This window comes from Amycolatopsis keratiniphila subsp. keratiniphila, from assembly GCF_001620365.2.
In the GTDB taxonomy this organism is placed as follows: Bacteria; Actinomycetota; Actinomycetes; order Mycobacteriales; family Pseudonocardiaceae; genus Amycolatopsis; species Amycolatopsis keratiniphila.
This window is the reverse complement of sequence record NZ_LQMT02000019.1, coordinates 372,496-427,651: the sequence shown is the minus strand read 5'-3', so window position 1 is coordinate 427,651 and position 55,156 is coordinate 372,496. Positions and strand designations below refer to the sequence as shown.

Below are 55,156 nucleotides of genomic sequence, written 5' to 3'. Positions count from 1 at the left end.
GGCCAGCTGCGCGGTCAGCTCGTGGGAGACGTCGATCCCTTGCCAGACCCCGACGATGGTGAGCACGCCCAGGAAGCCGAGGATCAGCCCGGTCGTGCGGGCCTTCGTGAACCGTTCCGACGGCAGGGCCGCGGCGGCGATGAGCATGGTGATCAGCGGTGTCGTCGCGTTGAAGATGCTGGCGAGCCCGGAGGAGATGTACTGCTCGGCCCAGGAGAACAACAGGAACGGGATGACGCACAGCAGCACGGAGACGACCGCGAGGTGGCCCCAGAGCGCCGGATCGCGGGGGAGCGGCTTACGACGCCACGCGGCGATCGCTATCAGTGCCACCGCGCCGAGGCAGACGCGAGAGAGCGCCACCTGGGCGGGCGACAGGCCGGTGAGACCGACCTTGATGAACAGAAAACTCGCACCCCACACGATCGCGAGCGCCGCGAACCGGATCGCGATACTGAAACGTCCCAATTGTCCTTCTCCTGATTCCACAAGTCCGCGCTCAGTGAATCCCGGCATCCCCCTTGCGCTCCAGAGGTTTTCGGACGATGTGGTCGACGCCTCCCGCGTGGCGGTCGGCCGAACCCGCCGTATAACGACCTATACTTCCGGGCTGTGAGCGAATCCTCCGGGCGCCCGCGCGCGCCGATCACCGAAGCCGATGTCCTGGCCTGGCTGGAAACGACGGCCGCCGCCGTCCGGGCGGGCGAAGTGAGCGCGCCCGAACTGATCGAGCTGCTGGGCGAGTTGCGCAGGGCTTCCGCGGCGTGCGCCGACGCCTCCGACTGGGCGTTGCTCGCCGCGAGGGAGGAGGGCGCCAGCCTCCGTCAGATCGCGCCGGTGTTCGGCAAGGGTTACGTTCGGGCCCCGGCGGCCCGCCTCGAAAAGCTCCATCGGCAGGCACAGAATTCGAGCCAGTGGCTCGCGATCCTCCGCCACAAGAACGAAGGAGCCCTGTGACGGACACGGAAATCCCCGTCGGCGACCGGATCGCCGTCGGGCTGGCGGCACTCGGCAGGCCCGCGTACATCAACCTCGGCCGGACCGAGGCGCTGCCGCCGGGGCGTGAGTTCGAAGCGATGCGTGCGGCCACCTACGACGTGCTGGACGACGCGTACGGTGCGGGCGTCCGCTGGATCGACGTCGCCCGTTCGTATGGTTCTTCGGAGGAGTTCCTGGCCGGCTGGCTCGCCGACCGCGGCCACGCGGACGTGACGGTGTCGAGCAAATGGGGCTACCGCTACGTGGGGGAGTGGAAGCTCGACGCGCCGGTGCACGAGGTCAAGGAGCACACCGCGGCGCGGTTCGCCGAGCAGTGGGCGGAAACCGTTGACCTGCTGGGGAAGACGGTCTCGCTCTACCAGGTCCACTCGCTCACTGTGGACAGTCCGCTGTTCACCGACGACCGGCTGATCGGCGCGCTCGCCGAACTCGCCGCCGACGGTGTCCCGGTGGGCTTCTCCACGTCCGGGCCCGCCCAGGCGGACGCGGTGCGCCGGGCGTTCGAGCTGGAGGTGGCCGGAATCCCGGTCTTCAGCGCCGTGCAGTCGACGTGGAACCTGCTCGAACCCTCCGTCGGCCCGGCGCTCGCGGAAGCGCACGCCGCCGGGAAACGGGTGCTGGTCAAGGAAACCGTCGCGAACGGACGGCTCGTGGTCGAGCCGCCGTCACCGCTCGCGCGGATCGCGCGGGAGCACGGGACGGGGCCGGACGCGGTGGCCATCGCGGCGGTGCTCGCTCAGGACTGGTTGCCGGTCGCGGTCATCGGCCCGTCGAGTACGGGGCAGCTGCGGGAGAATCTCGTTGCCGCCAAGGCGAAGCCGACCGCCGACGAGCTCGCGGAACTCGCGACGCTCGCCGAGGAGCCGTCCGCTTACTGGCGGCACAGGTCCTGCCTCGGGTGGCGGTGAAGGGCTGGACTAGTCTCGCGGCAAACGTCAGGCGGGACATCGGGGAGGACTCGAGAGTGCGTCATCGGCAGGTGCTCGCGGTGGCGACGGTCGCGCTGTTCGGTTTGTCGGGCTGCGCCGACCGTCCCAACGATCTCGACACCTACTACGACGACCCGACACCGACGCCCACGGTCGAGCCCGCGCAGCCTTCGGTCAAGCCGCAGGCGAACCCGGTTCCGCCGCCGACGACCCAGGCCCCCGTTCCCGCGGCCGTCTCCGCCGCGTTGCTGACCGACGAGGACGTCGCCGAGGAAGAGGTCGTTCCGGGCGAGAGCAAGGTGTCCGGCTGCCTTACCGGTCTCACCCGCGGCACGAGCCGTTCGGCGTCGTGGTCGTACCCGAGCGGCTCGACGCTGGAACATCAGGTCACCGAGTACACCGATCGTGACGCTTCGGACGTCGTCACCCAGGCGGACTGCGAAGGCAGGAAACTCACCCTGGCGAAACAGACCGGCATCGAGGTCCAGCGCGCGTGGTGCGAGGACACGACGTGCACCGTGTTGCTCGCCAAGGGGAAGCTCGTTTCCGCCCTCAGCGTGACCGCCGGAACCGAAGCGCGGGCGACGGACGCGGCGAAGCGGTTGCTGCCGATCGTCGCGCAGCGCCTCCGTTCGGCCTAGGCCGTGTCCTGCAAGTCTTGTTCGCGGTCTTCGCGCCCAGGCGGTCCCTGACGGCACGGGCGGATGCGGCCGAGTACGACCCGGTACGAGGCCGATCCGCCCGCACCGTCAGGAACCACCTGGATCACGAAGCCCATCGAACAGACTTACAGGTCACGGCCTAGCGCGCGTCTTCCCGCCGGAACCACTCCAAGGCGCCCAGACGCCCGTCCGGGATGAACCGGCTCTCCGGATCCTCGAGCCACGAACGCAACTCACTCAGCGTCAGCCAGCGTCCTTCGACCACTTCGGACGGCTGATGGACGAAAGGGCCGTCCCAGCGCGTTTCGAAGGCGAAGTTGTGGGCACGGATCGTGTCGTCGTCGGTGACGTGGACGAAAAGCGGGCGCAGTTCCACTCCGTGAACACCCAGTTCTTCGGCCAGTTCCCGGCGTGCGCATTCCTCCGGGGTCTCGCCCGCGGCGACGATGCCGCCTGCCCAGCAGTCCCATGTGGAGGGATAGACGTCCTTGGTGGCCGTGCGGAGGTGCACGTAGACACGCTCTCCGTCACTCGAACGGACCAACACCACGCCCGCCGCGTGCCAGAGGCCTTCGGCGCGGACCCGGGCGCGCGTGGCCGCCCCCACCGCGGTTCCGTCGAGGTCATAGAGCGCAACGAGTTCGTCACTGCCTGACATGGGGGGCATCGTCGCACGCCTCCGACCCCGTAGGGTGGTGGGTATGCGGCGGATCATGGGAACCGAAGTCGAGTACGGCATCGCGGTGCCGGGCGACGCGACGGCGAACCCGGTACTCACCTCGACCCAGGTCGTGCTGGCCTACGCGGCCGCGGCGGACATCCCGCGGGCGAGGCGGGCACGCTGGGACTACGAGGTGGAATCACCCCTGCGCGACGCCCGCGGGTTCGACCTGACCGGCCCCAGCGGCCCAGGGCACGATCCGGACGTCGAGGACCTCGGCGCGGCGAACGTGATCCTGACCAACGGGGCGCGGTTGTACGTCGACCACGCTCACCCGGAGTATTCGGCGCCCGAGGTGACGAACGCGCGCGACGCGGTCATCTGGGACAAGGCGGGCGAACGGGTCATGGAGGAGGCGGCGCGCAAGGCGGCCACCGTCCCCGGGCAGCCCCCGCTGCAGCTGTACAAGAACAACGTCGACGGCAAGGGCGCGAGCTACGGCACCCACGAGAACTACCTGATGCAACGGTCGACGCCGTTCACCGCGGTGATCGGGGGACTGACGCCGTTCTTCGTCTCCCGTCAGGTGATCACCGGTTCCGGCAGGGTCGGCGTCGGGCAGCAGAGCGAGGAAGCGGGCTTCCAGCTCTCGCAGCGGTCCGACTACATCGAGGTCGAGGTCGGCCTGGAGACGACGCTCAAACGCGGCATCATCAACACCCGCGACGAGCCGCACGCCGACGCGGACAAGTACCGCCGTCTCCACGTCATCATCGGCGACGCGAACCTGGCCGAGTACTCGACGTATCTCAAGGTCGGCACGACGGCGCTGGTGCTGGACCTGATCGAGGCGGGCATCCGGTTCGACGACCTGAAACTGGACGAGCCGGTGCGCGCCGTGCACCAGATCAGCCACGACCCCACGCTGAAGGCGAAGGTGTCGCTGGCCAACGGGCGCAAGTACACCGGGCTGGACCTCCAGTTCGCCTACCACGAGATCGCGTCGGCGAACCTGGAGCGCACCGGCGCGGACGAGGCCTCCAAGGAGGTCCTGCGGGTCTGGGGCGAGATCCTCGACGCGCTGGCACGGGACCCCCAGGAATGCGCGGACAGGCTGGACTGGCCGGCGAAGCTGCGGTTGCTCGAGGGCTACCGCGCGCGGGACCAGCTGGCCTGGGGCGCGCCGCGGTTGCGGCTGGTCGACCTGCAGTACTCGGATGTCCGGTTGGACAAGGGCCTGTACAACAGGCTCGTCACCAGGGGTTCGATGAAGCGCCTGGTGACCGAGGAGGAGGTGCTGGAGGCGGTCACGACCCCGCCTTCGGACACCAGGGCCTATTTCCGGGGCCGCACGCTGGAGAAGTACGCCAACTCCATCGCCGCGGCGTCGTGGGATTCGGTCATCTTCGACGTCGGCAGGGAATCGCTCGTGCGGATCCCGACGTTGGAGCCGTTGCGGGGCACGAAGGCCCACGTGGGGAAGTTGCTGGACGACTCCGCGACCGCCGAGGAGCTGGTGGAGGCGCTCACCGGTTCGGACTAGCGGGATTTCCTTTCATCGGGGTTAAGCGATCACGGATCCCACGGAATGTCGGGACCGCTGGGTAGGCTAGGAAACATCGGCCACACCGGGAGGCGAGATGGCTCAGGAAAAGATCGAAAAGCACGGCGGAGGCGACTCGGACGAAGAGTTCGAGGGCGGCGGTCCGGCGGGCCAGGAGCGGCGCGAGAAGCTCGGTGAGGACGTCGACACGATCCTCGACGAGATCGACGACGTGCTCGAGGAGAACGCCGAGGACTTCGTCCGCGCGTACGTGCAAAAGGGCGGCGAGTAGCTCGTTTCCCGGCGGCCCCTGCCCGGGGCCGCCTGTGCGGAGCCGGCGGATCACACAGATTGGAACTTTGAGCACGTATGGAACACACCTCGGGTAAGTCGGCGCTGCCCGCCGCGTACTTCTCGTCGGCGACCTCGTCGTTCTCGGACTTCCTTCGGGCACAGGCGCCCGAGCTGCTCCCGGAGCGGCGGGTCGCGACGGGCGCGGGCGGGCTGGACGCGCCGCACGGCACGACGATCGTCGCGGTCAAGTTCGCGGGCGGGGTGCTGATCGCCGGTGACCGGCGGGCGACGTCGGGCAACCTGATCGCCTCACGCGACATGGAGAAGGTCCACGTCACCGACGAGTACTCGGCGGTGGGTATCGCGGGCTCGGCCGGGCTGGCGATCGAGATGGTGCGGCTGTACGCGGTCGAACTGGCGCACTACGAGAAGATCGAGGGTGTTTCGCTCTCGCTCGACGGCAAGACGAACAAGCTCGCCGGGCTGGTGAAGTCCAACCTCGAGATGGCGATGGCCGGGCTGGCCGTGCTGCCGCTGTTCGTCGGGTACGACCTCGACGCCGAGGACGCGAAGCACGCGGGCCGCATCGTCTCGTACGACGCGACGGGCGGGCGGTACGAGGAGAACGCCGGCTACCACGCCATCGGTTCGGGTTCGCTGTTCGCCAAGGGCTCGCTGAAGAAGCTGTACGACCCCGACGCGGACGCCGAAGGCGCGATCCGGACGGCGGTGGAGGCGTTGTACGACGCGGCGGACGACGACACCGCGACCGGCGGGCCGGATCTGGTGCGCCGGATCTTCCCGACGATCGTGACGGTCACCGCGGAGCAGGGTGCGGTGGCGTTGCCGCTCGAGCAGACGACCGCGGTCGCCGAGGCGGTCGTGGCCGGACGAGCCGAGCGCGGGCGCTAGCCGTCCTTCCCTGTCCCTTCCCGATGAGAGCCCGAAAGAGCGGAGCACCACAGTGACGATGCCGTTGTACGCCTCTCCCGAGCAGTTGATGCGGGAGCGTTCCGAGATCGCGCGCAAGGGCATCGCGCGTGGCCGGAGCGTGGTCGTGCTCAAGTACCGCGGTGGCGTGCTGTTCGTGGCCGAGAACCCCTCGGCGACGTTGCACAAGGTGTCGGAGATCTACGACCGGATCGGTTTCGCGGCCGTGGGCCGCTACAGCGAGTTCGAGAACCTCCGTGTCGCCGGCATCCGGCACGCGGACCTGAAGGGCTACCAGTACGACCGGCGGGACGTCAGCGCGCGTGCGCTGGCGAACGCGTACGCCGCGACGCTGGGCAGCATCTTCACCGAGCAGCTGAAGCCGTTCGAGGTCGAGGTCTGTGTCGCCGAGGTCGGCGCCACCGCCGCCGAGGACCAGCTGTACCGGCTGACCTACGACGGTTCGATCTTCGACGAGCCGAAGTTCGTCGTGATGGGCGGTCAGGCCGACACGCTCACCACGAAGCTCAAGGAGAGCTTCGAGCCGGACATGGAGCTGGGTGCGGCCCTCGGTGTCGCGGTGAAGGCGTTGCGCGACAACACCCCCACGCCCACGAACGGCGATTCGGACCCGGTGAAGCTCGAGGTCGCCGTGCTGGAGCGGGAGCGACGTGGCCGGAAGTTCCGCCGGGTCGCCGGTGCGGCGCTGGAGGCGCTGCTGCCCGCCGAGCCGGAAGAGCCGAAGAAGGACGAAGCCGAAGGCGACAAGCCCGACGGTGAGTCCAAGAAGGACTGAACCTCTGTAGGCGAAGGGCCTCTTTCCCGCGTTGGGAAGGGGCCCTTCGCTTTCGGCACCGTACACAGTGGAATGCCGTGAAGGCACTAGCGGAGTGGTGTGGGCTGAAGGCTCCCTTCACCGAGTCTGATGCGACGAAAGGAGCCTTCGCCCCCCCCGGTCGGATACGGGGAGCGGCGGTTCGGTCGCAGGTGTCGCCTCGTGAGTGTTTCGGGTCGCTGGAGCCAAGGGTGTCTTAGGTACCTACGGTCGGGCGGTGTCGCGTGACATCCGTGTCTGGACGGTCGACGCCCGGTAGGGCTCGGCTGCCGCCGAGGGGGTTGCGAAAGCCACTTTCGCAACCTTCAACGTTGCGAAAGTGGCTTTCGCAACGTCGGCTGTGGCCGGGTCCGGTGCCGCCGTGGCGATCATGTCGCGAAAGTGGCCTTCGCTACACACCTCCAGCACCTTCACCGACCGAGCCGGGGACCGGCAGCGGCCGGAAGCCGGTAGGCAGCCAAGACATCCTTGGCTGGAACCCGAATCGCCACTCACGACTTCCGTGACACCGGAAAGCCGTGAAGGCCTCCTTCCCTACCTTGAGAGTAGGGAAGGAGGCCTTCACGGACGAGTCAGCCGAGATCAGGCGGGGGTGTCGCCCCACCACTGGCTGCGGCCGCCGGCGATGAAGCTCCACAGCTGGAGCCGCGTGCCGTTGGTGGACGAGTTGCCTTCAGCGGTCAGGTAGCGGCCGCTGGCCGGGCTCTGGAAGCGGACGTAACCCTCGGGGTTGACGGTGCCGGCCCACCACTGGTTCTTGGCGCCGGCGATGAAGTCCCAGAGCTGGACGATGGTGCCGTTCTTGTTGATGCTGTTGAGGTCCGCGTCCAGGTAGCGGCCGCTGGCCACGTTCTGGAAGCGGGAGTAGCCCTCGGGGTTGTCGGTGATGTAGAACGCCTGGTGGTCCGCGTTCAGGTTGCAGTCCCAGAGCTGCATCTTGGTGCCGTTGCGGTTGATGGTGTTCAGGTCGGCGTCCCAGCACTTGTTCGGGTTGAGCCCGGACGGGATGAGGTACATGTCCGCGTCGGCGACACCCGCGGCCTGCGTGCGCGCACCGGTCGAGGTGCGCTTCACCGGGATGAGCTTGATGCCGTGCACGGTGACCGTGTTGAACCCGTCGCCGGTGGGCTTCGGGGCCGCGGTCGCGGCCGGGGCGGTGACCAGGGTCAGGACACCCGCGGCGGCGGCGATGATTCCCGCCAGACGCTTCATTTTCGTCATTTTCTTTCCCCTTTGTGGAAAGCGTTTTCTCCCAGTGAGCTGAAGGGAAACGGCAGAAGACGACAGGCTGCGACGAAACGCGGCCCGCAGGCCAAGCCGGTGAATCCCCCTCGTGGAAGGCGCCGCGTAAACCCCCGAGAAGCGGGCCTTCTCCGAACATCATTCAGGTCTGAACCACGGTCGTCGAGGAGATTTCCGATAGCGGCAATAAGGCTGTTCAGCGATGTAACGGAATGGCCTGGCTCGCGATCACACGGCGACGACTCCGATCAAGGCGAGGACATCCGTGCGTATCGAGCTGACGTTGCAGGACCTGACGCGTGTTCGGCTCGCGCCCGAAGCCGATCCTTTGGCGGAGCTGGTTTCGAGTCTGCAGATCCTGCAGCGGCGCGACGCGGGCTCGGCGTTGTTCAATCGGTGGCGGCATCGGGTCCGGCTCGGCTTGGCGGAGTCGGCTTCGGTGCTGCTGTGGTTGTGCCGCCCGTATGCGCCGATCCCGTCGTTTCTCGTGCCGGGCGTGGACGAAGGTGGTTTGGAGGCGGGGTTGGCGGAGGTCGCCCGCACCGACTCGGTGGGGTTGAAATCGGCGTTGCGGGATTTACCGGTGAACCGGGAGCTGCCGTCGTGGGCGGCGGGTTTGCCGGACGGGGACACGGCCGGGCTGCCGAAGCTCGTGCAGGCGATGCAGGACTACTTCGAACTGTCGCTGGCGCCGGGCTGGGAGTCGGCTCGCTCGCAGGTCGACGCGGACCGCGGGATGCGGGCGCAGTTGCTCCTGCACGACGGGGTGGACGCGATGCTCACGAGCCTGCGGCCGCTGGTGCGCTGGGCCTCGCCGATGCTGGAGGTCGGCGACGGCATCGTCGGTTCCTGCGGCGCGGACGGCGCCGGGCTGATCATCTCGCCGACGTACTTCGCGGTGTGCCCGGTGATCGTCCCGGCGGCGGGACGATCACCGGTCCGGCTGCTCTACCCGTCGGTGCGGCAGGCCGCCCCGTCGACCGGATACGGCCGGGACGTGCGGAGATCGCCGGAAACCGCCCTCGCCGACCTGCTCGGCCCGACCCGGGCGGCGACGCTGGCGGTCCTGGCGGTCGGCTGCAGCACGTCCGAGCTGGCCGCCCGGCTGGGCGTGACGCCGTCGGCCGCCAGCAAGCACGCCGCCGTGTTGCGGCGCGCCGGGCTGATCACCACCGAGCGGGATCGCAACGCCGTGCTCCACGCGCTGACTCCCTTGGGCACCGCCCTGCTGGGCAGCTAGAGCCGGTAGATGGTGAGCGCGCTGGGCCGCGACCGGAAGCGGAAGTCGTTGCCCAGCGGGCCGACCTCGCCGTCGGTGGCGACCCGGCGGTTGCCGTTGAGCAGCCGGACGTGCAGCTCCGGGACGTCGAGCTCCTGGTAGACGTGGCTGGCGTTGAGACTGTTCGTGATCGTGGCGAGGATGAACCGCGCCCGCGAATACGGCACGTCGGCGCGCAGGTAGCGCACGTCGAGCAGGCCGGTGTCGAGGGCAGGGCGGCGTGAGGGCGCGAACCCCTTCGGCGAGTAGGTGCCGTTGCCGACGAAGAGCAGCCAGATGCTGGTGTGCTTGCCATTGAGGGTCACTTCCAGCGGTTTGGCGCGCCGGAGGGTGCGGGCGAGGGCGATCGCCGCGGACGGCCACTTCGGATGCCGCTTCTGCAGCTTTTCCCGGATCCGGACCATTTCCGGGTAGCCGCCGAGGCTGGCGGTGTTGACGAAATAGCGGTGGTCGTCGTCGTGGTTGATCTCGACCTCGCCGAGGTCGACTCCGACGGCGTTGCCTGCTTCGGTCGCGGCGTCCGCGTCGGGCATCGAACGCATGCCGACGTCGCGGGCGAAGTGGTTGAGGGTGCCAGCCGGGATGAGCGCGAGCGGCAGGTCGTGGTCGGCCGCGACCGAGGCCACCGCGGCGACCGTCCCGTCACCACCGGCGACACCGAGCGCGCGCACGGTGTCGCCGCGGGCGGCGATCTCGTCGCAGAGCTGATCGCGCAGGTCCCGTTTCGCGTCCGGGTACAGGATGGTGGCCTTGGGCCAGGCGAAGCGGGCTTCCTCGGTCGGGTCCTGGCCGTCGATCCCCGAATGCGGGTTGACCAGGACGAGCATGTCCTCGCCGTCGCGCATCTCGGGTGCCTCGGCGGTGTGCGCGGTGCGGCCGGGGACGTCGTCGTTCAGCGGCCACCAGTGCCGCGTCAGCAGGCCGGCGCCGACGCCGATGCCGATCCCCACCCCGACGTCACTGGGCCAGTGGACGCCCGTGTGGATCCGGGAATAGGCGACCGCGGCGGCCAGCGGCGCGAGGGCGGCCCCAGCCTTGGGCGATTCCATCGCGACGGCCGTGACGAAGGCGGCCGCCGACGCCGAGTGGCCGGACGGGAACGAAGACGAGGTCGGCCGCCGGACGAGGCGCCGGTGCATCGGCACCTCCTCGGCCGCGGGACGACGGCGCGGGAACAGCGGCTTGCCGATCAGGTTCGCCGCCGCGCTCGCCCCGGCGATGGCGGCCACACCGCGGAGGGCACCCCGGCGCGTCGGGCCCTTCTTCGCCGCGAGAGCGATCGCGACACACCACCAGAGCTTGGACTTGTCCGCACTTTTGGAGAGTGAGGTGATCACGTCGTCGGCCCTGGTCCTCGGCAGGGCCGCACTGCGTGCCATCAGCCGTCGATCGGTCCGTCCGACCTTGCGGAAAGGGCGTTTGAGCTGCTTTAACACGGGTTCCCCACTTCCGGACCGGGACTTCATGCGCGTGATACCCGATCGGGACTTCCCGCACACCTTTCACCGAATGCAACGTACCGACCGCGTGTCGCCGCCCGAACGGCGCACCTTGAGTGGGTCCTCACCGCCTACTCTGGTGGGATGCAGCGGCGGATCTTTGGCATCGAGACCGAGTACGGGGTCACGTGCACCTTTCACGGGCAGCGCAGGCTCTCCCCGGACGAGGTGGCGCGTTACCTGTTTCGGCGTGTCGTGTCCTGGGGGCGTTCGTCGAACGTCTTCCTGTCGAACGGCTCGCGGCTCTACCTCGACGTGGGCTCCCACCCCGAGTACGCGACGGCCGAATGCGACGACCTCGTCCAGCTCGTCACGCACGACAAGGCCGGTGAGCGCATCCTCGAGGATCTCCTGGTCGACGCCGAGCGGCGGCTGGCGGACGAGGGCATCGGCGGCGACATCTTCCTGTTCAAGAACAACACCGACTCGGCGGGTAACTCCTACGGTTGCCACGAGAACTACCTGGTGACCCGTGCCGGGGAGTTCTCCCGGATCGCCGACGTGCTGCTGCCGTTCCTGGTGACCCGGCAGCTGATCTGCGGTGCGGGCAAGGTGCTGCAGACGCCGCGCGGCGCGGTGTACTGCCTGTCCCAGCGTGCGGAACACATCTGGGAAGGCGTCTCCAGCGCCACCACGCGTTCGCGGCCGATCATCAACACCCGCGACGAGCCGCACGCCGACGCCGAGCGCTACCGGCGCCTGCACGTGATCGTCGGCGACTCGAACATGGCCGAGCCGACCACGATGCTCAAGGCGGGCTCGGCGAACCTGGTGCTGGAGATGATCGAGGCCGGTGTCCAGTTCCGCGACTTCACGCTGGACAACCCGATAAGGGCCATCCGCGAGATCAGCCACGATCTCACCGGCCGCCGCCAGGTGCGGCTCGCCGGCGGCCGCGAGGCGTCGGCGCTGGACATCCAGCGGGAGTACCACGCCCGCGCCGTCCAGCACGTGAAGGAGACGGGTTCGTCGCCGCAGTCCGAGCGCGTGGTCGAACTGTGGGGCCGGGCGCTGGAGGCGGTCGAGCAGCAGGACTTCAGCAAGATCGACACCGAGATCGACTGGGCGATCAAGCACCGGCTGGTCGAGCGCTACCGCAACAAGCACGACCTCGACCTGTCGAGCCCGCGGATCGCCCAGCTCGATCTGGCCTACCACGACATCCGGCGAGGCCGTGGCATCTTCGACCTGCTGCAGCGGAAGGGGCTCGTGCGGCGGGTCACCGACGACGGCGAGATCGAACTGGCCAAGGACACCCCGCCGCAGACCACGCGGGCGAAGCTGCGCGGTGACTTCATCGCCGCCGCGCAGGCCGCCGGGCGCGACTTCACCGTGGATTGGGTGCACCTCAAGCTGAACGACCAGGCGCAGCGGACCGTGCTGTGCAAGGACCCGTTCCGCTCGGTGGACGAACGCGTCGAGAGGCTCATCTCCTCGCTCTGAATTACTCCGTGAAGGCCATCTTGGAGGGCGTTGCGCGCTCTAAGGTGGCCTTCACGGATCTTCGAGGGAGAGGTGCGCCGATGCGCCGTGCGTTGCTGGTAGTGCTGGGAGCGGTCGTCCCGCTGGCGTTCACCGGCGTCGCGCACGCCGCGCCGGAGTGTCCCGATCCCGCGTGGGTGGAGACCCCGACGGGCACGGACGCGCAGCTTCGCGGCCTCTCCGCGGTGGATTCCCGTACGGCGTGGGTCAGCGGCAGCAGGGGCACCATCCTGCGCACCACCGACCGCGGCCGCACCTGGAAGGCGAGCGCCCCGGCCGGGACCGAGGCACTCGACTTCCGCGACATCGAGGCCTTCGACGCCGAGCACGCGGTCGCCCTGTCGATCGGGCCCGGCGACGCGTCCCGGATCTACCGCACCGACGACGGTGGCGAGAGCTGGCGACTGTCCTTTCAGAACACCGATCCCGCCGCCTTCTACGACTGTCTCGCGTTCTTCGACCACCGGCGCGGGCTCGCGATGAGCGACCCGGTGGACGGCAAGTTCCGGCTACAGTCCACCTCGGACGGCGGTCGCACATGGACACCCGTGCCCACCGAGGGCATGGTTCCCGCGCTCGACGGCGAGTTCGGTTTCGCCGCCAGCGGCCAGTGCCTCACGACGTCGGGGCCGCGTGACGCCTGGATCGCCACCGGCGGCGGTGCCCGCGCCCGGGTCCTGCACTCCGGCGACGGCGGGAAGACTTGGGAAGCGGCCGACACGCCGTTGCCCAGTGGCGCCTCGGCCGGCGTCTTTTCGGTGACTTTCCGGGATCCGCGGCACGGCGTGGCGATCGGTGGCGATTACGCGGCGCCGAACGCACCCGGTCCGGCGGTCGCGCTCAGCGCGGACAAGGGCCGCACCTGGCGGACGCCGTCCGAGGCGCCGGTCGGCTATCGCTCGGGTCTGGCGTGGCTGGGGAACACGGTGCTCGCCGTCGGCCCGGGTGGGAGCGACGTGAGCCCCGACGGCGGGCGGCACTGGAAGTCGTTCGACACCGGATCACTGGACTCCGTCGACTGCGCTCGCGGGGCCTGCTGGGCGAGCGGGGCGAAGGGACGGGCCGCTCGGCTCGGTACGGCCTAAGCTCGAAGGACTATGACCGCACAAGCCGAACCAGTCCCGGAGACCACCGATCATCTGGTCGAGGTGTTGAAGGCGCTCGCCAACCCGATCCGGCTCCAGGTGCTCGGGTGGCTGCGCGAGCCGGACCGCCATTTCCCGCCGGAGAAGGCGATCGCCGACCAGAACGAGGTCGGCGTCTGCGTCAGTCATCTCCAGGCCAAGCTGGGGCTCGCGCAGTCCACGGTGTCCGCGTACATGGCGTTGCTGCAGCGCGCCGGGCTCGTCGAGTCCACGCGGGTGGGGAAGTGGACGCACTACCGTCGCGACGAGCGGCGGATCGCGCAGCTCGTCGACCTGCTGGGACGTTCCATCTGAGCTCGTCCGGAATAACATATCGAGAATCTGCGATACTTCGATATGTTGGACTCGAGCTGAGGAGAGACAGATGGAACTGGGGCGTTTCGGGATCTGGACGTTCGACTTCGAGGATCAGCCCGCGAGCATGCTGCGGGATTCCGTGCGGGAACTGGAAGAACTCGGCTGGCCCGCGATCTGGATCCCGGAACGGGACGGGCGCGAAGCGCTGACCCACGCCGGATTCCTGCTCGCGTCGACCGAGCGCATGGCCGTGGTCAACGGGATCGCACGCATCGGTTCCCGTGGTGCGCGCTGGACCCATGGCGCGGCGCTCCTGCTTGCCGACGCGTATCCGGGCAGGCACGTCCTGGGGCTCGGTTTCGGCGGAGCGCAGCCCGGAGTCAAGCCGCTCGACGCGATGAGCGAATACCTCGACGAACTCGACGCCGTCACCAACTCGAACCCGTTGCCCGCCGCGCCGATCCAGCGGCTGCTCGCGGCGTACGGGCCGAAGATGCTCGGCCTGGCCCGCGACCGGTCCAAGGGTGCGCACACCTATCACGTGACGGTGCCGCACACCGCCCAGGCGAGGGAAGTGCTGGGGGAGAAGGCCTTCCTCGGCGTCGAGCACGCCGTGCTGTTCGAAACCGACCCGGGCAAGGCGCGCGAGATCGCCCGCGAACACCTGCACGTGTACCTGACGTCGGAGTACAACGTCGCCAAGTACCGCCGTCTCGGCTACACCGAAGCCGACATCGACGGCGGCCGCGGCAGCGACCGGCTCGTCGACGATCTCGTGTTCTGGGGCGACCCCGACACCATCGTCGCGAAACTGCACGGTCATCTCGACGCCGGCGCCGACCATGTGGGCATCCAGGTGATCGGTGTCGAGCCAGGCGAGTCGGCCATGCCGCACTGGCGGCGGCTGGCCGAAGCCCTGCTGCCGCGCTAGCGGACCTGGCCCGTCGGGCGGACCACGATCTCGTTGACGTCGACCGAGGGCGGCTGCTCCAGCGCGTAGAGCACCGCCCTCGCGACGTCGTCGGGTTCCAGTTTCGGCTTGGACTTCGAGTCCTCGGGGATCATCGAGGTGTCGACCAGGCCCGGCTGCACGACCGTGACCCGGACGCCGGTGCCGACGGCCTCCTCGCGGATGGAGCCGGCGAGCCCGGTCACCGCCCATTTCGTCGCCGAGTAGAGGTTCCCCGGGCGGTGGTAGCGCCCGGCGACCGAACCGGTGAGCACGAGGTGCCCCTTCGATTCCGCGAGCGACGGCAGGGTCGCCCGCGCGGTGAGGGCGGTGCCGTAGACGTTCGTCAGCACCATGTCCCGCCACTGTTCGGGCTCCGCGCCGCCGTCGCCGAAGAACGAGACGACGACGCTCTGTCCCGCGTTGGCGAACACCGCGTCCAGCCTGCCGAAGGTGTCCTTCACCGTTTCGACCGCCGCGGACAGCGAGGCCCAATCGGTGACGTCGGCCGCGAGCGCCAGAGTGCGATCCTCGCCGAACTCCGCGACGAGCGGGAGCAGCGCCTCGCGGTCGCGGGCGAGCAACGCGAGGCGGAACCCGGCCGCCGCGGCCCGGCGTGCGGTGGCTTCGCCGAGGCCGCGGGAGGCGCCGGTGATCAGCAGTACTCGATCGTTCATGCCTCCAAACTAGGCGGCGTGTAGGTGTCCCACTCCGGCCCCGGTTCGCCGACGAGCGCGGCGCCCAGCCGGTCGAGGTAGAAATGCCAGCCCTTGAGGATGTCCGAGGTGTCCCAATCGGGCCGGGGCATCCGGTGCACGAAGTCGAGCACCGTTCTGTCGCCGTGCGGGGTCAGGGTCAGCTCCACCCGCCAAGTGGGCTCGTCGGTGTTGTGCAGATCCATGGCCAGGCGCTTCGGCGGATCGCATTCGCGGATGACGGCAGGCCCCGGTTCGGAACCCTTCTCGGCGGTCATCGTCAGCATGATCGTGTTGCCGACCCCGGGCTCGCCCGTCCAGGTCCCGATCCAGCGGGCCGTGCGGTCTGATTCGGTCAGTGCCGACCACACGTCTTCGATCGCGTCCGGGTACTCGCGCCGGAGTTCGAGCCTGATCTCGTCGTTGTCCATATTGTGAAGATAACCACGGGCTTAATTAAGCGTCAACTTATGAGCACGAGTCGTCCCCGCAGGCCGCCCGCCGCGAGGCGTTCGTGGGCTTTCACCGCCTCGGTCAACGGCAAGGTGTCCGCGACCCGCAGAGCGAGTGTGCCGTCGTCGACCAGGTCCACCAGTCCGGCGAGCGCGGCGCCGTCGGCACGGATCCAGACGTGCTCGACCTTGATGCCGCGCAAAGGAATCGGGGCCGCTCCGGCCGCGAACACCACGAACCGGCCACCGTTCGTCACGGCGTCCAGCGCTTCGAGCCCGAGCAGTGCGGTGTCGAGGACCGCGTCGACACCGCCGGGGATCACCGCCCGCACCCGATCGGCGAGGAAATCCCCGCGTGGCACGAAAATCTCCGCGCCGAACCCTTGGACCACGGTCTCGTCGGCAGGACCGGCGACCGCGACGACCCGGAAACCGCGTGCCTTGGCCAAGGTGACCGCGTAGCCGCCGACGGCCCCCGCCGCACCGGTCACCAGGACCGTAGCTCCGGGCGGGAGGTCGAGAAGAGCGAGCGCCTGGACCGCGGTGAGCCCGTTCAGCGGCAGGGTCGCGGCCTCCGCGGGAGACGCCGTCCGCGGTGCGGCCGCGAGCGCGTCCACGTCGAGGACGACGAACTCGGCGTACGTGCCGAGCGCCGCCGACGGCCGGTCCTGCACGCCGATCACGCTGTCTCCGATGGCGAATCCGGCGACGCCGTCGCCCACGGCGTCGACCGTCCCCGCCACGTCCCAGCCGATCCCGAGCACCTCACGCGGCGGGACGATCCCCGCCTCGGTCAGGAACCCCGATCGGGTCCCGGCGTCGACCGGGTTGACCCCGGCCGCGGCCACCTTCACCCGCACTTGACCGGGACCCGGTGACGGCACCGGGACTTCGGCGAACTCCAGGACTTCCGGGCCGCCGAACCGGCGGACCACCACTGCACGCATCGTTTCTCCTCCAGGGGATCGTTCCCTGCGAACGTATGGGGAGTTACTCTCCATCGGGAAGTACGCACCTCGAGGTGCCCAACCCACGCGGAGGTACGCGCACCGTGGTCACGCGCACGGCACAGGAACGGCGGGACGAGGAGAAACGGGCTTACGACGCCTATCTCGCGGCCTGCCCCGCCCGGAAGCTGCTCGACGAGGTCTCGGGCAAATGGGTCAGTCTCGTCCTTGTCGCGCTCGGCGACGGGCCACAGCGCTACAGCGATCTCTCGCGCCGGATCGCCGGTGTCAGCCAGAAGATGCTCACGCAGACCCTGCGGACCCTGGAGCGGGACGGCCTGCTGACCCGCACCGTCACCCCGTGCGTGCCGGTGCGCGTGGACTACGAACTGACCGAGCTCGGCCGGAGTCTGCGGCAGCTGCTGGCCGGGATCAAGGACTGGGCGGAGACCCGGTTCGACGAGGTGGAGACCGCCAGGGATCGTTACGACGCGCGATCGGCGGCTGTCACCATCGGGTCGGACGGCGCGGGCTAGGGTAGCCGGGTGTCCACCGCACGCGCCGAACGTCTGGTCAACCTGGTTCTGGCCCTCCTGTCCACCCGGCAGTACCTCACCGCCGAGCGGATCCGGGGCATCGTGCCCGGGTACGCCGACGCGGCCAGCGACGAGGCGTACTTCCGCATGTTCGAGCGCGACAAGACCGAACTGCGCGAGCTCGGCATCCCGCTGGAGACCGGCCGCAACTCGGCGTTCGACGCGATCGACGGCTACCGCATCGCGCGCCGCGACTACGAACTCGGCGAGATCGACCTCGCGCCCGACGAAGCGACCGCGGTCGGACTCGCCGTCCGGCTCTGGGATTCCCCGGAACTGACCGGTGAGGCCCAAGGCGCGCTGGTGAAACTTCGCGCGGCCGGCGTCGAGGTCGACGACCACGCTCCGACCGTCGTCGAACCCCGTGTCCGGGCCGAGCCGGCGTTCGGCCCGCTGCTGGCCGCCGTCCAAGCCGGACAGGCGGTGCGTTTCGAGTACCGCCGCAGTGGTTCGGCCGAGCGCAAGATCCGCACCCTCGAACCGTGGGGCGTGGTGTCGTGGAAGGGCCGCTGGTACGTCGTCGGGCATGACAGGGACCGTGGCGCGTCCCGTTGCTTCCGCCTCTCGCGCGTGACCGGGAAGGTCGACGCCTTCGGGGAAACCGGCGTCGTCGAACGCCCGGAAGGGGTCAATCTGCTGAAGATGGTCTCCGCCAGCAGCGGCGAGGACCCGTCCGCGCCGACCATCGCCAGTGTCTGGGTCGCCGACGGCCGGGCCGCCGGGGTCCGCCGCCGCGGCCGGGTGGTCGGCCGCAGCGACGCCGGGGGAGAAGAAGGCGACCTCGTGGAAATCGAGCTGTACTACCCGGAATCCGCCGCGGACTGGCTCACCGCCCACGGCCCGGACGTCCTCGTCCTCGAACCCGAGGTGCTCGCGAAGTCGGTCTTCAGCCGTCTCGAAGCCATCGCGCACGCGGGTGGTGCCCGATGAGCACCACCGGACGGATGCCGCGCCTGCTCGCGCTCGTGCCTTATCTCCTCGCCCGGCCCGGCATCAAGATCGACGACGCCGCCCACGACTTCGACGTCACGCCCAAGCAGCTCCGCAAGGACCTAGAGCTGCTGTGGATGTGCGGGCTGCCCGGCTACGGGCCCGGCGACCTGATCGACCTCTCCTTCGAGGGCGACACGATCGTCGTCACGCACGACGCCGGGATGAACCGTCCGCTGCGGCTCACCGGCGGCGAGGCGACGGCCATGCTCGTCGCGCTGCGAGCCCTGGCCGAGACACCCGGTGTGGTCGACGCCGACGCGGTCCGCCGCGCCATCGCGAAGATCGAGGTCGCCGCGGGGCAGGCACAGCCGTCGGGGATCGTCGTCGGCGGGGGAGTACGCGAGGGCAGGAAGACCGCGGGAACGCGCGAAGCCGTCCGGTCCGCTCTCACCGCGAAGCGCGCTTTGCGGATCCGGTACTACACCGCGTCGAAGGACGAGATCACCGAACGCACCGTCGATCCCATGCGGCTGCTCATCGTCCAGGCGGTCGGCTACCTCGAAGCGTGGTGCCGCCGCGCGGAGGGTGTCCGGCTGTTCCGGCTCGACCGCATCGACGAGCTCACCGTGCTCGACGAACCCGCCGTCCCGCCGGCGCACGCCCAGCCCACTGACATTTCCGATGGTGTTTTCCGGCCGCGTCCCGACCAGCAGGAAGCCGTCCTCGTCCTCGATCCCGACACACGCTGGGTAGCCGAGTACTACCCGTGCGAAGAGCTCGACGAGCTCGACGGCGGGCGGCTGCGCATCCGGATGCGTTACGCCGACGAGTCCTGGATGGTCCGGCTGATCCTCGGCCTCGGCGGAGACGCGCAGGTCGAGAGCCCGGCCGCGCTCGGAGAGGCAGTTCGTCGACGAGCGGCCGACGCACTGGCCCGGGCTCGTCACCTAACGTCAACCTACGAGCAGTAGGGTGACGCCGTGTCGTACCTGCCGAGCATCGCGCTCGCCATCGCCGGGCTGATCCTGCTCTTTGTTCTGCTAATCAAATTACGCAGAGTCTTGCGCGTGCTCACCCATACGATGAGCATGGTGGCTACGAACACCCGAAAACGGACAGGGCTCCTTCGTGCCAGGTCGGCCGCGCTACGCGTGGCGATCGCGCAACGACGTGGGCTCGAAGACCGGTAACATCACCTACGACAGACTCGAGAAGGAGGCCGCAAACGATGAACGCGCTGCAGCCGTGGCACATCATCATCCTGGTGCTCGTCGTTGTTCTGCTGTTCGGCGCCAAGAGGCTTCCGGACGCCGCGCGGTCCATCGGCAAGTCCATGAAGATCTTCAAGGCCGAGACCAAGGACATGGCCGGGGACAAGGACAAGGCCGCCGAGACCGAAGAGGTCGAGACCAAGCAGCTGCCGCAGGCCACCACGCCCGCGCCCGCCGCGAGCGCGCAGGACAAGCAGGTCGCCGACCTCCAGCGTCAGCTCGACGAGCTCAAGAAGCAGCAGGCCGCCACGCCCGCTCCGGCCGAGCAGGCGCAGAAGAACGCCAGCTGAGCGGTCTTTAGTTAGCCAAGCGGAGCCTGTTCGCGGATGAGCGCGCCGGAGACCCGGCGCGCTCATGGTGGACCCTGACGAGAACGGACTGTCCAGTGGCGGATTCCGCCTCCGGTGAGGAGCGCCGCGGCTCGAAGCGGCGCAAGCGCAGCCGTCGGACCAACCCCGACGGCACGATGACGCTCATCGAGCACATCTACGAGTTCCGCCGCCGTCTGGGCTTCGCGCTGCTCGCTCTCGTCGTCGGCGGGATCTTCGGTTTCATCTGGTTCCAGACGACGCTGGGCCCTGTCCCATCTCTGGGCAAGTTGCTGGTCGATCCTTACTGCGCCATTCCCGCGGACCGTCGGTTCGGCGGGAGCGAAGGCGACTGCAAGCTTCTGCAGACCGTGCCCTTCGAAGCGTTCATGACGCAGTTGAAGGTCGGTCTCGCGGGTGGCGCGGTGCTGCTTTCGCCGGTGTGGCTCTATCAAATCTGGGCGTTCATCGCGCCCGGTCTCTACTCGAAGGAGCGCAAGTACGCGCTCACCTTCGTCGCGTTCGCTTCGGCGCTCTTCGCCGCGGGCGCCGTGCTGGCGTACCTCCTCGTCCCGCACGCTCTCGAACTGCTGATGAACTTCGGTGGCGACCAGTTCATCACCGCGCTCACCGCGGACAAGTACGTCTCGTTCATCCTGTCGCTGCTGGTGATCTTCGGCGTCAGTTTCGAACTCCCGCTGCTCGTGGTGATGCTGAACCGCGTCGGCGTCCTGAAGTACCAGACGCTGAAGAAGTGGCGCCGCGGCCTGATCATGGTCGTGTTCGTCTTCGCCGCCTTCGCGACGCCCGGTTCGGACCCGTTCTCGATGCTCGCCCTGGCGGGCGCGCTGGTGGTGCTCCTGGAGCTCTCCATCCAGATCGCACGCTTCCACGACCGCAAGCTCGACAAGGAACGCGGCACCGAGGGCTGGGACCAGCTCGCCGACGACGAGGCCGCGCCGTTCGACTACACGCCGAGCACGATCGACGAGGAGCCGTCGGCCGCCACCAACGGCAAGCGCACCAGCACCGACGACGTCACCTGAGCCGGGGATGCACGCGGCGCTGGCCGTCCACCCCGCCTCGGGTAACGGGGCCGCGGAACGGCTGATGGAGTCGGTCGCGGCGCGGCTGCGGCCCGTCGTCGACCGGCTCGACGTCCTCGTGGCCCACACGGTCGAGGAATCCCGCGCGCTGATGACCGACTCGCGCGCGGCCGGTCTGGACGTCCTCGTCGTGCTCGGCGGTGACGGGGCCGCGCACCAGGGCGTTCAGTTCTGCGCCGAATCCGGTGTCGCGCTCGGGCTCGTCCCCGCGGGCACGGGCAACGACTTCGCCAGGGCGCTGGACATCCCCGAACGGCCGCATGCCGCCGTCGATCTCGTCGCCAGGCGGATCGCGGAGGGAAAACGGCGCCGGGTGGATCTCGGGCGGGCCGGTGGCGAATGGTTCGCCACCGTGCTGTGCTCCGGCTTCGACGCGCTGGTCACCGAACGCGCCAACCGGCTGACCTGGCCGCGCGGCCCGCGCCGCTACGACGTCGCGATCATGGCCGAACTCGCCGCGTTCCGGCCCCGGCCGGTGGTGCTCCGCACGGACGTCGAGACACTCGAGCTCGACGCAACCATGATCGCCGTCGGCAACACCCCGTACTACGGCGGCGGCATGCCGATCTGCCCCGGAGCCGATCCTGAGGACGGCCTGTTCGACGTCACGGTCGTGGGCAACGCGACCCGGCGCGACCTGCTCCGCATGCTGCCCGGTGTCCGCTCCGGGCAGCACATCGCGCATCCGGCGGTCCGGACCCTCAAAGCCGCCCAGATCCACCTGGCGGGCAGCGACCTGCCCGTCTACGCCGACGGCGAGCCGCTGGGCAGGCTGCCGCTCGACGTCACCTGCGTCCCCGGGGCGCTCACCGTCGTCGGGTGAGCCCGGCGTAGTCGCCCGCCCGCCACACCTGCGCGCGGAATGTCGCGGCCGGCATCAGGTCGCCGCGCGGGAAGAACACGCCGCCGCAGCGATGGCAGAACCACGCCTGCCGCCAGTACGCCAGCGCGTCCGGGATACCCCGCCGGATCCGCGCGTTGCGCCGCAACCGGAGCACGAACAGCACGGCGAACAAGGCGACCAGCGCGAAGGCGCCGAAGGGGAAGATCCAGGCACCGATGGCCGCACCGACCTGGCCGCTCGCGGTCGGCGCGGGGTTCTCGGCGAGCGAGTCGGTGGCGAACGAGACGAACGCGAACGCCGGGATCAGCAGGACCAGGGCGAGCGCCAGGAAGCACCCACCGCCGCGGAGCACCGGATACGGGTTGAGCGACGCCGCGGTCGCGGTCACCGACACACCCGTGTGCGTCGTCGCGGTGTAGACCACGCCGTCGCCCGCCGGGATCGCCGTCATGCCGCCTTGCACCCGGTAGGTCGTCTGGCCGCTCTGGAACACCGCCGGCACGCTCTGCACCTGGTCGACCTGCGCGCATTGCGGGCAAGCGATCTCCATGGCGTCCCCTCTCGATCTCGAATCCGCCCCTTGGATGACAGAGACGTGGCGGCCGTTCCCGAGATCGTCACACCGAGTGCGAACTGTCGGTGGGGTATGGAACCCTGACGAAGTGGTCAATAGCCCTTCTCAGACCCCGGCCGAGGCCTACGCGGCCTCCCAGCGCCGCGCTCGATACCCCCAGCTGACCCGCTTCGCGGCCGAGTCGTCGTTCGAGTTCGACGACTTCCAGGTCCGCGGCTGCGAGGCGCTCGAAGACGGTCACGGTGTGCTCGTCTGCGCGCCCACCGGCGCCGGGAAGACCGTGGTCGGCGAGTTCGCGGTGCACCTCGCCCTCGCCGAGGGGCGCAAATGCTTCTACACGACGCCGATCAAGGCGTTGTCGAACCAGAAGTACGCCGACCTCGTCGGCCGCTACGGCGCCGACGCGGTCGGCCTGCTGACCGGCGACACGTCGGTCAACGGCAACGCGCAGGTCGTGGTCATGACCACCGAGGTCCTGCGCAACATGCTCTACGCCGGGTCTTCGACCATCGGCGAGCTCGCGTACGTGGTGATGGACGAGGTCCACTACCTCGCCGACCGGTTCCGCGGCGCCGTCTGGGAAGAGGTCATCCTCCACCTGCCCGAGCACGTCCGCGTCGTCGGCCTGTCGGCCACGGTGAGCAACGCCGAGGAGTTCGGCGAGTGGCTCGTCGAGGTCCGCGGCGACACCACCGTCGTCGTCGACGAGCACCGCCCCGTGCCGCTGTGGCAGCACATGCTGGTCGGCAACCGGCTGCTGGACCTGTTCGCCGGCCAGGAGGAACACGCGCCGGGCACCGAACTGCGGATCAACCCCAGCCTGTTGCGGCGCACCGAGGAGGTCGGCGGACGTTTCGCCCCGGCCGGATTGCGGGGACCGCGCGGGCGGCGAGGCGCGCCGTCACGGATGCCGCGGTTCCGGCCGACGTCGCGCACGGACACGGTCGAGCGGCTGGACAACGCCGGTCTGCTCCCCGCCATCGTGTTCATCTTCTCCCGCGCCGGCTGCGACGCCGCCGTCGGTCAGTGCGTCCGGTCCGGCCTGCGGCTCAACGGCCCCGAGGAGGTCGAGAAGGTCCGCCGGATCGTCGCCGAGCGCACCAAGGACCTGCCCGAAGGCGACCTCGGCGTCCTCGGCTACTGGGAGTGGCGCGAGGCGCTCGAGCGAGGCATCGCCGGACACCACGCCGGGCTGCTCCCGGCGTTCAAGGAGACCGTCGAGGAGCTGTTCGTCCAAGGGCTGGTGAAGGTCGTCTTCGCCACCGAGACGCTCGCTCTCGGCATCAACATGCCCGCGCGCACCGTGGTGCTGGAAAGGCTGGTCAAGTACAACGGCGAGGCGCACGTCGACCTGACGCCGGGGGAGTACACGCAGCTCACCGGCCGGGCCGGGCGGCGCGGGATCGACGTCGAAGGCCACGCGGTCGTCGTCTGGCAGCCGGGGATCGACCCGAAACAGGTCGGGGGTCTGGCCTCGACCAGGACTTATCCGCTGCGGTCGTCGTTCCGGCCCGGGTACAACATGGCGGTCAACCTGGTCGCCCAGGTCGGCGCCGAGGCCGCCCGCGATCTGCTGGAACAGTCGTTCGCGCAGTTCCAGGCCGACCGGTCGGTGGTCGGGACGGCGCGGCGGATCGAGCGGAACAAGGAGGCCCTGCGGGGTTACACCTCCGCCATCACCGGCGATTTCGACCAGATGCTGGAGTACGTCGAGCTGCGGGCGAAGATCTCGGCGCGGGAGAAGGCGCTTTCGCGGCAGAACACCTCCGCCCGCCGGGCGGGCACCGCCGAGTCGCTGGAGAAGCTCCGCAAGGGCGACGTCATCGCCGTGCCCGCGGGACGGCGTGCCGGGCTGGCCGTCGTCGTCGACCCGGGGCTCGACCCGATCCGCGAGCCGCGGCCCGTCGTGGTCACCGAGGATCGTTGGTCCGGACCGCTTTCGGTCTCGGATTTCCCGTCGCCGGTCGAGGCACTCGGGAACATCAAGCTGCCGAAGCACATCGAGCTTCGCTCACCCAAGACAAGGCGCGACATCGCTTCGAGCCTGCGCAACGCGGGAATCTCCTTGCCCGGCAGGCAAAAGCGCCGCGCCGGGGCCAATGAGGACGGTGAGCTGGCCGCGCTGCGGCGGGCGCTGCGCGCGCATCCGTGCCACGGTCTGGCCGAACGCGAGGCGAACCTGCGCTGGGTCGAGCGATACCAGCGGCTCACGGCCGAGACCGAGCAACTGGAACGCAAGGTCGCCGCGACCACGCACTCGCTGGCGCGTGCCTTCGACCGGATCCTGCGGCTGCTCGGCGAGCGCGGTTACCTCGGCCCCGCGTCGAAGGGCGACGGCGAGGACCGGGTCACCGAACACGGCAAGCGGCTCACCCGCCTCTACAGCGAGTCGGATCTGCTGGCGGCCGAATGCATCCGGCACGACGTCTGGAAGGGCCTGGCTCCCGCCGAACTCGCGGCCGTGGTCTCGACGCTGGTCTTCGAGGCACGCCGGGACACCGCGGGGGAGCCTCGCTTGCCCGCGGGCAAGGTCGTCGACGCCTGGCAGGCGACCACGCGCCTGTGGATGGAGCTCACCGAAGACGAGCGAAGGCACAAACTGGACCGCACCCGCGAGCCCGACGCCGGTTTCGCCTGGCCCGTCTACCGGTGGGCGCGCGGCGAATCGCTGGAGAAGGTCCTCACCGCCGCCGAAGCGAACGGGCAGGAGCTCTCGGCCGGTGACTTCGTGCGGTGGTCGCGTCAGGTCATCGACCTGCTCGACCAGATCCGCGACGTCCTCGGCAAAGCGGATCCGGTCGGGGCGGCGGCTTCGGACGCGGTGAAGGCGCTGCGGCGCGGGGTCGTGGCGGCCGGCGGCGCGTGACCGGCCGGGACGGTCAGCCAAGGGTGTCACGCGTGTCGTCCGTCCAGTCACGCGTGTCGTCCGTCTGATCACGCGCGCCGTCCCCTGGAACACGCGGAACCGCCGAAGCGATACCGGACTTCAAGCTCGTGCGACTCGGTTCGCGGGCGAGTGGGGAGGGAGTCGACAATGTCGGAATCTGGACGTTGAACGTCCCGATCTCCACATAGTCGAGGGATCTCCCAGTCTCGGAGCTTGATCAACGGAAGAATGGGGACACTCAACGTCCCCGATCCTCCGGTGATCAAGCCCGTGCGACCCGGTCCGCGGCCGAGTGGGGAGGTGAACACAGGCCGACCGGAGCCATCCTTGGCCTTTCAGGAGGATTGGGCTGACCGGCGGAACGGACGCGCCTCCGGTGTGAGCACGGTCGCGGAGAGTTGGCCCGACACCACCCGGGAACAGTGGGCAGGGGCGCCGACCTGTGGTTGGATCGCCCACGACGGCCATGCAGGTCGGCCGGTGACGATGGCGGAACAGGCGGAGGCGAACGATGAGCACGCCGTATGGCGGCAACGACCCGCAGCAGCAGCCCCAGTGGGGGCAGCAGCCGGGCTACGGCCAACAGCCGGGCGGCGCTCAACCGCCGAGCGGCCCGCAGCAGCAGCCGCAATGGGGCCAGCAGCCGCAGTACGACCCGTCGCAGACGCAGCAGCAACAGCCTCAGTGGGGTCAGCAGCCCGCGCCGTACGACCCGTCTCAGCAACAGCCCGGGTATCCGCAGCAGGATCCTTCCCAGACGCAGCAACAGCAGCCTCAGTGGGGCCAGCAGCCGCAGTACGGTCAGCAGCCGGGGTATCCGCAGAGCGGGCCCCAGCAGCAGCCTGGCTACCCGCAGAGCGGCCCGCAGCAGCAGCCCCAGTACGGGCAGCAACAAGGCCAGTACGACTACGGCCAGAGCCAGTTCCCGGGAACCCAGGGCGAGGCACAGGACAAGCCGAAGTCCAAGAAGGGCCTGTTCATCGGGATCGGCGCGCTCGTGGTGATCATCGCCGCGGTGGGCATCCTCGGGTTCGTCACGCCGGGCTGGTTCAACACCCAGGTGTTCAACAACACCCAGATGCAGACCGACGTGCAGAAGCTGCTCACCGAGACCTACGGGATCAAGGAGATCAGCGCGGTCACCTGCCCCTCCGGCCAGGAGGTCAAGGACGGCGTGAAGTTCACCTGCACCGCCACGATCGAGGGCAAGCCGCAGGAGGTGCCGATCACCGTGAAGGGTGACACCGGCAACTACGAGGTCTCGCCACCCGCCACCACCAAGTAAACCGCGGGCGCCGGGCACGGTCGATCCTGCATGATCGTGCCATGAGCGACTTTTCAGTGCGGCTGCTGCGGTCCGACGAGGAACGGGCCGCGACGGATCTGTTCAGGCGGGCCTTGCACGTCAAGGAGATGACCGACGAGGAATGGTCGGCCATCGCCCCGTCGATGCAGCCGGACCGTGGGTTCGGCGCGTTCGACTCGGAGCTGATCGGCACTCTCCGGTCCTTCGATTCGGAAGTGACGCTGCCCGGCGGCGGCACCACGCCGCTCGCCGCGGTCAGTCTGGTCGGCGTCCGCGCCGATCGCATCCGTCGTGGCGTGCTGACCGCGCTGATGCGTGCCCAGTTCGAGGATTTCGCCGCCCGTGGCGTTCCCGCGGCGATGCTGCACGCGTCCGAGGGCGCCATCTACGGCCGGTTCGGGTACGGCGTCGCGGTGCGGGCGAAATCTATCGAGGTCGACCGGCGCCGTGCCCGGTTCCGTCCCGAAGTGCCCGCGGGTGGGCAGATCTCCCTCCTCGATCTCGAGAACACCATCGAGCAATGGCCCGTGCTCTTCGACGCGGTCCCGCGCACCCGGCCCGGCATGATCTCGCGGAGTCCTCATCTGTGGCCGGGCTACGAACGCGAAGTGCGACGGGCGACAACGCCGGTGACGACGGCGGTGCACAGCGGCCCGGACGGCACCGACGGTTTCGTCACCTACACCGTCGAGCGAGCCCATTTCGGCGCCCCGGCACTGCTGAAGGTCCAGTCCTTCCACTACGCGAATCCCGACGCGTTCGCCGGGTTGTGGCGCTACCTGCTGTCCGTGGACCTGATCGACCAGGTCACCGCCGAGAAAAGGCCGCTCGACGAACCGGTCGAGCTGCTGTTCACCGATCCGCGTGACGTGGCGGTGCAGAAGGTCCAGGACGAAGGCTGGTTCCGGCTGGTCGACGTCGAGCGGATGCTCGGCGCCCGCACGTATCGGGGTGAGCCGGTCGTCATCGAGGTCACCGATCCCTTCCTGGAGCACAACTCCGGCCGCTACCGCCTGTCCGAGGACGGCGCCGTCCGCACCACCGATCCGGTGGATCTCGAGCTGCACGCCGACACCCTTTCCATGGTGTACCTCGGCGGCTGGCGTCCCTCGGATCTCGCGTTCGCCGGACGCGTCCGTGCCACGAGTGAGAGCGTCCTGGAGCGAGCGGACCAGCTGTTCGGCACGCGGGTGAACCCCTGGTGCGGTACCTTCTTCTGACGTTGGATGATCACACCGGTGGGGGTGGAGAAGCTTGAGCAGGCGAGCCGTCGCGACGGTCGGTCTGTGTGGTGCCGCTTTCGCGGTGCTGGTGGCGTGTTCGGACACGCCGGCACCCGCGCCGGCGACGAAGACCGTGACGGTCCCGCCGACGTCGAGAGCTTCGTCGAGCGCGCCCGCGACCTCCGGCGGTTCGTCCTCCAACGCTCCGGGCAGGGTCTTCGACCCGAGGACGATGCAGGCGGACGTGCGGAAGATCCTCACCGAGACCTATCAGGTGAACGAGGTCGGCGACGTGCTGTGCCCGTCGAACCAGAAGGTCGAGGACGGCAGCACGTTCACCTGCACCGTGCAGGTCGGTGGGGAGGGAAAGACCGTCACGATCACCGTCACCGGTGAGGACGGCCGCTACGAGGTCGGCGCGCCCGGCTGAAAACCGGTTGGGGCTTTCCGAGGCCGGACGGCAGGATCCACGGTATGAGCGAATTCCTGGTGCGTGCCGTGGCCGAAGGCGAACAGCGAGCCTGTCTCGACGTCCTGTCGGAGTCGTTGCACGGCAAGCCCGCCACGGACGAGGTCTGGGCGAAGATGGCTCCGTCCTGGTCCGCCGCCGGTAAGTTCGCCGCGTTCGACGAGCATGGCGCCCCGGTGGGGATCGCGAGTTCGTTCGACGTCGAGCTGACCGTCCCGGGTGGACGGAAGCTGGTCACGGCGGCCGTCGACGGTGTCGGTGTCCGTGCCGACTGGACGCGCCGCGGCATCCTCACCGAGATGATGGCCGTGCAGCTGGAGGATTTCGCGGCGCGAGGTGTCCTGCTGGCGGCGTTGCACGCTTCCGAAGCCGTCATCTACGGCCGCTTCGGGTACGGCCCGGCGACTTTCGGCAAAGGGGTGTCCATCGAGCGTCCCCGTGCCCGGCTTCGGGACGGCGTGGGCCGGGACGGCGTGGTCAGGTTCATCACCCCCGCCGAAGCGGTGGAGCGCGTTCCCGCGCTGTACCAACGTTTCGAGGGAGCGCGACCGGGGTTCGTCTCCCGTCCGGCGGCCTGGTGGCCGGGCTTCTTCGAGCGGGTGGTGAAGGGGAACGACGGCTACCGGGTGGCGGTCCACAGTGGACCCGACGGTGACGACGGTTTCGTCGTTTACCAGAGCATCGACGCGCGTGACAGGCTGGCGCCGGAGCGTGGGGCGATCCTGGACATCCGCGAACTCCATGCCGCGACACCACAGGCCTGGGCGGCACTGTGGCGTTTCCTGCTGTCGATCGACCTGGTTTCGGCCGTCGCCGGACGGGGCCGCCCGCTGGACGAGCCGATCGCCGAACTGCTCACCGACCCGCGGGCGGTGAACACCACCGAGGTCATCGACGACCTGTGGCTGCGGCTCGTCGACGTCCTCGCGGCGTTGCGGGCGCGCTCCTACGGCAGCGCCGAACCCGTGGTGCTCGACGTGCTCGACAAGCAGCTTCCGGACAACAACGGTCGCTACGTCGTGGGCCCGGACGGCACGGAACGCACGACCGCCGAGGCCGATCTGCGGTTGGACGTGGCCACCTTGTCGTCGCTGTATCTCGGCCACGGTCTCTTCAGCGATCTGGCGTTGTCCGGTCGGGTCGAGGTGCTGGACGAGGCGGCGGTCGCCCGTGCCGACTCCCTGTTCCACACCGCGCGCTCGCCGTGGTGCGGGACGTTCTTCTAGGCACTCGCGCCCCCTCGAACTACGTGAAGGCCCCCTTCCCTCGGCTGAGCCGAGGGAAGGGGGCCTTCACGGACCTGCGGCCAACTGCCATCCGCATTCAGTAGGTAGCTAAGACATCCTTGGTTCTAACCGTCCTTACCACTCACGAGGCGGGAGCTAGGACGGATTCCGTCGCGGTTTGATCCGCACCTGCGGCAACGTGGGTGCGGGCAGCCACGCCGTGCTGCCCTGGTAGCCCTCGACCCGGCCGAACCGGTCTGCCTGCGCCTGCCATGCCTCGCGGTACTCGGCGATGTCCTCGTGGCTGCGGCCCACGAAGTTCCACCACATGACGAGTTCCTCGGTGAACGGCGTCCCGCCGAGCAGGAGCACCCGAGCGGGTTCGGTGCCGGAGTTCGTCAGCTCCAACCGCCCGGCGCCGGGCGCGAGGTAGGCGAGTTCTCCGGCACCCAGCGCGACGCCGGCGACGGTGACGGAGCCGATGTCCTGCAGGACACCGTGTTCGAAGGCCGGATCGACGTCGAGGGCCGAGGTCGCGCCGGGCTCGATGGTGAGTTCGGCGCCTAGCAGGGGAGTGAACGCCGGGACCGGCGAGGTGGTCCCGGCGAGGGTGCCGAGGAAGACCCGCGCCGTGGCGCCGGGCAGGTCGAGCAGTGGCGGCGCGTAGTGCCGGAAGTCCCGTGCGGTGTCGCGGTGTTCGCCGGGCAGCGCGATCCAGAGCTGGACGCCGTGCAGTGTCGTGGTGTCCGGTGTGGACACTTCGGAATGCGCGATGCCGTGCCCCGCGGTCATCAGGTTGAGCTCGCCCGGCCGCACCATGGCGTGGGTGCCGATGCTGTCGCGGTGCTGGATCTCGCCGCTGAACAGCCAGCTCGCGGTCTGCAATCCGGTGTGCGGATGCGGTGCGACGTCCATCCCGCCGGACGCCGAAACGTCCTGCGGGCCGTAGTGGTCGGCGAAACACCACGCGCCGATCAGTGACCGCTGCCGCTGCGGAAGGGTGCGGCGGACCCGGATCGCGCGTGGGCCGCCGAGCGGGACGTCGCGCGGGGTCAGCACGGTGACGCCTTCGCCCGGCCGTTCCTTGCACAGCAGTTCGGCCGGGTCGGCCTCGGTGTTGCTCATGACTTCGGGAGCGCGGCCAGCAGGCGCTCCACCGAACGGCCGAGATTCCAGCGTTCCGCGAGTTCCGCGACCTTGTCCGGGTCGGCGGGCTCGGACGGGACGATGTCCGGACGCGACTGCTCGACGGGCGCGTCGGCCGCCACCCGGACGACGGTCGGCGCCACCGCGAGGTAGTCGGCGGCGTCGGTCAGCCGCAGCCGGGTCTTGAGCGGGACCCGTGAGTCGCCCGCGTTCGACGCCTCGATCAGCTCCTGCAGGGAACCGAACTGGGTGATCAGCTTCGCCGCGGTCTTCTCGCCGATCCCGGCGACACCGGGCAGCCCGTCGGACGGGTCGCCACGCAGCGCGGCCATGTCGGCGTATCCGGGACCGGCGTTCCCGGCCGGGATCCCGTACTTCTCGGCGATTTCGTCCGGTCCGAGGACTTCGGCCTTGTTCCAGCCCTTGCCGACATAGATGACCACTGTGGACGTCGGCTCACGCCGCACCAGTTGGAACAGGTCGCGGTCACCGGTGATGACCTCGACCGGCGAGTCCTGCTCCCGGATCGCGAGGGCGCCGATGACGTCGTCGGCCTCGTATCCGGCCGCCTCGGCCGTCGCGATGCCGAAGGCCTCCAGCAGTTCGAGGATGATCGGGACCTGCGGGGTCAGCGTGTCCGGCACCTCTTCGACGTCGCTGCCTTCCGGAACTTCTTCGGCGACTCGGTGCGCCTTGTAGCTGGGCAGCAGATCGGTGCGGAACTTCGGCCGCCAGTCCGCGTCGAGACAGGCCACGAGCCGGGAGGGCCGCCGGTCGACGAGGATCCGCGCGATCGTGTCGGTGAACCCGCGCACGGCGTTGACCGGTGTCCCGTCCGGGGCGGTCATCGAGTCGGGCAGGGCGTAGAACGAGCGGAAGTAGAGGCTCGCGGAATCGAGGAGAGCGAGTGGTCCGGTCACGCGGACAGCCTGCCATGTCCCGCGCCGGATGTCCGTGAAGGACCCGACCCCCAGCCGGGTCCTCCACGGACGGCGTCAGGCCGCGTAAGGCCGCACCCGGCGTGCGTCGCGGAGGGCGTTGGCCCACCAGTTCAGCTGGTCGAGCAGCGTGGTGGCCGCGGCGGAAGCGCCTTCGAAGTCGTCGTGCGCGCCGTCCTGGCCGAAGTGGTTCCAGGCGTACGGGAAGCTCACGGTCTCGCGGATGGTGGCGGCGTGGAGCTCGGCGAAGACCGGGCGCAGGTGTTCCACCGCGCGCAAGCCGCCCGAGATCCCGCCGTAGGAGACGAAGGCGACCGGCTTGCCGTGCCACTCGGGGCCGGTGGCGTCGAGCGCGGTCTTGAGCGGGCCGGGGTAGCTGTGGTTGTACTCGGGGACGATCACGACGACGGCGTCCGCGCCGTCGACGCCGGGGGAGAGGTCGCCCGGGGATTCGGCGAGGTCGATGACGGACAGGGTGACGTCGTCGCGCTGTTTGGCGCGGTCGAGGAACCAGTTCGCGACGACGGGGGCGAAGCGGCCCTCGCGGACGCTGCTGATCACGACGGCGAGCTGATAAGGCGAGTTCGTTGTCATGGGCAAGACCGTAAAACCTATAGTTAAGTTGAAGTCAAACTCCAGAATCGGCCTTCTTGCTGAAATCAATCGCAGAGAACTCTTTGCGATGTAGGGTCGCCGGTATGGGGAAGAGCGAGAGATATCTCGCGCGGATCGACGGGCGCCTTCTGCGGGCGTTGTCGCATCCACTGCGGGTCAGGCTCTTGGAGCTGCTGCGGGATGACGGTCCGGCGACGGCGTCCGGCCTGGGAAAACGGCTGGGGGAGAGTTCCGGTACCACCAGCTGGCATCTGCGCCAGCTGGCCGAATCCGGGCTGATCGCGGAGGACGCCGAACGCGGCAGCAGACGCGACAGGTGGTGGAAGGCCGTGCGCGAGGGGGACCGGATGCCCGCCGCGGACTTCGTCGACGATCCCGGCCTGGCCGGTGACTCGTCGCTCTCCCTGACGCCCGGCGAAGCGGCCGCGTTGAGAGGCGAGATCCTCGAGTTGATCAAGCGCTATCGCCGCCCTGCCAAGGAGGGTGACACCCAGGTCCGGGTGCACTGGGCGGCCGTCCCGAGGAAATCCCGGCCGGAAACGCCATGAGCCGGATGCCACTGGGGGCCTTGGTCGTGGCGTCCGGATTCTCGTCGGCCGGCGTGATGATGACGCTGCTCGCGATTCCCTGGTTCGTCCTGCAGAGCACCGGCAGCGGCACCAAAACCGGCATGGTCACCGCGGCCGAGGTGCTGGGCCTGATGGTCGCCGCATTGCTGGGCGGGCCGGTCGTGGACCGGGTCGGCCCCCGCCGGGCCAGTGTCGGCGCCGATCTGCTGACCACCGTGACGGTGCTCCTGATCCCGCTCGCGACGGCCACCACCGGGCTCAGCCTGCCCGGGCTCATCGCGTTGTCGTTCGTGATGGGCGTTTCCCGCGGCCCCGCCGACACGGCGAAACAGGTGCTGCTTCCCGGAGTCGCGGAACTCGGCGATATCCGCGTAAGTCGGGCTGCGAGCGCCGTCGAGGCGGCGATGAGAACCGGCAGGATGGCGGGCGGACCAGCCGCCGGCGCGCTGATCGCGGTGATCGGGCCCATTCCGGTCCTGTTCGTCGACGCGGGCGCGCTTCTGGTGTCCGCGGCGCTGATCTTCGCGCTCACCCCGGTCGCGGCCGGCCCGCCGCGGCCGCCGTCGGGCGGATACCTCAAGCAACTGCGCGAAGGGCTCGGCTACGTCAAACGCGACGCGGTGCTGCGTGCGATCGTCGGCATGCTGATGCTCACCAACAGCCTCGACTTCGGGCTGCTCGGCGTCCTGTATCCGGCCTACGGCGACCAGGTCCTGCACAGCACCGCCCTCATCGGCGCGATGATCACCGCGGTCGCGGCGGGGGCGCTGCTCGGCTCGGCGATCTACGGCTGGGTCGGCCACCGGTTCTCCCGCCGGGCGGCGATCCTCGTCGCCGTCGGCATCGAGGGTGCGCCGAGGTTCGCCTTGCTCGCGCTGGAACCCGCGCCGCCGGTCCTGCTCGCCGGCCTGGTGGTCGCCGGGATCGGGGCGGGCGCGCTGAACCCGATCCTGCTGCCCGTGGTCTACGAACGGGTTCCCGAAGCCGTCCGCGGCCGCGTGCTCAGCCTTCTCGTGGGCGGGGTGCTCGCCGCGATGCCGCTCGGCTCGATGGCGGCGGGCCTGCTCCTGGACGGGATCGGGCTCGTCGGCGCGCTCGCCGTGTTCGGTGGTCTGTACCTGATCGCCGGTGGCTTCCCGGCGATCTTCCGGGTCTGGCGCGGACTCGACGATCCCGCCCCGATCGGGGGTGACCGGCCGGTGAGCCAAGGGGCGCGGACCGACTAGGCTCGCCATCATGTCGCGCCGTTCCCTTCACAACCCAGCCCCCGACGCCGCCAGCCTCCGCGCCCGCCTCGACCGGGCCCGCGCCGCGGCGGCCGCCGCCGACACCGACGCCCTGCTGATCGCACCCGGCTCGGACCTGCGCTACCTCATCGGCCAGGCCGGGGGCTCCTTCGAACGGCTGACCACGCTGGTGATCCCGGCCGACGGCGTTCCGGCGCTGGTCCTGCCGAAGCTGGAGGCACCCGGCTACGCCGACGTCCCCGCCGAGGAACTCGGCATCGAGATCGTCACCTGGGTCGACGGTGACAACGCCTACGAACTCGTCGCCGACCGGCTGGGCAAGCCCGGCCGCGTGGCGGTCAGCGACTTCACCCCGGCGCTGCACGTGCTCGCCTTCCGCGGCGCGCTCGGCGACGCCGACCAGACGCTGGCCGGGCCGATCGTGCGCGAACTGCGGATGCGCAAGGACGCGGCCGAGATCCAGGCGCTGCGCGACGCGGGAGCGGCGATCGACCGCGTGCACGCCCGCGTGCACGAATGGCTGCGCCCCGGCCGCACCGAGGCCGAGGTCGGCGCGGACATCACCGCCGCCATCGTCGAAGAGGGCCACACCCACGCCGACTTCGTGATCGTGGGCTCGGGCCCCAACGGCGCCAGCCCGCACCACGACGTCTCCGAGCGGGTGATCGAGCGCGGCGACGTCGTCGTGGTCGACATCGGCGGCCCGATCGCCGAGGGCTACAACTCCGACTCCACCCGCACGTACGCGGTCGGCGAGCCGCGTGACGCCGACGTCGCCGAGACCTACGCCGTGCTGCAGCGCGCCCAGAAGGCCGCCGTCGACGCCGTCCGTCCGGGTGTCACCGCAGAGTCGATCGACGCCGCCGCGCGCGACATCATCGCGGAGGCGGGGTACGGCGAGTACTTCATCCACCGCACCGGTCACGGCATCGGCCTCGACGTGCACGAGGAGCCCTACATCATCAAGGGCAACGCGCTGCCGCTCGAGCCGGGCATGGCCTTCAGCGTCGAGCCCGGCATCTACCAGCCCGGCCGCTGGGGCGCCCGCATCGAGGACATCGTCGTGGTCACCGAGGACGGCGTCGAATCGGTCAACCAGCGTCCGCACGACCTGATCGTGCTCGACGCATGACCGGTTCCCTGGAGCCGCTGGACCAGGCCATCGTGCAGGAACTGGCCGCCGACGGGCGGCGCAGTTACACCGATCTGGCCGAACGGGTCGGGCTTTCGGTGTCGGCGGTGCACCAGCGGGTGCGCCGCCTGGAGCAGCGCGGGGTCATCCTCGGCTACACGGCGCGGCTCGACGGCGAGCAGATCGGCCTGCCGCTCACGGCGCTGATCTCGCTGACGCCGAACGACCCGGCCGCGCCGGACGACTATCCGCAGCGTCTGGAGCACATCAAGGAGATCGAGTCCTGCTACTCGGTCGCCGGCGACGAGTCGTACATCCTCCTGGTCCGGGTGGCGTCGCCGCTCGGCCTGGAGGATCTGCTCCGCCGGATCCGCGAGTCCGCGAAGGTCTCGACCCGGACCACGGTCGTGCTGTCGACGCCGTTCGAGGGACGCTCGCCCACCCTGTGAGACGAGGGAACGGGTGGGCTTGCGCGGCGCTGGTACGATAAAAGGTATGGCAACACGTAAGGTCACTCTCTCACTCGACAGTGGTGCGCTCGAGTTCGCCGAGCGGGCCGCGAAGGCACACGGGATCTCGGTCTCGTCGTGGTTGTCCAAAGCGGCCCGCAGGGAGGCCGTGCGCACCGGATACACCCCGCAGCGCGCCCCGGTCGAACCGTCCGCCGAATCGGACGAGGCCGAGCTGACCGCCGCGGAGAAGGATCTGCGTGCACAGGGGTGAAGTCTGGACGTACCACCCCCCGACCGAACCGGCACGGCAGCGCACCGTCGTCCTGCTGTCCTCGGACGGGGTGAACGAATCCGAGCGACCGTGGCTGCTCGGCACCGAACTGCTGGACCGTGATCCGCAGGACATCCTCGGTGTCGCCGTCGACGCGCGGTACTGGGTCTCCACGCTGAACCTCACGCGCCTGTACCGGCCGTGGTTCGACGAGAAGATCGCGGAGATCGACCAAGAGGTCCAGGAGCGCATCGACATCGCGTTGCGCGCCGCTCTCGACCTCTAGCGCCACCCTCGAGTTCTCCTGGTTTCGGAGCGGCTGAAGGGGACTTTCGCCGCATGCGACGCGGGTAAAGCGTCCCTCACCGCGTGAGGTGAAGGGCTCGTCTCGTGTCGCGCGCCGCTCTCGACCTCTAGCGGGCGATCACCTCGGGTGCGGCGTGCAGTTTGCCGTCGGGGCCCGAGAGGCACGACGCGTTGCCCGCGCGCGCGGCGAGGAATTCGTTGAGGCAGTTCGCGATCTGAGCGTGGCCGTTGGCGTTGGGGTGGAAGGACTCCTGCAGCGCGTGGCTCGCGCGGTCGACCTGACCGAGGTCGCGCAGTTGCAGTGTCAGCCTGCTGAACCACTCGTTCGCCGGTTCACTGCTGCACGCTTCGTGCCCGGCGCCGGCTCGCGAGAGGTCGAGGAACCGCGCGCTGGTCGCCCGCGATGCCTGTTTGAGCCCGTCCGACAGGATGGAGACGCCGTCGCGGCGCATCCACTCCAGATCCTCGGTGCGGAACGGGCAGCCGTTCAGGCTGCGCAGCGCCTCCGGGATCTGCGGGCCGACCGGCGAGGCGTACGACATCAGCACGAGCTGGTAGTCCGCCGGGACGTAACCCGCTTGCGCCAACACCTTTTTGACGTCGGCGACCGCGTTGGTCACCTTCGGCACCATGGCGTCCACTTTGGACTGCCAGGTGGTGCGAAGCGCCGCGCTGCACGGCGGGTTCTGCGGGGAGAACCACGCCTTGAAGCACTCGTTGACCTGAGCGGAGAACTTCGGCTCGTCGTTCGCGCCGATCGCGATCACCACCGCGGCGACCCGGTGATCCTTGATCAGGTTCGCGAGTTGCTGCGCCTGCGACGGCTCCGTCCACTGCTTGGCCTCGCCCAAGGCGATCTGCTCCGAGGGCGCTCCCGAACACGCGAGATTCACGCGCGCGGTGACGTCGGGGATCTTGATCTGCTCGACGAAGGCGTTGGGGGAGCGGTGGCACCAGTTGCCACCCTGCCCGTTGGTGGCGGGCGTGTAGTCGCCCGCGCCTTCGCCGGAAACGGTGCTGTCGCCGATGGAGACGACCGTCAGCGGCCCCGTCCCCGGCGGTCCTTGGCGCGGGGACGGCTGCCCTGGGCGGCTTTCCGACCCGGTAAAGGCAATGAACCCGACGAGAACCACCACGAACGTGAGCGCGAGAGCACCCCACCACCACCGGAAACGTCGCATCGTCACCGGATTCTACGGACCCCGTGGCTCGAGAGGGTGATCATGGCGGTGTGACGGTCACGATGCCCGGTCAACCCGCCTCCGTCCGGGCGGTGTCGCCCGCCAGCGATACGAACACCACCCCGCTCCGGCGCAGCCTGTGCGAAGACCGGGTCAGCCTGGTCACGCCGATACCCGCGGCGACGAGACCGAGCAGCCCTTGCACGGTCGCGGCCCGCTGGACGACGCGCGGCGTGAAGCCCGCCGCCGCGAATTCGTCGTCGTAACGGCGATGCCAGGGCTCCCAGGAACTTCGTGGGGTGAGCACCCATGGCTCGTCCGCCAGGTCCGCGAGCTTCAGTTCGGCCGCGGCCGCGAGCCGATGTCCCTCCGGGAGGACGGCGCAGACCTCCTCGGTGATCAGGGTGCGGGTCTCGAAGCCCTCGATCAGGGGCGGCCTGGTGAAGCTCAGGTCGTAGCGGCCGGTGGCGAGTCCGGCGCGATCGTGCAGATGAGCTCGATGGGCGGTCAGCAGAGCCCGCCCGGCTTCGGGGCTTCCTGCTCGGCGAAGTTCGCGCTGGAGGCGATGTCGGAGTCCTTGGCGGCCGAAGTCGCGCCGTTCGGTGTGAAGCTGCTGATCGTGGAGCCCGGCGCGTTCCGGACCGAATTCGGCGGCAGCCGGTTGCACCGCTCCCGGGTGATCGACGCCTATCGCGAATCCACGGGTGACATCCGGGATTTCGTCGAGCGGATGGACGGTTCGCAGCCCGGTGACCCGGCGAAGGCCGCCGCCGCGATCCTGAAGGTGCTGGACAGCGACGACGCTGTCGACGGGCTGCGAGCCACGCACGAGGCTAGGGCGGCGGAGCTGGCCGCCTGGGAAGAGCTGAGCCGCTCCACCGCCCTCTGAATCAGCGTTTGCGCCAGACGGAGACCTCCAGGTCGGTGATCTCGTACCGGTGCCCGTCGGCGTTGGTCAGGCTCGGTTCCGTGTCTTCCGACAGCAGCTCGAACACCTCACCGAGGACGTTCGCGAGCTCGGCGGCCGACGCCCGGGGGAGTGCCACGAGCAGGAGCCCTCCGGCGCGCAGGAAGTTCTCCGAGCCGGCGAGCGGGCGCAGGTAGCCTGTGGCGCCGAGCCGGTCGAAGGCGTCCGCCACGACCACGCCGTCGAACGTGCCGAGCGCCGCGGGTGGGCGTCTGGCCTCGGCGAGCGTGAAGGACACGCCACCGCCGGGCGCGATCGACGGCCGCCGCGCATGCGGCTCCCCGCGTCCCGGCACTCGGTAGCCGACGTCCCAGCCCTCGGCGAGCCGGTCCGCCGCCGCGATGAACGCCGGCCGGTCGTCCAGGCCGACGACCTCGATCGGCCGTCCGGCCAGCGAGAACGCCAGCCCGCCCGCGGCGGTGGCGAGGTCCGCGACCCTCCGCAGCTCGACCCCGGCTTCGTCGGCGGCTTCGAAGAACCTCCGGGCCAGCCGGTCCGGATGGCCGACGGTCGCGGCCAGCGGATGCCCGGCCCGGCCGAAGACCTGTTCGGCGGTGCCGTACTGGCTGAGCAGGGTCCGGTCGAGTTCCGTCCTGGCCGCACCGTCCTCGGTGGACTCCGGCGCGACGACCAGCCGGATCCCCGCCTGCTGCAGGAAATGCGGCCGGTAGAAATGCCGCGCCCAGATGCTGCCCAGTTCGCCGGTGCTGATGTAGGCGCCGCCGAGGATCAGCTGATGTTGACCGCCGTAACTGGGCACCGAGAAGTCCTCGTAGTACGGGTGCGGGGTGAAGCCGTCGAGCGGGTTGAAGGTGTCCTCGCTCCACGCCCACAGGTTGCCGCCTGCGTCGTGCAGGCCCTGCGATGTCGTCGGCGAGTGATCGACCGGACCCTCCGAACCCCAGGCCAGGCCCAGGTTGATGCCTGTCTCACGCAGCTGCGCGCCGTCGAGCCGCATGACGACGTCGTCCGCGACGCCAGGGCGTTCGGGAAGGTCGCGCAGCAGGAAGTACTCCGCCTCGGTCGGCAGCCGGTACTCCCGTCCGTCCTTTTCGGACCGCCAGGCGGCGAAGGCCTTGGCCTCGTGGTAGTTCACCACCACCGGCCAGTCCCACGGCATGTCGATCTCGTCGAACAGCGTCCGCAACCGGAACGCGTGCAGCCCGGTCGGTCCGGTGGGCACCCAGAACCGCGGCCACTTGGTGTTGCGGAAGCGACGCCACGCCTCGCCCTCCGCCGACCACAGCTCCGGCCGCCGGTAGCCGCCGTCGGCGACGAAACCGTGGAACTCGCCGTTGCTCACCAGACAGCGGGCCGCCTCGAAGTCCGGCAGCTCTTGACGGCGCGAGCCGTACGCGCTGTCCCAGCCGTAGGACGGGAAGGACTGCGGCTTGCCCAGCCGTGCCGTTCGCCCGGGCACGGTGACGGTGTCGTTGGCGGGCACGGAACCCGGTTCGGGTTTGCCGGTCTCGCTGGTCCGGCGCAGCGGTGACGGCGCGGGCCACGCGGCGGGCCGTTCGACCAGGCTCGGCCGCATTTCGCGGATCAGCACCGAACTGGTCTCCAGATGGATGCGGTCGTGCTCGATCGCCAGCAGCAGGGCCCAGGCCTGGTCGTCCATCGTCACCGGGCGCCCGAGATCCGGGGCGAACGGGGTGCGCTCGACGATGCCGACGACCGTCCGGTACACCTCGGCGCGGTAGTCCTTCACCTCCGAAACCGACGGCCACACCATGTCGTTCTTCGACATGTCGTCCCACGAGTTCTCGTCGACGCCCATTTCCAGGACGTGTTCGAGGTAGGCGTCGATCGGCGCGTCCAGCAGCCCGGAGACCCGCAGCTTGTTGACGTACAGCGCGGTGGTGTGGCCGTAGTAGAAGATCATCGGGTGCCGCAGGTTGTGGTCCGGAGGACGGTAGAAGGCCTCCGCGCCCTTCAGTCCGGCGAACAGCACCTCGTGCAGCGTCCACGCGTTGTCGAAGTAGTCCAGCACTTCTTCTCGGCTGCACACGGAGAGGTCGGGCAGCGGCAGCGCTCTGATCTCGCCGGATTCGGCCACGCCGGGGCAGCGGCCGGGTACGGGGTGGACCCCGGTGTACCACCACTGTGGATCGCGGGCTCCGTTCAGCCGCTCGTCGGCGTGCTTTACCGCATTTCTCTCCCAAGGTTCCAAGGTGGACGTCGACGTCATGTGACCTCACTTCGGTTCTGGGGCGGGTGCCGAAACCGTCGCATCTTCGAAAAGGTCATTTCCTCTCCATTCGTGCGCTGAATCGCGCGTCGGAAGAAGCCTGGCGCGAGAGCGCAAGCGGGGAGATGCCCGGTGATCGCGATGCTGGGACGGTCGGTTTTCCGATCCACCGGTTGAGAGGTGAACCCCTTGTCGACGAAGCCCTGTGTCGTGCTCGTGGACACCTACGAAACGGCCGACCACGGGTTGCCGCAGACCGCCCGGCACATCGCGCCGGCGTTCCTGGCGCTGGGCGCGGAGTGTGTGCGTGTGCAGAGCGCGCCCGACGCACCCGGGCAGTACCGGAAGTCGTCGCCCACCATGAGCAACTATCGCGAGAACATCGTCCACGACGGTGATCTCGCGAAGACACTGGACGCGCTGGCGGTGCACAGGCCGGTCGCGGTCGTGGCAGGCGGCGAATACGCCGTCGCGTTCACCGACGAGCTCAGCGAGGCGCTGGGAGTGCCGTCGAACGGCACCGCGCTGTCCCTTGCCAGGCGGGACAAGGCCGCCATGGGCGAGGCCGTCGCCGCGGCGGGCCTGCCCGTCGCACGGCAGTTGTCGACCTCCGACGAGGCCGAACTCGCCGCCTGGCACCAGGAGGTGGGCGGACGGATCGTCGTCAAGCCGAACCGCAGCGCCGGCGGGGACGGTGTGTCCTTTTGCGACACTCCGGAGCGGTCCGTCGAGGCGCTGCGCACGATCACCGGCCGCCAGAACGTGTTCTCCGAGGACAACGACCTCGTCATCGCGCAGGAATACCTCGCGGGCACCGAGTACATGATCAACACGGTCAGCATGGACGGCCTGCACCAGGTGTGCGACATCTGGAAGACCTCGCGCTTCGCCATCAACGGGGTGTCCGACCTGCTCGGTGCCTGCCAGATCGTGCCGAGGCGCGGCCCGGGCCACGACGAACTGGTGAACTACGCGTTCGCCGTACTCGACGCGCTGGGCATCCGGCACGGCGCCGCGCACGTCGAGATCAAGCGGACCCCGCAGGGCCCACGGCTGATCGAGGTGGGCTCCCGCCTCTCGGGCGGCGACCTGCCGCACCTGGCGCGGCTCGCGATCGGCGAGTCCCAGCTGGACTGGATGGCGGACGCGGTGCTGCGACCGGAGAGGTTCCGCGAGCGGTGGGGCGAGGACTACCGGATCCGGCGGCACTACGCCTGGTCCGCGCTGCTCTCGCCGGTCGAAGGCACCCTCCGCCGGTACACGGTGCTCGACGAGATCGAGCGGCTGGAGAGCTTCCACGAGATGTTCGTACTGACCCAGCCGGGGAAACCGTTGCGCCGCACCGTCGACGACACGACGTTCCCGGTGGTCGTCACCTTCATGCACGAGATCGAGGAGTACGTCCTGCGCGATCTCGGCACGCTGCGGTACCTCGACGGCGTGGGCTGCTACGAGCTCGAACCATGACGGCGCCGGGATTCCTGCGGACCCGGCTCGGCGGGCTGCCGAAATCGTTCTGGGTGCTGTGGACGGGCACGCTCGTCAACCGGCTCGGCACGATGGTCCTGCCGTTCCTGGCGCTGTATCTGACCAGCGAACGCGGCCTTTCGGTGGCGACGGCGGGCACCGTGCTGGCGTTGCTCGGCATCGGCCAGGTGTTCTCGCAGCTGATCGGCGGCATGCTGGCCGACCGCATCGGCAGGCGGGCGACGCTGACCGGCGGCATGGTCGCGACCGGCGCGATCATGCTGGTGCTGGGTTACGTCGAACGCCTCGAACTGATCGCGGTCGCCGCGCTGCTGCTCGGGCTGGCACTCGACGTGTTCCGCCCGGCCACCCAGTCGATCGTGGCGGATCTGGTGCCCGGCGCCGACCGCACGCGGGCTTTCGGGCTGCTCCTGTGGGCGATCAACCTCGGCTTCTCGATCGCGATGGTGCTGGGCGGGACGTTGGCCCGCGCGGGATTCACGACGCTGTTCTGGGTGGACGCGGCGACGTGCGTGCTGTTCGGGCTGCTGGTCTGGCGGGCGGTGCCGGAGACCCGTGGTGGCGGCGGACCCAGGGAACGGGGCGGCTTCACCGTCGTCCTGCGCGACCGGGTCATGGTCGGCCTGATGCTGGTCTCGCTGGTCGTCGCCTTCGTGTTCCTGCAGAGCCTGGCCACGTTGCCGCTGGCGATGCGCGAGGACGGTCTTTCCCCGGCGGGGTACGGGCTGGTGATGGCGGTGAACGGGATCGTCATCGTGGTCGTGCAGCCACTGGTGGGGCATCGGCTGGGCCGGTGGGATCCGTCGCGTGTGCTCACTTTCGGGATCCTGTTGACGGGATTGGGTTTCGGGGCCACGGCCTTCGCTTCGACGACACCGGCGTACGCGGTGTGCGCGGTGTTCTGGACCCTCGGCGAGATCGTGATCCAGTCGGTGGGTGTCGCGATCGTGGCCGAACTCGCCCCGCCGCATCTGCGCGGCCGGTACAACGGCGCCTACGGTACGGCGGCGGGCCTCGCCGCGTTCGTCGCTCCGCTCGGCGGCACGCAGCTGCTGGTACTGGGCGCGCCCGTGTTGTGGAGCGTCTGCTTCGGTCTCTGCCTGGCCGCGGCCGTCGGTCAGCTCCTGCTCGGCAATGCGGTCCGTCGCCGGATGGCCACCACGGCGGTTCCGGTCGCGGCCGTCGGCTGAGCGGGCTTCATCCGTCCATTCTGGACGCGAGGATCGCCGCGCCGGGACCGGAAAGCTCGTCCAGTGCCACGGCCCGGCCGGCGATCGACAGCAGGACCGCCTCACCGGGGCCGCGCACTTCCGGTCCGGATCCGGCCGACCAGTCGACGTCCGTGGCGACGAGCCGGAGTCCGCGCGCCCGCTTGCCGGCCTTGATCGGCGGCGCGTAGCGGGCGAAAGCCAGTGCATGACGCAGCCTCTCCGGCGGCACCTCGCGCGGAAACCCCAGCGGACGCCGGATGTCCTGGTGGTGGAGCAACCCGTCGAGCAAGGCCACCCGTCCGCCGAACGCCGAGGTCAGGCCGCGAGGTTCGAGGTGTTCCTCGATCCTCGCGATCAATTCCTCCGGTGTCCGATCCGGTTTTCGTGCGACCCCGAGCGCGTTCATCCGGTTCAGCCGCAGCCCGCCGCGGACGGCCTGGCCGACGAGGTCGCGGAAGCGCTGGGTGTCGTAGTCCACGACATGAGCGACGACCTCGCGGACCGTCCACTCCGAACACAAGGTCGGCGCGTCCCAGTCTCGCGGGGACAGCGTCCGGAGGAACGCGGCGAAGTCCGCCCGTTCGTCCCTGGCGAGTCGCGCGACCGTGCTCATCGGCGGCCTCCTGTGGTCATTCGTAGTCGAGCCACCCGCAAACGTAGTAGTTCGTGTCCTCGTTCCGCTCGACGTACCAGGAATAGACGACGTCGCCCGCGAGTTTGCCGGTGCGCGCGTTCCGCTGGGTGACCTTGGCCTGGACCGTCACGAACTCCTGTCCTGACGGGACGGAGTACGGCAGCATCTCCCAGCGCTCGACGTAGTGTCCGTGGAGTTCGAAGCCGAGCAACGTCGACCTCAGGCGCGGGCAGGTCCCGCTGCGCAGGGCGGTCATGTCGTGATTGGCGAGCCCGTTCATGTAGACCTGGAACACGCGGTCGATCGCGGCGGGTTCGAGGCTCGGCGCGGATGACGTCGACGACGTTGCCGGCGCGGACGCTGTAACGGTGAGAGTCTGGGTCTCGGCTGGGGGAGTCGTTTCCCGTGGGAGATCGGAACGCGAGATCGGGAAGCCGCCGCGGCACCCGGAGAGCGCGATGCCGAGGCCGAACAGGAGCACGCACGCGCGGGCGCGCGAAGTCGAAGGTCTCACGGGGGCGACGCTATGAGGCCTTCACGTACTTGGAAGGGTGCGGAGGTCGAGTTTCCTCGGCTGAGCTGCGGGTAGGGACCTTCCCGCCCGGCCAGCACCGGGAATGATCCGAGTGGGGAGGATTTGGGACGTTCAACGTCCCAAATCCTCCCCACTCGACCCAACTGCGGCGAGCTTCCGGGTGCCACGCCCGAACAACCCAGCTCAGCAGTTCTCCAGGAAGTGCCGCAGCACCCGCGTGCCGAACCGCAGTCCCTCCACCGGCACCCGCTCGTCCACGCCGTGCGCCATCGCCCGGTACGGGAAGCCTTCCGGCAGCAGCAGAGGCGCGAAGCCGTAGCAGTCGATCCCGAGGGGGCTGAACGCCTTCGCATCCGTTCCGCCGCCCATGCAGTAGGGGACGACGACGGCTTCGGGGTCCTCCGAGCGCAAGGCGTCCGCCATCGCGTCGAACCACGGCGAATCCACCGGCGCCTGGACCGGTGGCTGATGCGCGACGAACTCGCGGGTGACGCCCTCGCCGAGCATCGCGTCGATCTCGGCGAGCAGCTCCGGTTCGGCGTCAGGCAGGACGCGGACGTCCACCTGGGCCTCGGCCGAAGTCGGGATCACGTTCACCTTGTAGCCGGCGTCGAGCATGGTCGGCGTCGTGCTGTTGCGCACCGTCGGCACCACCAGCGCCCCGGCGGGCCCGAGCCGCGCGATCGTTCCGTCCACATCGGACAGATCGACCGGGACGCCGAGTGCTTCCCCGGTGCGTTCGAGGAAGGCTTGGACGGTCGGGGTCAGCTGGACGGGCCAGCGGTGCGCGGCGATCCTGCCGAGCGCCGTGATCAGCCGGGTGACCGCGTTCTCGTCGTTGGGACGCGAGCCGTGTCCCGCGCGGCCCTTGGCCGTCAAGCGCAGATGCGCGGTGCCGCGTTCGGCCGTCGCCACCGGATAGAGCCGCACGATCCGGCCGTCGGCGGCGGGCACGTGGTAGGTGTACGCGCCCGACTCGCTGATCGCGGCCGCGCAGCCGTCGAACAGGTCCCGGTGCGCCGCGGCGAGCCAGTGCGCGCCGTATTCGCCCTTGTCCTCCTCGTCGGCCACGAACGCCAGGACGATGTCCCGCCGCGGCCGGACGCCGGTGGAGAGGGCGGCGAGCACCATCGCGCAGAAGTCCTTCATGTCGACGGCGCCGCGGCCCCAGAGGAACCCGTCGCGGATCTCGCCGGAGAACGGGTCCACCGACCAGTCGGCGGCGTCCGCCGGGACGACGTCGAGATGCCCTTGCACGAGCAGCGCGGGCAGGCTCGGGTCGGTTCCGGGGACCCGGGCGATCACGTTCGCGCGGCGGGGCGCGGACTCGATGATCTTCGAGTCGATCCCGAGCCCCGACAACAGCGACGCCACGTACTCGGCGGCCTCGCGCTCGCCCTCCGAGTCCCCGTTGCCCCGGTTCGTGGTGTCGAACCGGATCAGCCGCGAACAGACTTCGACCACATCGAGTTCAGCCATAGATACCCTGCACCGCCCCAGCCGCGATCGCCGTGACGATCTTGAACGCCTTCATCGCTTCGGTCATGTCCGGCGCGTCGAAGCCGACCCGCCGCACGCCGATCTGTTCCACCGTCGGGATCACCGCCGCGGCCTGCGCGAGATGGCTCGCGTCGAACTCGACCTCGATCCGGTGCGGAGCGGTGTACCGCTCGACCCGGCCCGCCCGGTTCATCGAGTCCGCTGCCGCGGACGACAGCAGCTCGGCCGTCCTGGCGGGTGGCAGGCAGATCGCGGCGTAGCGGCTGACGCACTCCTTCACCGTGACCAGCTCGGCTTCGGGCGCGTAGTCCTGCGCGTCGTCGCAGGCCTTGTCGTCACCGGAGACGACCAGCACCGGGACGCCGTACTCGGCGGCCATCGCCGCGTTGAGCCTGCCTTCGCTGGCGGGTACGTCGTCGAGCCACACGCCGGTGATCTGGTTCTCCAGGTACGTGTGGGACAGGACGCCGTCGAAGCCCGCTCCGGCGTGGTAGCCGAGGAATACGACACCGTCCACGCCGCTGTCGATTCCCTGCATCATCGAGAGCGGCTTGTGCCGGCCGGTGAGCATGCGCGCGCGGCCGTCGAGGTCTTCGAGCAGCAGGTTCCGTTGCGAGGAATGCGCCTCGTTGACCAGCACGTCGGTGGCGCCGGAGTCGAACAGGCCCGCGATGGTGGCGTTGACGTCGCCGGTGAACAGGCGGCGGAATCGTTGCCACTGCTCGGTGCCCGGAATGACGTCCTCGGTCCAGGTGACGCCGGTGGCGCCCTCCATGTCCGCCGAGATCATGATGCGCATGCCGGGCACCCTAGCCGAGGCTCTTTGCCCCCGCCGCCGGGCTCAGGGCCAGGAACCGGAACGCGGGTAGACCGCCCAAGCGCGCTCCCAGGCCGCCGCCCGTTGCCGGTCGAGCACCAGCCGGACGAGCCGCTGCAGCAGGACGAGCGCGGCGACCACCGCGAACCAGAGCCACAGGCCGACGAGCACGGAATCGAACACCGCCGACGACGCGTTCCTGGGGGCGGTGGTGAGCTCGCCGCGGGCGTCGATCCAGATCGGCATGGCCGCTCCGGCGGGGCTGCCCGGCGCCGCGAGGACACCGCCGGTGTGCCGGACGCCGCGCGAGTCGGTCCAGGTCGCCTCGGTGGTGGAGGTGTCGGTCCCGACGCTCTCGCTGTCGACGATGCGGACGGGCGCCGCCTTCAGCAGGTACGCGGTGGCGGGATGACGGCCGGTCGAGTCGGCGGCGGCCGCGGCGACCTGCCTGCCGTGGTTGGCCGAGCCGACGGCGGCCGCGACCGGGATGGCTAGCAGCGCCGCGAGGATCACGAGCTTGAGAAGGAGGGCTTCGAACCGGTCGGAGCCGCGCGCCAGCGAATTGTGACCAGGGAAGAGCCGTCGCCGGAACCGGGCGATCGGACCGCTGGACCCGTGCACGAGGAACCCCATTCCCTCAGACCGCGAAAACCTCCATGGTCGATTCTCGGTCACCGGGGCGCCGCTGTCGCGGTATGGGGACACAGACCACTCTGTGAACCCGTACACAACCTTTTATTCGTTTTGCCCGTCCGGGTTCTCCCGCTACCGTCTTCGGCATGGGGATTTTCTTCACTCTGTGATTCTCGCCTTCGACGCGGCCCTGGCGTAGAGCCTTCGCTCCGCCGGGTCGCGTCCTTCCCTCATGTCCTTCCCTCGCGAGAATCAGGAGGACGCCGCTGTGCGTACCCCGCATCGAAATCCCGGAACACAACTCGTGCTCTCCGGTGTCACCAAACGCTTCGACGACCACGTCGTGCTCGACCAGATCTCCTTCACCGTCAAACCGGGGGAGAAGGCGGGCGTCATCGGCGACAACGGCTCCGGCAAGTCCACCCTGCTCAGGCTGATCGCCGGCCGCGACCGGGCGGACAACGGCACCGTGACCGTCACCGCGCCCGGCGGCGTCGGCTATCTCCCGCAGACGGTGGACCTGCCCGACACCGCCACGGTCGGCGACGCGATCGACCTCGCGCTGGCCGACATCCGGGAGCTCGAATCCCGGCTGCGGACGGCCGAAAAGTCGCTCGAGACCGCCGAAGACCTGGCCGCGTACGGCGATCTCATGACCGCGTACGAAGCCCGTGGCGGTTACGAGGCCGACGCCAGAGTGGAAGTCGCCCTGCACGGGCTCGGGCAACCGGGTCTCGATCGCCGCCGCGCGCTGGGCAGCCTCTCCGGTGGCCAGCGTTCCCGGCTGGCGCTCGCGGCCACCCTGGCCGCGTCACCCGAACTGCTGTTGCTGGACGAGCCCACCAACGACCTGGACGACGACGCCGTCGCCTGGCTGGAGAACCACCTTCGCGGGCACCGCGGCCGAATCGTCGCGATCACCCACGACCGGATGTTCCTCAGCCGTGTCACCACGACGATCCTCGAGGTCGACGCCGACCGCCGGACCGTCCAGCGGCACGGCGACGGGTACTCGGGTTACCTCGCGGCGAAGGAGGCCGCGCGGGCCCGATGGGTCCGCGAATACGAGGAGTGGCGGCTGGAAAAGGCCCGTTACGAACGGCTGGCGGACCTCAACATCGACCGGTTTTCGGCGATCCCGCGCAAGGCCCCGGCCGCGTTCAGCGGGGCGGGCGCGTTCCGGGCCCGCTCCCGGGCGCACGGGGCGATGAGCCGGATCCGGTCGGCCCGCGAGCGGATCCAGCGGCTGGAGACGAACCCGGTCCCGCCGCCGCCGGAGCCGCTCCGGTTCACCGCGCGGATCGCCGCGGGGGAGACGGAGGCCGCCCAGTACGTGGTGAAGGCGGACGACGTGTCGGTCGACGGCCGTCTGCCGCGGACGTCGCTCAGCGTGCTGCCCGGCGAACGGATCCTCGTGACCGGACCGAATGGGGCAGGCAAGACCACCTTGATGAGGGTGCTCGCCGGTGAGCTCGCGCCGTCGACGGGATCGGCGGAGCGGACGGGCCGGATCGGGTTCCTGCACCAGAACGGCGGGCTCGTCGCCGACGCGCGGACCGTCTTGACGGTCTTCGCCGGAGACGAGGACGAGGACGAGGCGGCCGAGCGGTTGCTGTCACTGGGCCTGTTCCGGGCGCCGGATCTGCGCAAGCCGGTCCGGGAGCTGTCCATCGGGCAGCGCCGCAGGCTGGAACTGGCCAGGCTGGTGACGGCCAGGACCGACCTGCTGCTGCTCGACGAGCCGACCAACCACCTCTCCCCGGATCTCGTGGAGGAGATGGAGCAGGCGCTCGCCGCCTACTCCGGCGCGCTCGTGGTCGTCACCCACGACCGGCGGATGCGGCGGACGTTCGAGGGCAGGCGACTCGAACTGGTCACTTCAGCGGCGTGAGTGCTCCGTCCACTTTGGCCGGGTTGAGGCAGCTGTTCAGCCCGTCCACGAGCGAGCAGAGTCCGGGCCCGCGGTTGAGCCGGTAGCCCTGCGGCACGCCACCCGCGGTCACCAGATCCTGGTACGCGGGAACGGCGTCCGTGGGGCGACGGGTCAGCGCCGGATCGGTGAGAGCGTCCACTGTGTACAGTCCGAACCGGGCACGGTAGCTGCCCCATTCGTAGTTGTCGGTGAGGCTCCAGTAGTTGTAGCCGATGAGGTTCATCCCGTCGGCCTTCGCACGCTGGAGCCAGTACACGGTGTCGCGCACGTGATCTCCGCGCGTGTAATCCGCGTCGCGGAGTTTCCCGTTGTCGGTCGCCATGCCGTTCTCGACGATGTAGAGCGGTATGCGCGGGAACCGGTTGTGGTAGCTGCGCAACGCGTAGTAGATGCCTTCGGGCTGGAGTTTCACGTCCCAGAACTTGTCGCCGGCGGCGGCGAACACCGTCCAGTTGTCGATGCTGAGGCCGTAGTAGTAGTCGATGCCGATGAAGTCGAGCTTGTCCTTCACCTGATCGAGGAAGAACCAGTCGGCCATCCCGTTGACCCCGGTGATGTAGGCCTGGTTGCTGGTGACCTTCGAGGTCGGGTCGAGTTCGTGGATGAGGTCGTAGGCCCGGCGGTGTGCCTGGACGACGTTGGACTGCGCCGCGAAGTACCGCGTGGCGTCCAGCGCGCCGACCTTCTGCTCGTTCCGGAGGAAGATGAGCGGCTCGTTGAACGTCACCCAGAGGACGTCCTGCCCGGCGTAGCGCTGGACGATCTTCCGGCTGAACTCCAGCCACGTGTCGGCCGTCCGCGTCTCCGCCCAACCGCCCTGGTCGAGCGCCCAGCCCGGATACACCCAATGGTTGAGCGTGATCATCGGCGTCATGCCCGCGGCGCGGACCTGCCGGAGCACGTCGTCGTAGAAGGCCAGTTCGGTCTCGTCCCACCGGCCGGGTGCGGGTTCGACGCGAGCCCACTCGACACCGAAGCGGTAGGTGTTGACCCCGAGGCCGGCCGCGAGGCGGATGTCGTCGGCGTAGCGGTGCCGGAAGTCCACGGAGTCGCGGTACTCGTCGACGCCGTCCTTGCCGGCGGAGCGGTCCACGAACCGCTTCCAGTTGCTGTCCGGGGCGTTGCCCTCGGACTGGTAGCCGGACGACGCGACACCCCAGTAGAAGTCCCGGGACCACCCGTCGTCCTGCGATGCGGACGCGTTCACGGCCGTAAGTGTCGCGCATAGTGAGACGGCGACCACCGAGGACAACACCCGGCGTAACCTTCTCCGATGCTCCGGCCACTTCGTCGATCGTTCACCGTCGTCCGCCATCTTCCGGACGCTAACGTGGGTGAACGGCGTAAACAAGCGGCCGTCCGGGGACTTCGACGATGACGTTGGGGAGATGATCGACTTGACCGGCAGCACGGTCCGCCATGCCGTCTATCTGCCGCCTTTCGGCCCGTTCGGTGAGCCGGGAGTGCTCGTCGACCTCGCCGTGCGCGCCGAGGCGGCCGGCTGGGACGGGTTCTTCCTGTGGGACCACGTCGTCGCGGACACCATGCCCATCGCGGATCCGTGGACGACGCTCGGCGCCATCGCGCACGCGACCAGCAAGCTGTTGTTCGGCCCGATGATCACGCCGCCCGCCCGGCGCCGGCCGTGGGTGGTCGCGCGGCACGCGTCGACGGTCAGCCGGCTCTCCGGCGGCAGGCTGATCCTCGGCACCGGCCTGGGTTCGGACGAATCCGGTGACTTCAGCCGATTCGGTGAGCAGACCGACCTGCTCACCCGGTCAGCGATGTTCGACGAAGGCCTCGACGTCATCCGCGCGATCTGGTCCGGCAGGAGGTTCGACCACGACGGCGCGCACTACCAGGTCGCGCTCGCCGAGGCGCCGCCCGAACCGTTCCCGATCCCGATCTGGGTGGCGAGCTCCACCGACAACCCGCGCGTCGTCCGGCGGGCGGCGCTGTGCGACGGGATCTTCCCGAACCCGGAGGACCACACGCCGACCGCCGAGGAGATCGCCGAGACCCACCGCGCGCTCGGTCTGGCCGGGCTGGAACCGGGCCGTCCCTTCGACGTCGCCGTGGCGGGGAACGCGAGCCCGGCGTGGGAGGAGCCGATCAAGGTCGATCTGCCCGCGCTGGGGCAGGCCGGGATGACCTGGTGGATGGAGTCGCTGATGCATCTCGACCCGCTGGAGCTGTCGCAGAAGATCGTGGACGCCGGTCCGCCTCGGTGGTGAGTGGCAACTCGTCCCGTGAGTGGTAAGGGCGGTTCTAACGACCTAAAACACTCACGAGCGCCGGGTTGCTTCCCCAAGTACATGAAGGGGGCCTTCATGTACTTGGGGAAGGTGAAGGTCGAGTTTCCTCGGCTGAGCCGAGGGAAGGGGACCTTCACGCGAGGCCGTCGTGACTGCTGGTGCAGGTGGGGCGTATGTGGCGATCATCGAATCCGTGAGGGCCTCCTTGAGGGACCCAGAGTCCCTCAAGGAGGCCCTCACGGACTGGCCGGGCAGGTGGGTCTGTCCAAAGTGGAACGACGCTGCGCCGTCCGCAGGATTCCGTTGCTCCGAACGACTTCATCGCCCTTGCGGTCCCGCTGGCCTTTGATAGCGTCACCGCGCGCGTCCTGCGAACCAGTGACGCATGGGGGAGGGGTCGAATGGTCGACGGGCATCACGCGATGCGGCTGGAGACCGGGGTCACGCTGATCAACGCGTTGTCCGGCGAGCACGTCCACGGCAGGCCGAAACCAGCGCTGGGCGGCCACGATCTCGTCCGCGTCGCCACCGAGGCACTCGGCGGCGACGGAACCGGCAACGGGCAGATCGACCTGCTCACCGCGGAGCGATTGCGGAATCTCGCGGCGCGGCTGCGGGAGATCATCGAGTCGCTGTCGCGGCGGGAGCACGACGAGGCGGCCGGCCTGCTCAACCGGATGCTCGTCGACAGCAAGGCCCGCCCGTCTTTGCAGCGCCACGGCGAACAGTCGTGGCATCTGCATTTCCACGGTCCCGAAGCCGACCTCGTCCAGCAGTGGGCGGCCGGGCTCGCGGTGTCGGTGGCCGCGGCGTTCGGCGAGCACATCCCGCATCGCGTCGGGCTGTGCGCGGCGCCGCGCTGCGATCAGGTGTACATCGACGCGAGCCAGGCGCAGATCAAGCGGTTCTGCGGGCTCGCCTGCCAGAACCGGGTCAAGGCCGCCGCGTACCGCGCCCGCCGGTCAGGATCGTGATCCGCGCGGTGTCGCGTCGATGTACCACTCGCGGTTGAACGCGAGGCCGAACAGCGGCGCCGGCAGCCGGGTCACGACGCGCATGAGCGGTGCCAGCCTGCCGTTCCCCTTCACCTGCGAGGAATGGGCGGCGATCGCGGCCTGCTTCTGACGGGCGAAACGCCGGACGTCGAACGTGTGCGTGATCTCCGAGCGGGCGCTGTACGCGCGGAGAAGCGCGTCGACGTCGTAGCGGAACGGGATCCGCGCCAGGCGCACGATCCGCACCAGGCGTGCGACGGCGTCGCGGGGGATCGTGGCCTCCAGCAGCCGGACGTCGCCGGCGAGTTCCGCCGCGCGCTTTCCGACCTCGTGCACCTTCACGTGGTCGCGGTGACCGTAGCCGCCGTTGCGGTCGTAGCTCAGGAGTACGGACGCCTTCTCCGCGCGCAGGATCGCCACGAGCCGCGCCGCCGCTTCGTCGGTGCTCGCGCGGACGAACCGGACCCAGCCCGGCGGATCCGGATAGAGGATCGCGCCGTGGCCGCTGCCCGCGTAGCCGAGATGGACGACCCGATCGACGCCCAGCACCTTCGCGCTCGCTTCGAGTTCGGCCCGGCGCGCCGCGTCCGCGCCCTGCATGCCGATGGTCGCGACCACGAGGACGACCCGGTGGCCGTCCGCGGCGGCGCGGGCGAGGGTGCCGCCGGTCAGCAGGGCTTCGTCGTCGGGATGGGCGTGGAAGGCCACGATGGTCGTCACGCTCCGAGCATGCCCGAGGTCGCCGGAACCGTCGGTGGTCAAGTCTTGACCGTCCGTCGACCCTGTGGGTAATCTTCCCTTTACTTTCCAATAGTAAGGAAAGTTTCCTATTTAACTCCGCCGCCCTGACCGTCGGCGCGCCAACGTCGGTGCCGTCGACGCGAGAGGAGAAGCCGAATGCGCTGGGACAAGATCCGACTCCGGGTGACGGCCGCGCTGGCCGCCGGGCTGCTGGCCCCGGTCGCCGCCGCGAGCACCTCGATGGCGACCGAGACCGTGACAGAACCCGCCACGCAGGCCGCCGCCGCGCTGCCGCCGGGTAGTCCGGCGGCGATCAACGGACAGCTGAAGGTCTGCGGCCTCCAGCTCTGCAACTCCGCCGGCAAGCCGATCCAGCTCCGGGGCATGAGCACCCACGGAATCCAGTGGTTCAGCCAGTGCGTGAAGACCGCTTCGCTCGACGCGCTGGCCAACGACTGGAAGGCCGACGTCCTCCGGATCTCCATGTACATCCAGGAAGGCGGCTACGAGACCAACCCGCGCAAGTTCACCGACATGGTGCACGGGTACATCGAGGAGGCCACCAAACGCGGGATGTACGCGCTGGTCGACTGGCACCAGCTCACCCCCGGTGACCCGAACGCGAACCTCAGCCGCGCCAAGACGTTCTTCACCGAGATCGCCCAGCGGCACAAGGACAAGACCAACATCATCTACGACATCGCCAACGAGCCCAACAACGTCAGCTGGGACCGCGTCCGCAGCTACGCGGAGCAGATGATCCCGGTCATCCGGGCCCAGGACTCCGACGGCGTCGTGCTGGTGGGCACGCACGGCTGGGGGTCGCTCGGCATCTCCGACGGCCGCAATGAGACCGACATCATCAACAACCCGGTGCGCGCCAGCAACTTCATGTACACGTTCCACTTCTACGCGGCGTCGCACAAAACGGAGTACTTCAACGCGCTGAGCCGCGCCGCGAGCAAGATCCCGCTGTTCGTGACCGAGTTCGGCACCCAGACCGCCAGCGGTGACGGCGGCAACGACTTCACCAACTCCCAGAAGTACCTCGACTTCCTGGCGTCGAAGAAGATCAGCTGGACCAACTGGAACTTCTCCGACGACAGCCGTTCGGGCGCGGTGTTCAAGCCGGGCACCTGCTCGGGCAGCTCGTTCACCGGTACGGCCCCGCTGAAGCCCGCCGGTGTCTGGATCCGGGACCGCATCCGCACCGCGGACAACTTCCCGACCTCCTGATCCCGGCAGCGCGTACGTCAGGAAAGGGTCGTTCAGGACGGAAAACGTCCTGAACGACCCTTTCCTGACATTTCAGCCGAGCGGTTCGAAGTCCAGCGCCGCGAGCCGGTCCGGGTCGGCCAGGATGTCGATCGCCGCGATCTTCCCGCCCACGACGGTGAACGCGAAGACCGTCGTCGGCACGCCGTCCTTGGTGACGACCATCCCGGCCGCGCCGTTGACCAGCGCGGGCCGCAGCTCCCCGCCCTCGCCCGCGGCCCGGAACATGAGCGCCTGGCTCGCGATCTTGGCCGCCCCGCGCACGAACCGCGAGGTCCCCGCCGGAGCCGCGCCACCCTCGGCGCGCAGGATGACGTCCGGGTCGAGCACCGAGACCAGCGCGTCGAAATCGCCGCCCCGCGCGGCGGCGAAGAACGCGTCGACGACTTCCCGCTGACGGCCCAGATCCGCGTCCGGGACCGTCGGCGAACCTTGCAGGCGACGGCGCGCGCGGCTGGCCAGCTGCCGGGTCGCGGCGGAAGACCGGCCCACGATCGGCGCGATCTCGTCGAACGGCAGGGCGAACATGTCGTGCAGGACG

General features: G+C 69.4%; 58 protein-coding genes and 1 pseudogene (1 of these 59 cut by a window edge). 37 read left to right on the top strand and 22 right to left on the bottom strand.

Annotated features, from left to right (window positions below; genetic code table 11):
• A protein-coding gene (locus AVR91_RS20095) for a DMT family transporter (protein WP_063272095.1) crosses the window boundary here: on the bottom strand, nt 1-468 show its 5' portion. It extends 444 nt beyond the left edge of the window; the window shows 468 of its 912 coding nt (coding positions 1-468); it begins with the start codon at nt 466-468; its stop codon lies beyond the left edge, outside the window.
• 144 nt (nt 469-612) lie between these two features.
• On the opposite strand from AVR91_RS20095, the gene AVR91_RS20090 reads away from it, so the two are divergent.
• From AVR91_RS20090 to AVR91_RS20080, 3 genes are read left to right on the top strand one after another with little or no spacing between them, the layout of a single operon-like run.
• Complete coding sequence (locus AVR91_RS20090; protein ID WP_063272094.1) at nt 613-957, top strand: hypothetical protein; 345 nt, start codon at nt 613-615, stop codon at nt 955-957.
• Entirely contained in the window at nt 954-1,907 is a 954-nt protein-coding gene (locus AVR91_RS20085) for an aldo/keto reductase (RefSeq protein ID WP_063272093.1), read from the top strand. Before AVR91_RS20090 ends, AVR91_RS20085 begins: the two co-directional genes overlap by 4 nt.
• A gap of 56 nt (nt 1,908-1,963) precedes the next feature.
• Nucleotides 1,964-2,569 carry a hypothetical protein gene (locus AVR91_RS20080; protein ID WP_063272092.1) on the top strand — a complete coding sequence of 202 codons (606 nt, stop codon included), beginning with the start codon at nt 1,964-1,966 and terminating at the stop codon, nt 2,567-2,569.
• 160 nt (nt 2,570-2,729) lie between these two features.
• Here AVR91_RS20080 and AVR91_RS20075 read toward each other — a convergent pair whose 3' ends face one another.
• Complete coding sequence (locus AVR91_RS20075) at nt 2,730-3,248, bottom strand: NUDIX hydrolase (protein ID WP_063272939.1); 519 nt, start codon at nt 3,246-3,248, stop codon at nt 2,730-2,732.
• 43 nt (nt 3,249-3,291) lie between these two features.
• Here AVR91_RS20075 and dop point away from each other — a divergent pair, with 43 nt between their 5' ends.
• From dop to prcA, 4 genes are all read left to right on the top strand, one after another.
• On the top strand, nt 3,292-4,794 hold the full coding sequence (gene dop, locus AVR91_RS20070) for a depupylase/deamidase Dop (RefSeq protein ID WP_016334163.1): 1,503 nt from the start codon (nt 3,292-3,294) through the stop codon (nt 4,792-4,794).
• 97 nt (nt 4,795-4,891) lie between these two features.
• Nucleotides 4,892-5,086 carry a ubiquitin-like protein Pup gene (locus tag AVR91_RS20065; protein WP_005150863.1) on the top strand — a complete coding sequence of 65 codons (195 nt, stop codon included), beginning with the start codon at nt 4,892-4,894 and terminating at the stop codon, nt 5,084-5,086.
• Nucleotides 5,087-5,163: 77 nt separating this feature from the next.
• A complete protein-coding gene (prcB, locus tag AVR91_RS20060; RefSeq protein WP_063272938.1) occupies nt 5,164-6,000 on the top strand; it encodes a proteasome subunit beta in 837 nt (278 codons plus the stop codon).
• 52 nt (nt 6,001-6,052) lie between these two features.
• Entirely contained in the window at nt 6,053-6,814 is a 762-nt protein-coding gene (gene prcA, locus AVR91_RS20055; protein WP_063272937.1) for a proteasome subunit alpha, read from the top strand.
• Between the two features lie 621 nt (nt 6,815-7,435).
• Here the strand turns inward: prcA and AVR91_RS20050 are convergent.
• Nucleotides 7,436-8,074: an RICIN domain-containing protein gene (locus AVR91_RS20050; RefSeq protein WP_063272936.1), complete on the bottom strand. Its 639-nt coding sequence runs from the start codon at nt 8,072-8,074 to the stop codon at nt 7,436-7,438.
• Nucleotides 8,075-8,360: 286 nt separating this feature from the next.
• On the opposite strand from AVR91_RS20050, the gene AVR91_RS20045 reads away from it, so the two are divergent.
• Entirely contained in the window at nt 8,361-9,335 is a 975-nt protein-coding gene (locus tag AVR91_RS20045; protein ID WP_063272935.1) for an ArsR/SmtB family transcription factor, read from the top strand.
• Here the strand turns inward: AVR91_RS20045 and AVR91_RS20040 are convergent.
• Nucleotides 9,332-10,810, bottom strand: coding sequence for a bifunctional phosphatase PAP2/diacylglycerol kinase family protein (locus AVR91_RS20040; RefSeq protein ID WP_063272934.1), 1,479 nt, complete (start codon nt 10,808-10,810; stop codon nt 9,332-9,334). The two genes, AVR91_RS20045 and AVR91_RS20040, sit on opposite strands and share 4 nt — an antisense overlap.
• 147 nt (nt 10,811-10,957) lie before the next feature.
• Between AVR91_RS20040 and pafA the strand changes: the two genes are divergently transcribed.
• The 4 genes from pafA to AVR91_RS20020 all read left to right on the top strand — a co-directional run bounded on the left by pafA (nt 10,958) and on the right by AVR91_RS20020 (nt 14,728).
• On the top strand, nt 10,958-12,316 hold the full coding sequence (gene pafA / locus AVR91_RS20035; RefSeq protein ID WP_037337524.1) for a Pup--protein ligase: 1,359 nt from the start codon (nt 10,958-10,960) through the stop codon (nt 12,314-12,316).
• A gap of 80 nt (nt 12,317-12,396) precedes the next feature.
• The gene (locus AVR91_RS20030) at nt 12,397-13,440 is read left to right on the top strand and encodes a WD40/YVTN/BNR-like repeat-containing protein (RefSeq protein WP_063272933.1); all 1,044 of its coding nucleotides are present in this window, start codon (nt 12,397-12,399) and stop codon (nt 13,438-13,440) included.
• 12 nt (nt 13,441-13,452) lie between these two features.
• On the top strand, nt 13,453-13,794 hold the full coding sequence (locus AVR91_RS20025) for an ArsR/SmtB family transcription factor (protein ID WP_063272932.1): 342 nt from the start codon (nt 13,453-13,455) through the stop codon (nt 13,792-13,794).
• Between the two features lie 70 nt (nt 13,795-13,864).
• Nucleotides 13,865-14,728 carry a TIGR03620 family F420-dependent LLM class oxidoreductase gene (locus tag AVR91_RS20020; protein WP_063272931.1) on the top strand — a complete coding sequence of 288 codons (864 nt, stop codon included), beginning with the start codon at nt 13,865-13,867 and terminating at the stop codon, nt 14,726-14,728.
• On the opposite strand, the gene AVR91_RS20015 is transcribed toward AVR91_RS20020, so the two are convergent.
• Genes AVR91_RS20015 through AVR91_RS20005 form a run of 3 tightly spaced genes read right to left on the bottom strand, consistent with a single transcriptional unit; the run spans nt 14,725 to nt 16,840 of the window.
• Complete coding sequence (locus tag AVR91_RS20015; protein WP_063272930.1) at nt 14,725-15,423, bottom strand: SDR family oxidoreductase; 699 nt, start codon at nt 15,421-15,423, stop codon at nt 14,725-14,727. The two genes, AVR91_RS20020 and AVR91_RS20015, sit on opposite strands and share 4 nt — an antisense overlap.
• Nucleotides 15,420-15,872 (bottom strand): SRPBCC family protein, encoded by a 453-nt coding sequence (locus tag AVR91_RS20010; RefSeq protein ID WP_063272929.1) that lies wholly within the window; start codon nt 15,870-15,872, stop codon nt 15,420-15,422. Before AVR91_RS20010 ends, AVR91_RS20015 begins: the two co-directional genes overlap by 4 nt.
• Nucleotides 15,873-15,904: 32 nt before the next feature.
• Complete coding sequence (locus AVR91_RS20005; protein ID WP_063272928.1) at nt 15,905-16,840, bottom strand: NADP-dependent oxidoreductase; 936 nt, start codon at nt 16,838-16,840, stop codon at nt 15,905-15,907.
• 104 nt (nt 16,841-16,944) lie between these two features.
• On the opposite strand from AVR91_RS20005, the gene AVR91_RS20000 reads away from it, so the two are divergent.
• The 7 genes from AVR91_RS20000 (at nt 16,945) to AVR91_RS19970 (ending at nt 21,877) form a co-directional block, all read left to right on the top strand.
• Complete coding sequence (locus AVR91_RS20000) at nt 16,945-17,376, top strand: winged helix-turn-helix transcriptional regulator (protein ID WP_063272927.1); 432 nt, start codon at nt 16,945-16,947, stop codon at nt 17,374-17,376.
• A 9-nt stretch (nt 17,377-17,385) separates the two neighbouring features.
• On the top strand, nt 17,386-18,366 hold the full coding sequence (locus tag AVR91_RS19995; protein ID WP_016334181.1) for a helix-turn-helix transcriptional regulator: 981 nt from the start codon (nt 17,386-17,388) through the stop codon (nt 18,364-18,366).
• Entirely contained in the window at nt 18,363-19,340 is a 978-nt protein-coding gene (locus tag AVR91_RS19990) for a helix-turn-helix transcriptional regulator (RefSeq protein ID WP_016334182.1), read from the top strand. The genes AVR91_RS19995 and AVR91_RS19990 overlap by 4 nt, the downstream gene beginning before the upstream one ends.
• Before the next feature lie 9 nt (nt 19,341-19,349).
• Nucleotides 19,350-19,559 (top strand): bacteriophage holin, encoded by a 210-nt coding sequence (locus AVR91_RS19985; RefSeq protein WP_063272926.1) that lies wholly within the window; start codon nt 19,350-19,352, stop codon nt 19,557-19,559.
• A gap of 38 nt (nt 19,560-19,597) precedes the next feature.
• Nucleotides 19,598-19,930, top strand: coding sequence for a Sec-independent protein translocase subunit TatA (tatA, locus tag AVR91_RS19980; protein WP_037337552.1), 333 nt, complete (start codon nt 19,598-19,600; stop codon nt 19,928-19,930).
• Nucleotides 19,931-20,025: 95 nt separating this feature from the next.
• Entirely contained in the window at nt 20,026-20,994 is a 969-nt protein-coding gene (gene tatC / locus AVR91_RS19975) for a twin-arginine translocase subunit TatC (protein WP_063272925.1), read from the top strand.
• Nucleotides 20,995-21,001: 7 nt separating this feature from the next.
• A complete protein-coding gene (locus tag AVR91_RS19970; protein ID WP_063272924.1) occupies nt 21,002-21,877 on the top strand; it encodes a diacylglycerol/lipid kinase family protein in 876 nt (291 codons plus the stop codon).
• Here the strand turns inward: AVR91_RS19970 and AVR91_RS19965 are convergent.
• Nucleotides 21,861-22,448 (bottom strand): hypothetical protein, encoded by a 588-nt coding sequence (locus AVR91_RS19965; protein WP_063272923.1) that lies wholly within the window; start codon nt 22,446-22,448, stop codon nt 21,861-21,863. The two genes, AVR91_RS19970 and AVR91_RS19965, sit on opposite strands and share 17 nt — an antisense overlap.
• A 112-nt stretch (nt 22,449-22,560) precedes the next feature.
• Between AVR91_RS19965 and AVR91_RS19960 the strand changes: the two genes are divergently transcribed.
• The 5 genes from AVR91_RS19960 (at nt 22,561) to AVR91_RS19940 (ending at nt 29,583) form a co-directional block, all read left to right on the top strand.
• Nucleotides 22,561-25,338 carry a DEAD/DEAH box helicase gene (locus AVR91_RS19960; protein WP_063272922.1) on the top strand — a complete coding sequence of 926 codons (2,778 nt, stop codon included), beginning with the start codon at nt 22,561-22,563 and terminating at the stop codon, nt 25,336-25,338.
• Between the two features lie 532 nt (nt 25,339-25,870).
• Nucleotides 25,871-26,644, top strand: a complete 774-nt coding sequence (locus AVR91_RS19955) for a DUF4333 domain-containing protein (protein ID WP_063272921.1) — start codon at nt 25,871-25,873, stop codon at nt 26,642-26,644.
• A 41-nt stretch (nt 26,645-26,685) separates the two neighbouring features.
• Complete coding sequence (locus AVR91_RS19950; protein ID WP_063272920.1) at nt 26,686-27,885, top strand: GNAT family N-acetyltransferase; 1,200 nt, start codon at nt 26,686-26,688, stop codon at nt 27,883-27,885.
• Nucleotides 27,886-27,919: 34 nt separating this feature from the next.
• Nucleotides 27,920-28,318, top strand: coding sequence for a DUF4333 domain-containing protein (locus AVR91_RS19945; protein ID WP_076153261.1), 399 nt, complete (start codon nt 27,920-27,922; stop codon nt 28,316-28,318).
• Between the two features lie 44 nt (nt 28,319-28,362).
• Nucleotides 28,363-29,583, top strand: coding sequence for a GNAT family N-acetyltransferase (locus tag AVR91_RS19940; protein ID WP_063272919.1), 1,221 nt, complete (start codon nt 28,363-28,365; stop codon nt 29,581-29,583).
• Nucleotides 29,584-29,739: 156 nt separating this feature from the next.
• Here the strand turns inward: AVR91_RS19940 and AVR91_RS19935 are convergent, their stop codons facing one another.
• From AVR91_RS19935 to AVR91_RS19925, 3 genes are all read right to left on the bottom strand, one after another.
• Nucleotides 29,740-30,708 (bottom strand): pirin family protein, encoded by a 969-nt coding sequence (locus tag AVR91_RS19935; protein ID WP_063272918.1) that lies wholly within the window; start codon nt 30,706-30,708, stop codon nt 29,740-29,742.
• The gene (locus tag AVR91_RS19930) at nt 30,705-31,649 is read right to left on the bottom strand and encodes a 5'-3' exonuclease (RefSeq protein ID WP_063272917.1); all 945 of its coding nucleotides are present in this window, start codon (nt 31,647-31,649) and stop codon (nt 30,705-30,707) included. The genes AVR91_RS19935 and AVR91_RS19930 overlap by 4 nt, the downstream gene beginning before the upstream one ends.
• 75 nt (nt 31,650-31,724) lie before the next feature.
• On the bottom strand, nt 31,725-32,261 hold the full coding sequence (locus AVR91_RS19925; RefSeq protein WP_063272916.1) for an NADPH-dependent FMN reductase: 537 nt from the start codon (nt 32,259-32,261) through the stop codon (nt 31,725-31,727).
• Nucleotides 32,262-32,365: 104 nt separating this feature from the next.
• Between AVR91_RS19925 and AVR91_RS19920 the strand changes: the two genes are divergently transcribed.
• The 6 genes from AVR91_RS19920 to AVR91_RS19895 are packed head-to-tail and all read left to right on the top strand — an operon-like array spanning nt 32,366 to nt 36,239.
• Nucleotides 32,366-32,830: a winged helix-turn-helix domain-containing protein gene (locus AVR91_RS19920; protein WP_063272915.1), complete on the top strand. Its 465-nt coding sequence runs from the start codon at nt 32,366-32,368 to the stop codon at nt 32,828-32,830.
• Entirely contained in the window at nt 32,827-34,077 is a 1,251-nt protein-coding gene (locus AVR91_RS19915) for an MFS transporter (protein ID WP_063272914.1), read from the top strand. Before AVR91_RS19920 ends, AVR91_RS19915 begins: the two co-directional genes overlap by 4 nt.
• Before the next feature lie 10 nt (nt 34,078-34,087).
• Nucleotides 34,088-35,230, top strand: coding sequence for a M24 family metallopeptidase (locus AVR91_RS19910; RefSeq protein WP_063272913.1), 1,143 nt, complete (start codon nt 34,088-34,090; stop codon nt 35,228-35,230).
• On the top strand, nt 35,227-35,679 hold the full coding sequence (locus AVR91_RS19905) for an Lrp/AsnC family transcriptional regulator (protein ID WP_063272912.1): 453 nt from the start codon (nt 35,227-35,229) through the stop codon (nt 35,677-35,679). The genes AVR91_RS19910 and AVR91_RS19905 overlap by 4 nt, the downstream gene beginning before the upstream one ends.
• 46 nt (nt 35,680-35,725) lie before the next feature.
• Nucleotides 35,726-35,953 (top strand): hypothetical protein, encoded by a 228-nt coding sequence (locus tag AVR91_RS19900; protein WP_007035425.1) that lies wholly within the window; start codon nt 35,726-35,728, stop codon nt 35,951-35,953.
• The gene (locus tag AVR91_RS19895) at nt 35,940-36,239 is read left to right on the top strand and encodes a hypothetical protein (RefSeq protein ID WP_005150941.1); all 300 of its coding nucleotides are present in this window, start codon (nt 35,940-35,942) and stop codon (nt 36,237-36,239) included. Before AVR91_RS19900 ends, AVR91_RS19895 begins: the two co-directional genes overlap by 14 nt.
• A gap of 127 nt (nt 36,240-36,366) precedes the next feature.
• Here the strand turns inward: AVR91_RS19895 and AVR91_RS19890 are convergent, their stop codons facing one another.
• Nucleotides 36,367-37,440, bottom strand: a complete 1,074-nt coding sequence (locus AVR91_RS19890; protein WP_083737652.1) for a GDSL-type esterase/lipase family protein — start codon at nt 37,438-37,440, stop codon at nt 36,367-36,369.
• 70 nt (nt 37,441-37,510) lie between these two features.
• Nucleotides 37,511-37,867 carry a LysR family substrate-binding domain-containing protein gene (locus AVR91_RS19885; RefSeq protein WP_267284122.1) on the bottom strand — a complete coding sequence of 119 codons (357 nt, stop codon included), beginning with the start codon at nt 37,865-37,867 and terminating at the stop codon, nt 37,511-37,513.
• Between AVR91_RS19885 and AVR91_RS19880 the strand changes: the two genes are divergently transcribed.
• Nucleotides 37,802-38,329: an SDR family NAD(P)-dependent oxidoreductase gene (locus tag AVR91_RS19880; RefSeq protein ID WP_228709256.1), complete on the top strand. Its 528-nt coding sequence runs from the start codon at nt 37,802-37,804 to the stop codon at nt 38,327-38,329. The two genes, AVR91_RS19885 and AVR91_RS19880, sit on opposite strands and share 66 nt — an antisense overlap.
• 1 nt (nt 38,330) lies before the next feature.
• On the opposite strand, the gene ovoA is transcribed toward AVR91_RS19880, so the two are convergent.
• Entirely contained in the window at nt 38,331-40,598 is a 2,268-nt protein-coding gene (gene ovoA, locus AVR91_RS19875; protein WP_063272911.1) for a 5-histidylcysteine sulfoxide synthase, read from the bottom strand.
• A gap of 189 nt (nt 40,599-40,787) precedes the next feature.
• Between ovoA and AVR91_RS19870 the strand changes: the two genes are divergently transcribed.
• A complete protein-coding gene (locus AVR91_RS19870) occupies nt 40,788-42,065 on the top strand; it encodes an ATP-grasp domain-containing protein (protein WP_063272941.1) in 1,278 nt (425 codons plus the stop codon).
• The gene (locus AVR91_RS19865; protein WP_063272910.1) at nt 42,062-43,276 is read left to right on the top strand and encodes an MDR family MFS transporter; all 1,215 of its coding nucleotides are present in this window, start codon (nt 42,062-42,064) and stop codon (nt 43,274-43,276) included. Before AVR91_RS19870 ends, AVR91_RS19865 begins: the two co-directional genes overlap by 4 nt.
• Nucleotides 43,277-43,283: 7 nt before the next feature.
• On the opposite strand, the gene AVR91_RS19860 is transcribed toward AVR91_RS19865, so the two are convergent.
• The 5 genes from AVR91_RS19860 to AVR91_RS19840 form a co-directional block, all read right to left on the bottom strand.
• Nucleotides 43,284-43,910, bottom strand: a complete 627-nt coding sequence (locus tag AVR91_RS19860) for a maleylpyruvate isomerase family mycothiol-dependent enzyme (RefSeq protein ID WP_063272909.1) — start codon at nt 43,908-43,910, stop codon at nt 43,284-43,286.
• A 16-nt stretch (nt 43,911-43,926) separates the two neighbouring features.
• On the bottom strand, nt 43,927-44,445 hold the full coding sequence (locus AVR91_RS19855) for a hypothetical protein (RefSeq protein ID WP_228709252.1): 519 nt from the start codon (nt 44,443-44,445) through the stop codon (nt 43,927-43,929).
• A gap of 204 nt (nt 44,446-44,649) precedes the next feature.
• Nucleotides 44,650-45,945, bottom strand: coding sequence for a M20/M25/M40 family metallo-hydrolase (locus AVR91_RS19850; protein WP_063272907.1), 1,296 nt, complete (start codon nt 45,943-45,945; stop codon nt 44,650-44,652).
• Nucleotides 45,938-46,765 (bottom strand): M55 family metallopeptidase, encoded by an 828-nt coding sequence (locus AVR91_RS19845; RefSeq protein WP_063272906.1) that lies wholly within the window; start codon nt 46,763-46,765, stop codon nt 45,938-45,940. The genes AVR91_RS19850 and AVR91_RS19845 overlap by 8 nt, the downstream gene beginning before the upstream one ends.
• A gap of 42 nt (nt 46,766-46,807) precedes the next feature.
• Nucleotides 46,808-47,404 carry an Rv1733c family protein gene (locus tag AVR91_RS19840; protein WP_228709251.1) on the bottom strand — a complete coding sequence of 199 codons (597 nt, stop codon included), beginning with the start codon at nt 47,402-47,404 and terminating at the stop codon, nt 46,808-46,810.
• Between the two features lie 280 nt (nt 47,405-47,684).
• Here AVR91_RS19840 and abc-f point away from each other — a divergent pair, with 280 nt between their 5' ends.
• Nucleotides 47,685-49,307, top strand: coding sequence for a ribosomal protection-like ABC-F family protein (gene abc-f, locus AVR91_RS19835; RefSeq protein WP_083737646.1), 1,623 nt, complete (start codon nt 47,685-47,687; stop codon nt 49,305-49,307).
• Here abc-f and AVR91_RS19830 read toward each other — a convergent pair.
• On the bottom strand, nt 49,291-50,556 hold the full coding sequence (locus AVR91_RS19830; RefSeq protein WP_083737644.1) for a family 1 glycosylhydrolase: 1,266 nt from the start codon (nt 50,554-50,556) through the stop codon (nt 49,291-49,293). The genes abc-f and AVR91_RS19830 overlap by 17 nt on opposite strands.
• A 181-nt stretch (nt 50,557-50,737) precedes the next feature.
• Here AVR91_RS19830 and AVR91_RS19825 point away from each other — a divergent pair, with 181 nt between their 5' ends.
• The gene (locus AVR91_RS19825) at nt 50,738-51,583 is read left to right on the top strand and encodes an LLM class flavin-dependent oxidoreductase (RefSeq protein ID WP_063272902.1); all 846 of its coding nucleotides are present in this window, start codon (nt 50,738-50,740) and stop codon (nt 51,581-51,583) included.
• Nucleotides 51,584-52,005: 422 nt separating this feature from the next.
• Nucleotides 52,006-52,578 carry a CGNR zinc finger domain-containing protein gene (locus AVR91_RS19820; RefSeq protein ID WP_063272901.1) on the top strand — a complete coding sequence of 191 codons (573 nt, stop codon included), beginning with the start codon at nt 52,006-52,008 and terminating at the stop codon, nt 52,576-52,578.
• Here the strand turns inward: AVR91_RS19820 and AVR91_RS19815 are convergent.
• Nucleotides 52,567-53,319: a PIG-L deacetylase family protein gene (locus tag AVR91_RS19815; protein WP_063272940.1), complete on the bottom strand. Its 753-nt coding sequence runs from the start codon at nt 53,317-53,319 to the stop codon at nt 52,567-52,569. The genes AVR91_RS19820 and AVR91_RS19815 overlap by 12 nt on opposite strands.
• A gap of 177 nt (nt 53,320-53,496) precedes the next feature.
• On the opposite strand from AVR91_RS19815, the gene AVR91_RS19810 reads away from it, so the two are divergent.
• Nucleotides 53,497-54,576 carry a glycoside hydrolase family 5 protein gene (locus AVR91_RS19810; protein WP_063272900.1) on the top strand — a complete coding sequence of 360 codons (1,080 nt, stop codon included), beginning with the start codon at nt 53,497-53,499 and terminating at the stop codon, nt 54,574-54,576.
• Between the two features lie 72 nt (nt 54,577-54,648).
• Here AVR91_RS19810 and AVR91_RS43850 read toward each other — a convergent pair.
• Nucleotides 54,649-55,156, bottom strand: a pseudogene (locus tag AVR91_RS43850) (RNA polymerase subunit sigma-70); the annotation flags it as partial.

What these genes read in the sequence shown, in the direction of transcription:
- AVR91_RS19920 (WP_063272915.1), top strand. Translation starts at nt 32,366, where the DNA reads ATGGGGAAGAGCGAGAGATATCTCGCGCGGATCGACGGGCGCCTTCTG.
- AVR91_RS20010 (WP_063272929.1), bottom strand. Translation starts at nt 15,872, where the DNA reads ATGGACAACGACGAGATCAGGCTCGAACTCCGGCGCGAGTACCCGGAC.
- AVR91_RS20050 (WP_063272936.1), bottom strand. Translation starts at nt 8,074, where the DNA reads ATGACGAAAATGAAGCGTCTGGCGGGAATCATCGCCGCCGCCGCGGGT.
- AVR91_RS20025 (WP_063272932.1), top strand. Translation starts at nt 13,453, where the DNA reads ATGACCGCACAAGCCGAACCAGTCCCGGAGACCACCGATCATCTGGTC.
- AVR91_RS19925 (WP_063272916.1), bottom strand. Translation starts at nt 32,261, where the DNA reads ATGACAACGAACTCGCCTTATCAGCTCGCCGTCGTGATCAGCAGCGTC.
- dop (WP_016334163.1), top strand. Translation starts at nt 3,292, where the DNA reads ATGCGGCGGATCATGGGAACCGAAGTCGAGTACGGCATCGCGGTGCCG.
- AVR91_RS19905 (WP_063272912.1), top strand. Translation starts at nt 35,227, where the DNA reads ATGACCGGTTCCCTGGAGCCGCTGGACCAGGCCATCGTGCAGGAACTG.
- AVR91_RS19935 (WP_063272918.1), bottom strand. Translation starts at nt 30,708, where the DNA reads ATGAGCAACACCGAGGCCGACCCGGCCGAACTGCTGTGCAAGGAACGG.
- AVR91_RS19890 (WP_083737652.1), bottom strand. Translation starts at nt 37,440, where the DNA reads ATGCGACGTTTCCGGTGGTGGTGGGGTGCTCTCGCGCTCACGTTCGTG.
- AVR91_RS20005 (WP_063272928.1), bottom strand. Translation starts at nt 16,840, where the DNA reads ATGCGTGCAGTGGTGGTCCGCCGGTTCGGCGGCCCGGAAGTCCTGGAG.
- AVR91_RS19810 (WP_063272900.1), top strand. Translation starts at nt 53,497, where the DNA reads ATGCGCTGGGACAAGATCCGACTCCGGGTGACGGCCGCGCTGGCCGCC.
- AVR91_RS19845 (WP_063272906.1), bottom strand. Translation starts at nt 46,765, where the DNA reads ATGCGCATCATGATCTCGGCGGACATGGAGGGCGCCACCGGCGTCACC.
- AVR91_RS19950 (WP_063272920.1), top strand. Translation starts at nt 26,686, where the DNA reads ATGAGCGACTTTTCAGTGCGGCTGCTGCGGTCCGACGAGGAACGGGCC.
- AVR91_RS19910 (WP_063272913.1), top strand. Translation starts at nt 34,088, where the DNA reads ATGTCGCGCCGTTCCCTTCACAACCCAGCCCCCGACGCCGCCAGCCTC.
- AVR91_RS19825 (WP_063272902.1), top strand. Translation starts at nt 50,738, where the DNA reads ATGATCGACTTGACCGGCAGCACGGTCCGCCATGCCGTCTATCTGCCG.
- prcB (WP_063272938.1), top strand. Translation starts at nt 5,164, where the DNA reads ATGGAACACACCTCGGGTAAGTCGGCGCTGCCCGCCGCGTACTTCTCG.
- pafA (WP_037337524.1), top strand. Translation starts at nt 10,958, where the DNA reads ATGCAGCGGCGGATCTTTGGCATCGAGACCGAGTACGGGGTCACGTGC.
- AVR91_RS20020 (WP_063272931.1), top strand. Translation starts at nt 13,865, where the DNA reads ATGGAACTGGGGCGTTTCGGGATCTGGACGTTCGACTTCGAGGATCAG.
- AVR91_RS19990 (WP_016334182.1), top strand. Translation starts at nt 18,363, where the DNA reads ATGAGCACCACCGGACGGATGCCGCGCCTGCTCGCGCTCGTGCCTTAT.
- AVR91_RS19940 (WP_063272919.1), top strand. Translation starts at nt 28,363, where the DNA reads ATGAGCGAATTCCTGGTGCGTGCCGTGGCCGAAGGCGAACAGCGAGCC.
- AVR91_RS19860 (WP_063272909.1), bottom strand. Translation starts at nt 43,910, where the DNA reads ATGAGCACGGTCGCGCGACTCGCCAGGGACGAACGGGCGGACTTCGCC.
- AVR91_RS19955 (WP_063272921.1), top strand. Translation starts at nt 25,871, where the DNA reads ATGAGCACGCCGTATGGCGGCAACGACCCGCAGCAGCAGCCCCAGTGG.
- AVR91_RS20075 (WP_063272939.1), bottom strand. Translation starts at nt 3,248, where the DNA reads ATGTCAGGCAGTGACGAACTCGTTGCGCTCTATGACCTCGACGGAACC.
- AVR91_RS19915 (WP_063272914.1), top strand. Translation starts at nt 32,827, where the DNA reads ATGAGCCGGATGCCACTGGGGGCCTTGGTCGTGGCGTCCGGATTCTCG.
- tatA (WP_037337552.1), top strand. Translation starts at nt 19,598, where the DNA reads ATGAACGCGCTGCAGCCGTGGCACATCATCATCCTGGTGCTCGTCGTT.
- AVR91_RS19970 (WP_063272924.1), top strand. Translation starts at nt 21,002, where the DNA reads ATGCACGCGGCGCTGGCCGTCCACCCCGCCTCGGGTAACGGGGCCGCG.
- AVR91_RS19900 (WP_007035425.1), top strand. Translation starts at nt 35,726, where the DNA reads ATGGCAACACGTAAGGTCACTCTCTCACTCGACAGTGGTGCGCTCGAG.
- AVR91_RS20015 (WP_063272930.1), bottom strand. Translation starts at nt 15,423, where the DNA reads ATGAACGATCGAGTACTGCTGATCACCGGCGCCTCCCGCGGCCTCGGC.
- AVR91_RS19820 (WP_063272901.1), top strand. Translation starts at nt 52,006, where the DNA reads ATGGTCGACGGGCATCACGCGATGCGGCTGGAGACCGGGGTCACGCTG.
- AVR91_RS19865 (WP_063272910.1), top strand. Translation starts at nt 42,062, where the DNA reads ATGACGGCGCCGGGATTCCTGCGGACCCGGCTCGGCGGGCTGCCGAAA.
- AVR91_RS19965 (WP_063272923.1), bottom strand. Translation starts at nt 22,448, where the DNA reads ATGGAGATCGCTTGCCCGCAATGCGCGCAGGTCGACCAGGTGCAGAGC.
- AVR91_RS20030 (WP_063272933.1), top strand. Translation starts at nt 12,397, where the DNA reads ATGCGCCGTGCGTTGCTGGTAGTGCTGGGAGCGGTCGTCCCGCTGGCG.
- AVR91_RS19850 (WP_063272907.1), bottom strand. Translation starts at nt 45,945, where the DNA reads ATGGCTGAACTCGATGTGGTCGAAGTCTGTTCGCGGCTGATCCGGTTC.
- AVR91_RS19880 (WP_228709256.1), top strand. Translation starts at nt 37,802, where the DNA reads ATGTCCCTCCGGGAGGACGGCGCAGACCTCCTCGGTGATCAGGGTGCG.
- ovoA (WP_063272911.1), bottom strand. Translation starts at nt 40,598, where the DNA reads ATGACGTCGACGTCCACCTTGGAACCTTGGGAGAGAAATGCGGTAAAG.
- AVR91_RS20065 (WP_005150863.1), top strand. Translation starts at nt 4,892, where the DNA reads ATGGCTCAGGAAAAGATCGAAAAGCACGGCGGAGGCGACTCGGACGAA.